The sequence below is a fragment of the Mesorhizobium sp. L103C119B0 genome (genome assembly GCF_000502235.1).
In the GTDB taxonomy this organism is placed as follows: domain Bacteria; phylum Pseudomonadota; class Alphaproteobacteria; order Rhizobiales; family Rhizobiaceae; genus Mesorhizobium.
Map to the genome: position 1 here is coordinate 1 of NZ_AYXE01000025.1, position 46,262 is coordinate 46,262.

The window sequence follows — 46,262 nt, forward strand, 5'->3', positions numbered from 1 at the left end:
ATCGAAGATTGGCGAAGGCAGAGGCGACATCCAATCTCCCCCCTTGCGGGGGAGATGTCCGGCAGGACAGAGGGGGGTGCCTAGACACCGCACCTCTCTCGACTGGCGCAGCGCTATGCCTTTCCCATGACCCGTGCCCTCACCCTCATTCGCCGTCGCCTCGTCGGCAGCATCTTCGTGCTGCTGATCGTCATCATCGGCACATTCCTCCTCCTGGAAGCCGCCCCCGGTGACGCGGTCGACGCCTACATCGTCTCGACCGGTGGCGATGCCGGCATGATCGAATTGCTGCGCCATCGCTGGGGCCTCGACCAGTCCGAGTTGACCCGGCTCGCCAACTACCTCTGGGCGCTGCTGCATTTCGACCTTGGCCAGTCCGTTACCTTCTCGCGGCCAATTCGCGATGTCATCCTGGAACGCCTGCCGACGACACTGCTCCTGATGGTCACCGCCACCGCGCTCTCCTTCGGGCTCGGCTCGGCGCTCGGCATCTACGCCGGCGCCAGACCCGGCAGCTTTCGCGACCGCTTCCTGTCGATCGGCTCGCTGGCGCTTTATGCCGTGCCCGGCTTCTGGCTCGGCCTGGTGCTGATCGTCGTCTTTGCCGTCGACCTGCGCTGGCTGCCGATCGGCGGCATCGAGAGCCTGGCCTCGGACAAGACCGGTTTTGACCGCGCCACCGACATCGCCGTCCACCTCGTCCTGCCGGTTTCCGCGCTCGGCTTCATCTATCTCGCGCTCTATCTGCGCATGATGCGCGCCGGCATGGCCGAGGCGTGGCGGCAGGATTTTGTGCTCGCCGCCCGCGCCAGGGGGTTGTCGCGCCGCCGCATCGTGCTCGCCCATGTCGCCCGCAATGCGCTCTTGCCGCTGGTCACCATGCTCGGCCTGCAATCGGCGCAGATGCTGGGCGGCAGCGTCGTCATCGAAAGCGTCTTTGCCGTGCCCGGCCTCGGCCGGCTGGCGCAGGAAGCGGTCGCCTCGCGCGACACGCCGCTGCTGCTCGGCATCATCCTCACCAGCGCCGTCCTCGTCATTGCCGTCAACCTTGCAGTCGACATCGCCTACGCCTTCCTCGACCCGCGCGTCGGCGCCAGCGAGGCCAGCGCGTGAGCGCGCTGCCGCGGTTCCTGCGCCGGCCGGAAGCGGTCGCCGGCGCGATCATCCTGGCGCTTCTGTTCGCCATGGCGCTGTTTGCGTCGCTGCTCTTCCCCGGCGACCCGCAGGCCATTGCCGGACCAGCACTGCTGCCGCCGTTGCAGGACTGGTCGCTGCCGCTCGGCACCGACCGGCTCGGCCGTGACGTGCTGGCCGAACTGTTCCACGGCGCCCGCACCTCGCTGGCGGTCGGCCTGGCGGCGGCAGCGGCGGCACTCTTCATCGGCGCGGTCGTCGGCACGCTGGCGGGCTTTGCCGGCGGCCTTGTGGACGAGGGGCTGATGCGCATCACCGATGCCTTCCAGACCGTGCCGAGTTTTCTCCTGGCGCTGGCCTTCGTCAGTGTCGTCGGGCCGTCGCTCGGCGTCGTCGTCACGGCAATAGCGCTTGGCGCCTGGACCGGACCGGCGCGTGTAGCCCGCGCCGAAGTGCTGTCGATCCGCGAGCGCGATTGCGTCGCCGGCGCTCGCGTCATCGGCATGCATCCGCTTGAGATCGCTTTTCGCGAAGTGCTTCCCAACGCGTTGCCGCCGGTGCTGGCCTTGTCCTCGGTGATCGTGGCGGCGGCGATCCTCACCGAGGCGGCGCTGTCCTTCCTTGGTCTCGGCGACCCCAATCGCGTCACTTGGGGCGGCATGATTGCCGAGGGCCGCACTGTGCTGCGAACCGCGCCCTTTCTGTCGATCGCTCCGGGCATTGCCCTGGTGCTGACCGTGCTCGGCGTCTATCTCGCCGGCGAAGGCGTGGTCGAAACGACGGCGGTGCGGAGGAGCCTGTCATGACCGCACTGGCTGAGATACGCGATCTGTCGGTGCGCTATCGGCGAGATGGCAGCGAGGTTACGGCGCTGAAGGGGGTCAGCCTGGATGTTATTGCCGGCGAGCGGCTGGCGATCATTGGCGGAAGCGGTTCGGGCAAGAGCACGCTGGCGCTGGCGGTGGCTGGACTGCTGCCGGGGTCAGCCAAGGTTAAGGGAAGGATCGATTGGTTCCTGAGATCTACAGGAGAGGCAGGCGTCAAGGCACCCCCCTCTGTCCTGCCGGACATCTCCCCCTCAAGGGGGGAGATTAAGGTCTCATCTGCGCTTTCGCCGATCACTGGCATTGCAGGAAGAGCGCTGGACGCAAAGCTGCCAATCTCCCCCCTTGAGGGGGAGATGTCCGGCAGGACAGAGGGGGGCGCCGTAGAGCGCAAACTATCCGTCGCAAGCCCCCTTCCCGGCCGCGACATTGGTTTCGTCTTCCAGGACCCCTCCGCCAGCCTCGACCCCGTCATGACCGTCGGCAAACAGATCGCCGAAATCGCCCGCACCCACCTCGGCCTCGACTGGCCACAAGCTTACGCCAAAGCCAAAACCCTGCTCCAACGTGTCCGGCTGCCCGACCCACAAACCGCCATGCGTGCTTTCCCGCACCAGCTCTCCGGCGGCCAGAAGCAGCGCGTTGCTGTTGCCGCGGCCATTGCAGCCGGTCCGAAACTGCTGATCGCCGATGAGGCGACCAGCGCGCTGGACACCATTGTGCAAGCCGAAATCGTCAGCCTCATTCGGCAACTGGTGGCGGAGGACGGCATGACGCTGCTGTTCATCAGCCACGACATCGCGCTGGCCGCCGAACTCGCAGAGCGTATCGCTGTATTCCGGAACGCCGAACTGATCGAACTCGGCCCGACGGAGCAAATCATAAACGCCCCGCGCCATGCCTATACGCGAACGCTGCTCGACGCCCATCTCGGCCTCGACGCCGATCCGCTGCTACGACGGGCGCCGGCATGAGCGTGCTCGCTGTCTCCGGCCTCACCAGGCATTACCACCGCGGCGGCAAGGCCATCGCGGCCGTCGACGGTGTCTCCTTCGCCATCGAACCCGGCGAGACGCTGGCGCTGGCCGGGCCCTCCGGCAGCGGCAAGTCGACGATCGCGCGGCTGGTGCTTAGGTTGATCGAGCCCGACGCCGGCACCGTCCAGTTCGAAGGCGATGACTTTCTGCTCTTGAAGGGTGCGGCCCTGCGCACCAAGCGCGCGCGCCTGCAAATGGTGTTCCAGGATCCGCTCGCCGCGTTCAACCCGCGCGCCACGGTGGCTCGCGTGCTTGACGATCCCTTGCGCATCCATGCCATCGCTTCCCGCGCCGAGAGGCCGGCCCGCATTGCTGCCTTGCTGGATCGCGTCGGGCTGGCAGCCGATCTCGCCCCGCGCGCCATTCACGAAATCTCCGGCGGCCAGCGCCAGCGCGTCGCCATCGCCCGAGCCATCGCGACCAAACCGTCGCTGATCGTGCTCGACGAAGCGGTGTCCGCGCTCGACGTTTCGGTGCGCGGACAAATCCTTGAGCTGCTGCTCGACCTGCAAGCCAGGGAACGGATCGCCTATCTCTTCATTTCGCATGATCTCGGCGTCGTACGGGCCATGGCCCACCGCGTCGTTCTTCTCGACGCCGGGCGGATCGCCGAGAGCGGCGACGCCCGCAACGTAGTCGACGCGCCGCAATCGGCAATCGGCAAGGCGCTGGTTGCGGCGGCGCCAAGATTGGACAGAAGCAGCAGGCAAGTACCATGACCGAACGAGAAGCCAGAGCCGAAAAACTCTCGCGCGAACTCGATTCCGCCTTCCGTAACCGCGCCGATCTCTACCGTCTGTTTCTCGACGAGCTGACCGGCGAACTCGGCGCGGAAAAGGCCGAGGCGATCATGATCCGCACCATCGAGCAGCGCGGCAAGGAGGTGGCGGCGGCCGCCTTCGCCCGCTTCGGACCTAACGACGCGCCGGCCATCGGCGAGGCATTTTTGGCCGTCAGCCCGGATGGCGGCCTGATGTATCCGACCGATGTCGAGCGCGGGCCGGACCACATCGCCTTCAAGGTGAAGCGTTGTCCGCTGAAGGACGCCTGGGTCGAGGCCGGTGTCGGTGATGAAAAACTCGCCACGCTCTGCCGCATCGCCGGCGCTTTCGACCGTGGTCTGTTCGAGGCAACGGGCGTGCGCTTCGACAATGTCACCTGGACGCCGGGCCACGGCCCCGGCTGCTGCCACATCGCGCTGACCAACCGGGATGCCGCCGGATAGCCAATGCTGATCAGTCGGCGGCAAACACATGCAGCTCCGTGCCCGCCTGTTCGGCAGCAGTGCGCAGGTCGGCCTTCGGTTCGCTGTCGGTGACGATATCGGCAATGTCATCGAGCCCGCAGATGCGTTCCAGACTGCTGCGGCCAAACTTGTCGTGGGTCACCACCAGCACCGTCGACAGTGAACGCGATATCATTGCGCGTTTAACGGCCGCGGCGCCCGAGATCATGTCGCTCGGACCATCGGCGCTTATCCCCGATGCGCCGATAATGGCGACGTCGGCATTGTAGCGGCGCAGGAACTCGACGGTGTCTTCGCCCAACACGCTGCCTTCCCGGCTATCATAGGTCCCGGGGCAGAGCAGCACCCGAAAGGTCGGATTGGCGCCCGCCACCGAGGCCACGCCGGTGGAATTGGTGATGATAGTCAGGTCGCGCTTCAGCTGCGAAAGGTTGCGCGCCACCTCATAGGTGGTCGAACCGCCATCGATCATCACGATCTGGCCCTTCTCGACAAAGCTTGCCGCGCCGCGGCCGATGCGGGCGCGCTCCTCGATCAGGGTCAGGCCACGCTCCGAAATCACCGGTTCTGATGTCACCAGCGAGATCGTCGCACCGCCATAGGTGCGGTTGATCAGCCCGGCATCGCCGAGTTCGATGAGATCGCGGCGGATGGTCTCGCCAGCGACGCCGATGCGCCGTGCGAGCTTGGAGATGCGTATTGACGCCGACCGGCGCACTTCCGAAAGGATAAGCGCGTGCCGCTCCTTCTTCGTCAGTCGGCCTTGGTCCATGACTATTCCATTCCCTTTGCAGCAATCAGCGCGTGGCCAAACTCGGCAAATCCCTTCGCGCCGCGCCCGCGTGTGACGAAGGCGGGAGACGCCGGAAGCTCGCCGGCGAAGTCCAGCACATTAGCGACGCCGACGCTGTTGGGGAAGAAGCCGAACATTGGTGCATCGTTTGGACTATCGCCGACGAAGACAATGCTGTCCTTGTCGTGGTCGATATCTATACCAAAACAGTCCCGCAAGAATAGCCGGCTTGTCGACAGTTTGTCGTATTTGCCGAACCAGCCATTGACGTGGATGGACGAGATTTTCGCCGTCGCGCCATAGCGCTGGAAGATGCCGACGATCTTCAGAACCTCGGTTTTGGGCAGCGGCGCCACGTCCTCGCAAAAATCGATCGCCAGATCGGCCTCTCGATAGGCCTGGTCGGCCGCGACCGCCGCACCCGGAACTTCGCGCAGAACGGTTTGCTCGATCTCCTTGAGGCGCGCGGCATCGGCCTGCCGTTCGGCAGCGCTCTTGGCGTAGTGGCGAACAATCCGCTTTTTGGCGTCGTCGTAGCGGAAATAGAAGGCGCCGTTCTCGCCGATCACGCCGTCCACCGGCCATTGCCGGGCTATCAGGTCGCACCAGCCGGCAGGGCGGCCGGTAACCGGCGCGACAATGAAGCCGGCCTGCTTCAGCCGCTCGAGCGCCACATAGGCTTTTGCCGGCAACCGCCCCTTGTCGGTCAAGGTGTCGTCTATGTCGGTCAGCACGACAGCGATGTTGCGCCGGTCCGGCACGGTGAAGTCGGTGAGCGGACGCAGCACCCGCTCAGGCTCCCGCCGCAACCGTTTCGAGCGAGGCAGCAGCGACGTCGAGCATGGTGAACCTGTCGCGGATCAGCCGCGCATTGGCGACCGCCTCGTCGTAGAAGCCAGCCGGTATGGCGACCTCTTGCGGCGTGGTTGGGGCGCCGGCGGCACGCAGTGCTGCCGCGATCTCGCGCGCCGGGCGTGCCACCCGCAGCAGCCTTTCGCGATGCGAGCGCCACTGCCTGGCCAGCATGGTGTTGACAGCGTCCGCCCGTTCGCGGTCCAGCAGCTTGGGCTTGAATGCCGCCCAGCAGGAACGTCCGAGCGTTTCGCCGAAGATTTCGATGAAGCGATCTGGCGTATCGGCGGAGGGCGCGAGCTGCAGCTCCCGCAGCGCCAGCACGCGTTCCTGCAGCCGCGCCATCGTCAACGTCGTCACCGCTATGTGCTCGCCGTGATGCGCTTCGGGCAATCCCTGGCCCCGCATGTCGATATAGTGGGCGATGAGATGTTCGCCCTGACTGGCCGGATAGGAGCCGCCGCACAAAGTCATGCCAAGGCCCGACATGACCAGCGTGCGCACCAGCACTTCCATCGCCTCAATGTCGCCGGTCCCGAGTTCGCCGGCTTTGGCGATAAGCGCCTCCTCGTCCTCGGCCAGAAGCATGAATGGCGCCTCCCGGTAGGGCGTGCCGAGCAAAAGATGCGCCATCAGCCAATCGGTCTGCGCGGTCGGCCGCGCCATCGAATCGCCGAAGCCGGCAGCGATCAGCCGGTGCGGCGCTCGCGCCATGACATCGAGATCGAGGAAGACACCGACCGGCAGGCTCGCCGTCAGCGATTTCTTCAGGCCGTCCTCTGTGATTGCCGCAGACACCGAGGTGTAGCCGTTCATCGACGGCGCGGTGCCGAACACCGCATAGGGCTTTTGGGTCAGATGGGCGGCATATTTGGTGATGTCATTGATCGAGCCGGATCCGACCGCGACCAGACCGCTGGCGTCTTTCGTGCGGGCGATCACCGATCGCACGGCGTCCATGTCGGGATGCGGATGGCGCGGCAGGATGATCTTGTCGACATCGCTGGAGCCGCGCAGCGCAATCGACACTCTCTCGCCGAGAGCCAGCCTTGTGTCGGCATCCATGACAACGGCGAGCCTGCGGCCGAGCGGCAGTGGCTTGACCAGCGCATCGGCTTCGTCGCCGAGACCGCGCCCTATGACGATGGTCTTCAGCGGCACCGACAGCATTCCCTGGCTATCCGGGTCAGGCAGCGTGCCGGCAATAAGGCGATCGAGCATTTGTCTGGACATAGGATGCAGTCCGGTCAGTCAGCATGAAGCGGGGTCAGGGCATCGAACAAGGTGCGATACCGGCGGTAACTTCTGTCGTAGGTGGCCTTGGCGGAAGGATCAGGGTCGATCGTCTCGATGTGGCCGGCCAGCCTTTCAGCCGCCTGCTGCACTGAGGAGGTAAGGCCGATGGCTGCGGCGGCAAGGATTGCCGCACCGATCGGCGAGGCATCGGCCGCACCCGCGATCTCGACCGGCCTGCCGCTGACATCGGCACGGATTTGCGCCCATACCCGGCTGCGCGCGCCACCGCCTGAGAGCCGGATGCGATCCGTCGCGATATCGAGATCGTCCAGCCGGTCGACCACGTCGCGCATGGCAAAGGCACAGCCCTCCAGCACGGCACGGGCACAAGCGGCTTTGCCGTGGAAGGATGTCAGGCCGTAGAAAGCGGCACGCGCTTCGGCGATCCAGCGCGGCGCCATGGCACCGGACAACGCGGGCAAGAACAGCAAATCGTCGCTGCCGGCAACCACCGTCGCCGCCAGTTCCGACATCGCCGCCGGCGAATCGACGCCGAAGGTTGTTAGAAACCACGTCACCGCGCCGCCCGAGAGCCATCCGGGATTGGAGATGAAATAGCCGTCGCCGAGAAAGCCATGGGTCTCGACCAGGCCGCCGGGGTCGAGGCGAAGCGTGCCGGACACCGCGCCGACCACTTCGGCCGTGCCGAGATTGCAGGCGACGACACCGGGCACGACAACCCCGGCGCCTATGGCGGCCGAAAAATCATCGCCGGTGCCGACCGCCAGCGGCGTGCCCACAGGAAGACCGGTGAGCTCGGCGCCGGCGTGGGTCAAGGCGCCGGCGATCTCAGATGCATCGTCGATGCCGGGCAATTTATGTGCATCGATGTCGAAGGCCGCCAGCAGATCGCCGGCATAATTGTGCTCCTTCAGCCCATAGAGCATGGTCGTCGAGGCCAGCGCGTGATCGATGACGGCACGACCGCACAACGCTGCGACCACGAATGATACCGGTTGATGCCAGAGCGCCACTCGGCGCGCTTCGGGCAGGTTGCGCGCGGCCCAGCGGATTTTCGCCGCCATATGGGTGGCGTCCAGAACGAGACCGGTGCGCTCACGGATGAAGTCCGGGTCGATGCCGGCGATCTCTCCTGCCGCCCGCCGGTCCATCCAGATGATGCACGGAGCCAGCGCCTCACCATTGCGATCGACCGCGACGCAGCCGTCGAGCTGGCCGGCAATGGCAATACCCTTGATGTCGGACGGCGCAAGCCCAGCCTTGTCGAGCGCGCCGGCAATGGCCGGCTTGAGCGCCGCCAGCCACAGCGCCGGGTTCTGTTCGGCCCAGCCGGGCGCCGGGAAGGCCGGCTGGTACAACACAGCGGCCTCGCCACGCAGCCGCAATTCGTCATCGACAACGATCGCCTTTAGGCTTTGTGTGCCGAGATCGATGCCGATGACTGGCATTAGACACGCTCGCAATCCGCGAGGACATCCCGCAGTTGCGAGAGGATAGAACCTTTCGTCGGCGAATAGGAGCCATCGAAAACCGCTGTGCCAATGGTAAAAGCGTTGGCGCCGGCCAGCTTGATTGCCTTGATCCGATCGGCTGATGCCACAGCGCCGGCGACGATCAGATGCCGCGACGGACCAAGCCCGCGCCGGGCTGCGCGCACCAGTTCGGCCGGGTCGGCCTCGGTGGCGCGATAGGCGAGGATGTCGCATCCCGCACAACCCTTCTCGGCGAAGGCCCGGCAGTCGGCCTCGACATCCTCGGCCGAACCGCCGAGCTTGGTCGGATGGCCGACCGGCCGCCCGGGAAAAGGGTAGTATTCGGTGCCGCTCCCCTCCAGCAACGCCATGATCTCGTCGACCTGGGTACCACCGAGCAGGCGCTGGATGCCGAGATCCCTGGCGATGCGCGCGGAATTAAGGCAGGCCTCAGCCGTCGTCGAGACAACTTCCATGTAAGTGGTGGCGCCTGTCCGGCCAATGGCGACAGCGAGCTTGCGCAGCACATCCGGCGCGACGCCAATATCCTTGAAGCCGACATGCTTCAGGCCGACCGGCTCAATCAAATCGACCAGGTCGAGAGAGTCCTCGACCGTGCGATCGTTGCGCGTCAGCATGAAGATGAAGTCCATCCGAAAGGTCCCTCGCCTGGTCGGGAAAGCCGGTTTGCTGCCGGTCTGTTAAAACCTCCCAACCATTTGTTGCAAGGTGCCACATTTTGATTTGCAGTACCACACATTTTATGACAAAACGGGCGCCGGCCCGCCAGGCACGACTTCTAGGGAGAGGGAAGAATGCTCAAGCCGCTGAGACGTACCGCGTCCAGACTGCTCGTCGCAGTCGTATTTGTGTGGCCCCTGACGTGGCAAGTGACACAAGCGGACGCGTGGGATCTGAAAGAGGCGTCGAAACCCTATAGCGGCCAGACCATCCGCATGGTCGGCGAGGCGCTGCCGCCGCTCGAAGCGCTGAAGAAGATGGCGCCGGAGTTTGAAAAACAGACCGGCATCCATGTCGAAGTCGAGATGTACGAGCACTCGGAAGCCGTCAACAAGGTGCAGCTCGATCTCAACTCGCACCGCGGCCGCTACGACGTCATCATCCAGCCGCATCGCGAACTCGGCAAGTTCGCCACCAACAACCATCTGGTCGAAATCGCCAAGATGATGGCCGACCCGGCTTTGCGCGATCCGAGCTTCGAGCCGGAGAAGCAGCTCTACCAGACCGCCTGGCACGAAATCTCCTGGTATGACGGCAAGGAGTACGGCTTCCCCTTCACAGTGCTCAACATGTTCATGTGGTATCGCTCGGACCTGCTCGCCGATCCCAAGGAGCAGGCAGGCTTCAAGGCCAAGTATGGCTACGGCCTCGCTCCCGCCAAGGACTGGAAGCAATACCGCGATATCGCCGAATGGTTCTATCGCCCCGACCAGGGTTTTTACGGCACCGCCCTGCAGGGCAAGCGCCATGAGGCACTGTGGTATGAGTGGCTCAATTTCCTTTATTCCTTCGGCGGCGACGTGCTCGACGTGAAGAGCGGCTCGGCCTGCGGCCCGGTCATCGTCAACAGCCCCAAGGCCGTCGCCTCGCTCGAATATTACAAGAGCCTGCTGCAATTCTCGCCGCCGGACAGCCTCAACTATTTCTGGGATGATGTCATGGCGCTGATGCAGCAAGCCAAGGTCGCCGAGCTGATCATGTGGAACGACGCAACCTATGCCGTGTCGGTCGACACCACGGCCTCCACCGTGGTCGGCAAGGTTGGCTTCGATCTCGTGCCGCAAGGCGACGGCGGGAAGATCGGCCAGGTCGAGGGCTGGACCTATCTCATCCCGGTCTATTCGAAGAACCAGCAGGCCGCCTTCCTCTTCGTCCAGTGGATGATGGGCTATGACCGCCAGCTCGAACAGCATCTCAATGGCGGCGCTTCAGGTCGGCCGGATGTCTATGCCTCCGCCGAGGTGCAGAAGCTGCCCTATGCCAAGGCTTCGATGGAGGCCAACGAGCATGCGGTGCCGAAGGCGACGCTGCCGCAATCGGCCGAGATGACCGACATACTAGTGCGCGAACTGTCATCCTACCTCGCCGGCGAAAAGGAGGCGCAGGCCGCCCTCGACACCGCCGCCACCGACATCTCGACACTGCTCGGTTCTTGCGCACCCATGACCTATCCGGCACGATAGGCCTTGAGATGTCGCGCAGAGGCTACCCGCACAAGCGGGTAGCCGTTCTTGTCCGCAGGAAACGCCCGTGACGAACCGCACTCCATCGCCGCGCGGAATGCCGCTTCTCGACCGTGGGGTGGGGCCGCTCTTGATGCTGCCGGCGACGCTGCTCGTCGTCGTCTTCCTGGTCGGCCCGTTCTACTACATGGTCTACACCGCGCTGACCGACCTCAGCTTCGCCGACGCCAGCCATGCCGGCGCCTTCGTCGGTTTCGACAATTTCCGCAAGCTGATGCGCAACGACCCATTCTTCTGGGCATCGTTCCTGCTGACGCTGAAATTCGTCATCATCGCCGTCGGCCTGGAATTCCTGCTCGGCTTTGCGCTGGCCTTCCTGATCTTCCGCTTCGTCGCCAGCCAGCGGCTTCTCACCACACTGCTGCTCATCCCGATGATGATCGCGCCGGTCGCCGTCGGGCTGATCTGGCGGCTGCTGTTGCAGGGCGATTTCGGCATGCTCACCTTCTACATGCGCAAGGTCGGCCTGCTGGCGCAGAATTCGGCGGTGCTTTCGGCACCCGACCTGGTGTTTCCGACCATCGTCGCCATCGATGTCTGGCAGTGGACGCCTTTCGTCACCCTGATCATGCTCGCCGGGATGATGAGCCTGCCGCGCGCGCCGTTCGAGGCGGCGATGATGGATGGCGCCAAACCGTTCCAGATTTTCCGAAACGTCATGCTGCCGCTGCTGCGGCCGGTCATCGCGCTCGTGCTGCTGCTGCGCGGCATCGACGCCTTCAAGGAGTTCGACAAGGTTTTCCTGATGACCGGCGGCGGACCGGGAACGCTGACCGAGCTGGTCTCGATCTACGCCTACCGCGTCAATTTCCGTAACTGGGACCTCGGCTACGGCGCCGCGGTCGCCTTCATGATCTATCTCGTCGTGCTGATCCTGTGCTCGGTCTTCTACAAGGCCGTCTACTGGTCGAGCCGCAAGCAGGTGGGGGCGTTTTGAGGGCGCTGCGATGATCGATCAGTCCACCAACCGCGCCTGGAAAAGCTTTGCCTGGGCGGTGTTGCTCGTCGCCGTCGTGGTGGCGCTGACGCCTTATGTCTGGATGGTGCTGGCGTCGTTCAAGAACCGCGTCGATCTTCTGTCTTCTGTGCCGAAATGGATTTTTTCGCCGACGCTTGCCAACTATCCCGCCGTCTTCATCGACAAGGGATACTGGCCGCTGGCGATCAATTCGGTGCTGATCTCGGTGTNGTCGTCGACCATACTCTGCATCGTCATCGGCGCGCCAGCGGCCTATGGCTTTGCCCGCTCGGATTTTCCCGGCAAGGAAGACCTGTTCTTCTTCTTCCTGACCACGCGCATGGCGCCGCCGATCTCAATCGCCGTGCCGCTGTTCCTGTTCTTCACCTCGCTGGGCCTGATCGACACCATCTACGCCGTTGTGATCGCCCACACCTCCTTCAACCTGTCGCTCGTCGTCTGGATGATGCGCGGCTTCTTCGCCGAAATCCCCAGGGAGATCGACGAGGCCGCGATGATGGACGGCCGCTCGCGGCTCGGCGCATTCTTCTTCGTCGTCGCGCCGCTGGCCGCACCCGGCATCGGCGCCACAGCGGTGCTCTGCTTCATCCTGTCGTGGAACGAGTTCCTCTATGCCTTCATCCTCGTCGCTTTCGACGGGCGGCCGCTGACCGTCGGCATACCGGGGCTGGTGACGCCGCATGGCACGCTCTGGGGACAGGTCGCGGCAGTCGCGATCGTGGCAACGCTGCCGATCGTGCTTTTCACGTTCCTTGTCCAGAAACAGCTCGTCCGCGGCCTCACCTTCGGCGCGGTCAAGGGTTGAAGGGATCTTGTATGGCAATTGTTTTCGACGGCGTCACCAAGGCCTTCCCGGACGGGACGGTGGCGCTGCAGGCGCTCGATCTTGCTTTCGAGCCCGGCGAATTCCTGGTTCTGCTCGGCCCGTCCGGTTCCGGCAAGACGACAGCCTGCCGGCTGCTCGCCGGGCTGGAGCGGCCGACCGCCGGGCGCATCATGGTCGAGGGCCTCGATGTCACCGACCTGCCGCCGCGCCTGCGCGGCATGGGCATGGTGTTCCAGAACTATGCGCTCTACAGCCATAAGAGCGTCTACGAGAACATCGCCTATCCCTTGCGCATCCGAAAGATGCCGGCCGCCGAGCTTGACCGCTGCGTCCGCGCCATGGCCGAGCTGCTCGAAATCACCCGTTACCTCGACCGCCGCCCTTCGCAATTGTCGGGCGGCCAGGCGCAGCGCGTGGCTGTGGCCCGCGCACTCGTCTGGCAGCCGAGCCTCTGTCTGATGGACGAGCCGCTGTCCAATCTCGACGCCTTGTTGCGGCTCCACATGCGCACCGAGCTGAAGCGTCTGCATCGCGAGCTGAAAAAGACCTTCGTCTTCGTCACCCACGACCAGGAAGAGGCGATGACGCTGGCGACCAGGGTCGCGGTGTTGCGCGAAGGCGCACTGATCCAGTACGACGACCCGCGCGAGATCTATCGGCGGCCTGCCAATCGCTTCATCGCCGAATTCATCGGCCGTCCAGCGATGAACACGTTCGATGGCGATGTCCGCGCCGGCGTCTTCCACGCCAGCGGTTTCACTTGCCCGCTTCCGGGAAAGCCTGATGGTCCCATCGTGCTCGGCATTCGCCCGGAGCAGATCCAGCTTGTCGACGCGACTGCCGGCGACGCCATCCTGTTTGCCGTCGACGTCGTCGAACCGGTCGAGCCGGACGTGCTGATCTTCGCCAATAGCGAGGCCAACGCGCTGATCGTCAGGACTGTGAATGACGATCGCGCTTTCGATCCCGGCCAGCCGCTTTATCTACGCTTTCCGCCGGCAGCGCTGCACACATTCGATGCTGTGTCGGGAGCGCGGCTGCCGTGAGCACGCTGCTCGCTTTGGTGCCGCTGGCCGCCGCAGCCTTGGTCTGGTGGCTGTTCTACAGCTTCAACCGGTCGCGGCGCTGGTTCTCGACAGGCGAACTCATCTTCTGGGACGCCATTGCACTGGTAACCCTGCAGCTTGTCTGGCTGATCTGGTTCTGAATGCGCATTCCAGCAACGCAGATCAGTAGCCCAGCGCACAACCGTCCTTGCGAGGATCGGAGGCACCGGTGAGCGTGCCCTTTTCCCAATCGATCAGCACCAGCTGGCCGCCGCCATGCGGCTCCTCGGCGATCGAAACCTGATGGCCGCGCTGACGGAGGCCGGCGATCGCCTCAGCCGGAATCCCGCGCTCGGCCAGCACGGCATTGTCCTTGTAGAACACCCGTGGCGCATCCAGTGCCTGCTGCGGGTCCATCCCGAAATCGATCATGTTGGTCAACAGATGGACATGGCCGAACGGCTGGTAGCCGCCGCCCATCACCCCGAACGGCATCACCACCTTACCCCCTCGCGTCGCCATGCCAGGCATGATGGTGTGCATCGGTCGCTTTCGCGGCGCGATACGATTTGGATGGCCTTCCGTGAGGCGAAAACTGCTGCCGCGATTCTGCAGCACGACGCCTGTCTTGGGACCGACGACGCCGCTGCCGAAGGAACCGAAGGTCGAGTTGATGAAGCTGACTGCATTGCGGTCGCGGTCGACCACGGAGATATAGACGGTGTCGCTGCGCGGCAGCTCAAGCCGCGGCAGATGCGTCATGGCGAGAGCCGGATCGATGGCGGCGCGCAGCCGCTCCGCATAAGCTGCCGACAGCAGTTGTTCGACGGGGACCTGGACGAAATCCTGGTCGCCGATGAAAGTATCGCGGTCCTGGTAGGCAAGCCGGCCGGCTTCGATCTCGAGATGCAGCCGCTGGGCACTGTTCGGCTCCAACGAACCAAGGCTGAAGCCCGAAAGCACATTCAGCATGATCAGCGCCGTCATGCCCTGATTGTTCGGTGGCATCTGATGGATATCGTAGCCGCGATAGGACGTATTCACCGACGTGACGTAGTCGCCTTGGGTCTCGGCGAAATCCTCCAATGCATGCAGCCCGCCCAGCGCGCGAAGACGTTCCACCAGATCGTCCGCGACTTCACCTTCATAAAACCCTGCACGGCCTCGGTTGGCGATGATGCGCAAGGTGTCCGCCAAGTGCGGCTGCCGATGCACATCGCCGGCTTGCGGCGCCCTTCCCTCGGGCAGGAATATGCGCGCGGCATGTTCATCGGCTGAGAGCAGGGCGACCTCGTCGGCCCAGTCGAAGGCGACGCGATCATGAACGACATAGCCTTGTTCGGCATAGCGAATGGCTGGCGCCAGCGCGGCGTCGATGCCCTTTTTTCCGTGGTCCTTGAGTAGCCGGCACCATGCATCGATGGCGCCTGGTATGGTGACGGCATGCGGTCCGGCCGCAGGCAGTTCGCTATGGCCCCGCTCCAGATACCAATCGGCATTTGCAGCAGCAGGCGACCGCCCCGAGCCGTTGAAGGCCAGCACCTCGCCCTCGCCTTTGGGACTGTAGAGCACAAAACAGTCGCCGCCGATGCCGGTCGATTGCGGCTCGACCACCCCTTGCACTGCCGCCGCACAGACGGCAGCATCCATGGCGTTGCCGCCAGAGCGCAGCGTGTCGATAGCCGCCAGCGTCGCCAACGGATGCGATGTCGCCGCCATCGCTTCTGTCGCGCGAACCGGCGAGCGTCCGGTGAGTTGAAAATCACGCATGCAATCCTCTGATGATCCACCCGCCGGTAGTAACCTCAATGCTTGATGCGGTCGCGCATGGCGTACCACAACATCCCCAGCACATAGAGCAAGCCCCGCAGCGCCGTACCGCCCGGGAACGGCATCGGCGTCAGCGTCGAGAACAGGTCCAGCCGCGAGGCGTCGCCCATAATCGCTTCGGCCAAGAGCTTGCCCGACAGCGTTGACAGGATGACGCCCTTGCCGGAATAGCCATGCGCGAAATAGACCTCGCCATAGTGCCCGACATGCGGCAGCCGCGACGTGGTCACCGACACCAGACCGCCCCAGGCATGATCGATGCGGCAGCCCTTCAGTTGCGGGAAGGTGGCCTCCATGTGCGGCCGCACGAAACCGGCGATGTCGGCCGGCGGCGATGGCGTGTAGCGCTCGCCGCCGCCGAATAGCAGCCGACCGTCCGCCGACATGCGGTAGTAGTTGACGACGAAGCGTGTATCGGACACCGCCACATTGGCCGGGATCACATTGCGCTTGCCCTCCAGCGGCTCGGTGGCGACGATATAGTTGCCTACCGGCATGATGCGGCTGTTGACGCGCGGCTCCAGCCCATGCAGCAGCGCGTCGCCGGCCAGCACGACATGTTTGGCCCTTACCGACCCCTGCGCCGTCGAGACCCGGATCGAAGGCTCGCGCTCCAGCTTTACCGCGACGGAATTTTCATGGATGACGACACCGGCCGCCACGGCGGCACGGGCAAGGCCGAGCGTGTAGTTCAGCGGATGCATATGGCCGCCGAGCGACTCATACATCGCGCCATGATAGGGCGTGTCCACCTTGCCGCGTGCCTGCGCCGCCGACAGGATCTCGACGTCGCGGAACTTCATCACGCTCTCGAGGCATTTGGCCTCGTCTTCGAGATCCCTGAGGTCGGAGCCATTAACGGCACCGACGAGATGGCCGGTCAGCCGCAGATCGCAGTCGATGGCGTGGCGCTCGATGATGTCGAGCACCAGGCCCCGCGCCTCGAAGGCGAGGTCGAACAGCGCCTTCGCCCGCTCGGGGCCGTAGAGCTTGACCAGCCCCTTGGCGCCTTTGCGCAGGCCGGGGATCATCTGGCCGCCATTGCGGCCCGACGCGCCCCAGCCGATCTTGCCGCCTTCGAGCAGCACCACCTTCAGGCCGCGCTCGGCGGCATGAAGGGCGGCCGACAGGCCGGTGCAGCCGCCACCGACCACCACCAGATCGGCGCCGACATCTCCCACCAGCGCCGGATGGTTCGGCGCCGGATTGGCGGTGGCGACATAATAGGAATTGCCGATATCGAGGCTCGAATTGAAACCCGTTGAGCCGGAGGCCATGATCACACCTTCAGCAGCAAATGGTCGCGTTCCCAGCTCGTCACCACGCTCTGGAACAGGTCGAGTTCGACGCTCTTGACGCGCAGATAGGTCTGGAAAAAATCGTCGCCGAGCAATGCCCGCACCGGCTCGCAAGCAATGAAACGATCAAGCGCCTCCTCCATCGTTTTCGGCAGCGTGCTTTTGATCTTGTAGGCATTGCCCGAGGCCTCAGCCGAGCGCGCCAGCTTCTGCTCGACGCCGAGATAGCCGGCAAGCAGCGAACCGGCGATCGCCAGATAGGGATTGCAATCCGCTCCCGGCAAGCGGTTCTCTACCCGCCGGGCGGCGCGGCCACCTGCCGGCACGCGCAGGCCGCAAGAGCGGTTGTCATGCGACCATTCGATGTTGGCCGGTGCGCTGTGGTTCGGCCGGATGCGGCGGAACGAGTTCACGTTGGGTGCGAACAGCGGCATGATCTCGGGCACATATCTCTGCAGGCCGCCGATGAAATGGCCGAACATTTCGGTGTCTGCATCATCTCTGTCGGCAAACAGCGCGGCGCCTGTCGTTTCATCGACGACAGACATGTGCAGATGCATCGAACTGCCGGCCTGCGCGGCGATCGGCTTGGCCATGAAGGTGGCGTGCATGCCGCTCTGCTGCGCCGCTTGGCGAGTCAGCCGCTTGAACAGCAGCACCTGATCGGCGAGTGGCACCGCGTCGCCGTGCAGCAGATTGATCTCCAGCTGCGCGGTGCCCGATTCATGGATCAGCGTGTCGAGCGGCAGGCCGGCGGCTGCGGCATAATCATAGACGCGCCTTATCACCGGCTCGAATTCTTCCAGCGCCACCATGTCGTAGGGATGCTGCGAGCCCTCGGCGCGGCCATTGGCGCCAACCGGTGCCGTCAGCGGCTGGTCGGGATTCGGATTGGGCGCGGTCAGATAGAATTCGATTTCCGGCGCCACCACCGCGCGCCAACCGCGCTTCCGGTAGAGATCGAGCACGGCGCGCAGCACATGTCGTGGCGAGGCCATCCAGGGCTTGCCTTGCATGTGGAAGGCGTCGGCGAAGACATAGGCTTTGCCGACGCCACCGCCCGGCGCCAGGCACAGCGTCGACATATCAGGCACCATGCGCATATCCGGGTCTTGATAGGCAAAGCCTTCGTCGATGGAACCGGAGTAGCGGCCATCGATGCTGACCAGGAAAGCGCTGCTCGGCAGGTAGAGTGCGCGGTCTTCCAGCGCCTTGAGGAATTTCACCGTCGGCAGCGCCTTGCCGCGCAGCACGCCATTCATGTCGGGCACCAGGCACTCGACCTCCGTGATGCCGTGCTGGGCGAGCCAGGCCTTGGGATCGTTGCCGGTGAAGAGAGCGGTGTTGGTATTTTTGTCCTGCATTTTGGTTCACGTACCTATGAGAGAGAGAGTATGGCTTGCGCGGCCACATCCGTTCCAGGGGTCAGCGCCATCTTGGCAGCATTGTCCCTGAGGCGGGCGCGCATCGCATCGTCGGCCAGCAGGCCGAGAATGGCTCTCTCCAATCCCCCTTCGGTCCAGGCGTCGCGGCCGATATGGTCGCCCACGCCCGTCTCTCCCGCGCGTTGCGCATTGTCATGTCCGTCCCAGCAATAGGGCATGATCAGCGACGGCACGCCGAAGCGCAGCGCCTCGCAAAAACTGTTGTTTCCTCCGTGATGAATAAACAGGTCCGACTTCGCCACCACCGAAGGCTGCGGAAACCAAGCGTCGAGATAGACATTGTCCGGCACCGCGCGATAGGCGTCGCGCAGGCCGCCGGCATTGACGATGAAGCGCGCCGGCAGCCTGTCGAAGACGGCGAGCATGCGCTCGATCAGCCCGACATCCATCGCGCCGAGGCTGCCGAAGCTGACATAGACCAGCGGCCCGCAATTGCGCGGAAACACCGGCACCTCGAATGGCCCTTCCGAACGCACGCAGCCTTCGAGATAGACAAAGCGTTTGGGGTCGAGCGGCTCGGCCCGCTCACGCCGTACGATCGCTGGCGTCAGCAGCAGATTGAGGTCGGGTGATGTCTCGAGGAACAGGCCCTTGGGCAACGGCGCCAGGCCGGCATCCGCGCGAAAACGGTTGAAGCACTCATGCGCGGGTGCGGAGGCCGCGAGATAGCGCGCTTCGAACGCCGCACGTTGCGGGTCGTCGGCACCCATCCCCGAGAGATAGGGCGGCACCTCGGCATCCGGCAGTTCCGTCTCGGCACAGGAGACGACGCGCACCCACGGGCAGCCGGCGGCGGCGATCGCCGGGAACATGATGACGTTGTCGAGCACCACCGCGTCCGGCTTCAGCCGCGCCAGCAATTGGCGCAGCGGCGCCTCGGCGTTGACGGCGGTGTCGACGATCGCTTGCCAGGTCGGCGCGACATAGGTCTCGAGCTGGTCGATCGGGCTCAGCCGGAAATGCGGCAGGTGCCGGCGCACGAAGGCCTGCCAATAGCTCTGGCGGTCGCTGTCGCTCAGCGGCTCATCCGTCGGCAGATGGTATTCCTGGAAGCCATAGTCGGTAAAGACGCCGGAGAAGCCGGCATGGCAGATGAAGACGGGGCGAGCGCCCCGTGCGCGCAATGCCTGTGCGATACCGACGCAATTCAACGCGGCGCCGAAACTGGCTTCGGGAAACAGCGCGATGGTCGGGCTGGCTTTACGCGTCAATTATTCCTCTTCAATCCGGCCGGCTGATCATGCCGAACAGTGCGGGAGCTCCGCGGCTGGCTGCTTGCGGTCGCTGGCTGCGGGAGAGCCGCAGGTGGATGCGAAGCAGATCGGCAGCCACCTCATACTGCCGGCTTTCAAGATAGTCGAGTATGCCCGAGTGTTCGCGCAACGATTGCCGCAGCCGAAACACGTTGACGCCGGAATAGATGCCCGGCAGCCGGCGCAGGCGGAGATGATCGGCCAATGCATCCGACACAAAACGGTTGGCGCAGCCCTCGGCGATCATGCCATGAAAATCCATGTCCAGCCGCTGGAACTCGCGCGTGTCGAATGTCTCGTCCGGCAGCGCTGCAAGCGCTTCCATGCCTTGCCGCAACATTGCTGCCCGCGCCCCGTCCAGCCGAAAGCCTGGCGTCAGGATGGCCGCCGGCTCCAGCAGCAGGCGGAACTCGTAGCTTTCGCCTTGCGCCTCCGGATCGTCCGGCGCGCGGCGAAACAACCAGGATTGCCCAGGCGCACGATCCAGAAGATTCTCGTCGGTCAGTTTGTTAAGTGCTTTTAGTACCGTCTTGCGATCAGCGTCGTAGCGTCGCATCAGCCCCGCGATGGTCACCGTCTGGTCCAACCGTCGCGCCGAGCGGTCGCGCAGGATGGCTTCGGCGAGCTCGTCTTCCTCCGCACTGGGTAGTTCGGCGGCAATGGCGGGCTGGGCGGCGAGGTCGACCGTCAGATGATAACCGCTGTCGGCCTCCCAGCGCACCACGCCCCGTTCCGCGAGCAGGCCGAGTGCGGCGCGTACGGGCGTGCGCGAGACATTGCACAGCGAGGCGATCTGCTGTTCGGGCAGGCGGGCGCCAGGCTCGAAGCCACGCTGCCGCGCCACATCCAGGATGCGCTGCGCCAGATCGAGATGGTTGGTGCGAGGTCGTCTGGCTACGGCTTGCATGACTTTTCTCGAATGCGAATGTGGCGCATTGGTCTGGCTGATCGCCGGAACAGGGACAATCGGCCAAATTCCTCCGTCGTTGACAGATTATGGATTGACGTACTTTTTTCTGCAATAGTACTGTCGGCACAATCGGCGAGAAAAGACCGAGGGAACAGGATCAAGGCAGGCGCGCGCGTCGCCGGCCTTGGTCCGGCAAATGATTTCGACGATCAAACCGAATGGGAGACTGCCATGACCGCTACCAGCCTGCGGCGCCGTGCGCTCAATACATCCTCAATCGCTCTCGGTCTCGCCCTGACGCTCTCGGTGCCGGCCGCCGCAGCCGACCTCGTTATTTCGAACTGGGATGGGTACATGGCACCCGACGCCATGGCCGCTTTCAAGACCGCCACCGGCGTTGCCGGCGAAGTGGTGGTGCACGCCACCAATGAAGAGATCATGGGCAAGCTGATTGCCGCCGGCGGCAAGGGCTATGACGTGGTCTTCGTCTCCTCGCCCTTCGCCGAAGTATTAAACAAGCTTGGCCTGACCGAGCCGATCGACCATGCCAAGATCCCCAACCTCGCCAACCTCTATCCCGAAGCGACCAAGCTGCCGCACGATGTCGGCAACGCTTTCTCCGTGCCTTACACCTGGGGCACGACGGGCCTCTGCTACCGCTCTGACCTTGTCAAGACGGCGCCCACGAGCTGGAGCGACCTGCTCGCCCCTTCCGACGAGATGAAGGGCAAGACCACCATGCTGGCGACCGATCGCTGGCTGCTGGCCGCCGGGCAGCTCGACAAGGGCTATTCGGTCAACGAGACCGACCCGGCCAAGATGGCCGAGGTCAAGGACCTCTTGATCTCCGCCAAGAAGACCCTGCTCGCCTATGACGACACCACCTTCTATTCCAAGCTGGTTTCCGGCGAGGCGCTGATGGTGCAGGCCTGGGACGGCTGGTGCAATTACGGCATCGCCGACAAGCCGGAGATCAAATACGTCATCCCTAAAGAAGGTTCGGACCTGTGGGTCGACACGATGGTGGTGATGAAGGCGTCCGAGCACAAGGACGACGCCTTCAAGTTCATCAACTTCATGCTCGACGCCAAGAACCACGCCTGGGCGGCGCAGAACATCGACTACAAGGTGCCGAACAAGCCGGCGATGGAAAGCCTGCCGGCCGACTTCCTGGCCAAATTCCCCAACATGGCGATGCCGGTGGCCGATCTCGTCAAGTTCGAGCAGTTGCGTGACGTCGGCGAAGCCCAGCGCGACTATTCCAAGATCGTCAGCGAGATCAAGGCCGCGCAGTAAGCGGCGCAGACTTCACGGCCGGCAGCACTTCTGCCGCCGGCCCTGAGCGGTACCCGAGAAATTGTCCCAGACCCGACTTCGTTCCTCTCTGCTGATGGCCCCGGCGCTGGTCTGGCTGACCGCGCTGATGGTGGTGCCATGCGCCCTGGTGCTGGCGCTCGCCTTCTTCCGGCGCGGCGTCTATGGCGGCATCGACTACACTTTGACGCTGGAAAATTTCGGGTTGGTCTTCGACCCGCTCTATGCCGGCATCTTCCTCAACTCAGCACGTATCGCCGGCACCGCGACCTTGATTGCGGTGGTGATTGGCTATGCCGCAGCCTATGCGATCGCGGCCGCACCGCGCCGGTGGCAGCCAATTTTCCTGTTCTTCGCCGTGCTGCCGTTCTGGTCCAACTATCTGATCCGCACCTATGCCTGGATCGTGCTGCTGAACCGCGAAGGGCTGATCACCCAGTTGCTGCGCTGGTTCGGCTACACCGGCGAACCGCCCTCGATGCTCTATACCGAAGGCTCGGTCATCGCGGGCCTCGTCTACAACTATCTGCCCTTCGTCATCCTCGCCTGCTACGCGCCGCTGTCGCGCCTCAACCCGGAACTGGCCGAGGCATCGCGCGATCTCGGCGCCTCCGCTGCCACCACTTTCCGACGTGTCATCCTGCCGCTGACCGTGCCCGGCATCGCTGCGGGTGCTGTCTTCGTCTTCGTGCTGTCGATCGGCAATTTCGTCACCCCGGCGCTGCTCGGTGGCGGCCGCTTCCAGATGATCGGCAACCTCGTTTACGACCAGTTCCTGACTGCCAATGACTGGCCGTTCGGCGCAGCGCTCGCCATGGCGCTGATCGCCATCATGCTTCTGGTGCTGATGGCGCAGGCGCTCGCCGCCGACCGCGCCGCGGGGCGTGCGGCTGAGGCAAAGGGTGACGCCGATGGCTGAGCGCTGCGCAATTCTTGCCTTCTCCCCGTTCACCGGGAGAAGGTGCCCCGAAGGGGCGGATGAGGGGCGGCGTCAACCTTTGCGACGCTCAGCGCTGCCCCTCATCTGCCTGCCGGTATCTTCTACCCGTGAACAGGGAGAAGGACTCTGGTCGTTCGCTTGCCTTCCAATTGTCGGAGGCCGGCGATGACCCATTCCTTCACCCGTACGCTCGGCATGCGGACGATCCTCACCCTCGTCTTCGCCTTCCTCTACATCCCCATCGCCGTGCTGGTGGCGCTGTCCTTCAACGAAGGCGGATTGCCGACGGCATGGTCGGGCTTTTCGCTGAAATGGTATGCCTCGCTGGCCGGCAATTCCGCCATCCTTTCCGCTGCGCTCAACACGCTGATCGTGGCGTTGGTCTCCACGGCCATCGCCACGCTGCTCGGCACGCTGCTGGCCATCGGCATCGAGATGCGCCGGCAATACGGCAGGGGTCTCGAGGCGCTGATCTTCGCACCGATGATCATCCCCGACATCGTCCTGGCGATCGCTCTGCTGTCGTTCTTCTCCATGCTAAACCTGACCATGGGCCTGCACACCATCATCCTCGCCCATGTCGTCTTCAACCTCGCCTTCGTCTGCTCGGTGGTGCGCGCAAGGCTAAAGAGTTTCGACTGGTCGATCGTCGAGGCCTCCGCCGACCTCGGCGCCTCGGCTCTGACCACCTTCCGGCGTGTGACATTGCCGGTCATCGCGCCGGCAGTGATTGCCGGCGCTCTGCTTGCCTTCACGCTCTCGGTCGACGAGTTCATCATCGCCTTCTTCACCGCCGGTGCCGGCCGCGCCTCGACGACGCTGCCTATGCAGATCTACGCCATGATCCGCTTCGGCATCACGCCGGAGATCAACGCGCTGGCGACCATCGTCATGGCGGTATCCATCACCGCGCTGACCCTGTCGCAGCGGCTCAACCGTGGGATCATCGGCCAATGAGCGAACCGCGCACGCTGCTGGCCATTGATAACGTTTCGAAGAAGTTCGGCCGGGTCACCGCCGTCGACGGCATCTCGCTCGACATCCGCGAAAACGAGTTCTTCGCGCTGCTTGGACCCTCCGGCTGCGGCAAGACCACGCTGCTGCGCATGCTGGCCGGCTTCGAGACGCCAACCGACGGCCGCATACTGCTCGATGGCAAAGACATCGCCCGGACCCCGCCCAACAAGCGGCCGGTCAATCTGATGTTCCAGTCCTACGCGCTGTTCCCGCATATGAGCGTGCGCGCCAATGTCTCCTACGGGCTGGAGATGGAGCGCTTGCCGAAAGCTGAAATCCGTTCCCGCGTCGAGGCCATTCTGGCCACCACCGAGCTTGTCCCCTTCGCCGACCGTAAGCCTGAGCAATTGTCGGGTGGCCAGAAGCAGCGCGTCGCGCTCGCCCGCGCGCTGGTCAAACGGCCTCGGTTGCTGCTGCTCGACGAACCGCTGGGCGCGCTGGACAAGAAACTGCGCGGCGCCATGCAGATGGAGCTGAAGCGCCTGCAGCACGAAGTCGGCATCACCTTCGTCATCGTCACCCACGACCAGGAAGAGTCACTCGTCATGGCCGACCGCATGGCGGTGCTCAAGGACGGCCAGCTGCTGCAATGCGACACGCCGCACGTGATCTACGAGCATCCCACCGACCGTTTCGTCGCCGACTTCATCGGCGTGATGAATTTCGTACCGGGCAAGATGTCTGCGGATGGCGTGATCGCCGCGAACGGCGCGCGCATCACCGGCAAGGTTCCCGCCAAGCTCACACCCGGCGCTTCCGCTGTCGCTTCGGTGCGACCCGAGCGCATCCGGCTGTTCCCGTCAGCCGAGACCGCCAACCGCATCGCCGGCACGGTTGAGGCGCTGGCCTATCACGGGCTCGACCTGCAGCTGCATGTCCGCACGCCTCTGTCGCCAAAACCATTTCTGGTGCGCGTCACCGCCGATGCCGCCGACCGCCGGCCGGTCTCGTCGGGCGATCAGGTCGAACTCGGCTGGGACGCCGCCGATGTCAGAATTTTTCAGGAATAGGAGAGCTTGATGGCGCAGAAGACGATCGCGTTTTTTCCCGAAGCGGCCTACGGCCCGGCGCTCAATTCGGTCGGCATCGCGCAAGCCGTCGAGGCGCGCGGCCATAAGGCAGTGTTCCTGTCCGACCCCGGCTTTGTCGATGTCTACAAGGGTTACGGCTTCGAAGCGCATCCGGTGAACCTGTCGGAGCCGATGCCGCCCGAGCAGATGGCGAAATTCTGGGAAGACTTCATCAACGGCCACATCCCGAACTTCCGCAAATCGCCCTACGATCAGGTCGACAATTACGTGAAGGATTGCTGGACCGCGATTGTCGACAGCGCCAAATGGGCGCAGAAGGATTTGCCGCGAGTCCTGGCCGCCATCAAGCCTGATGTCATTTGCGTCGACAATGTCATCCTGTTTCCGGCCATCAAACAGTTCGGCAAGCCTTGGGTGCGCGTCATCTCCTGCTCGGAAAACGAGATCGAGGATGAGGACATCCCGCCGCATCTCTCCGGTTGCGGCGAGAACGACCATGTCGGCCACCAGCGCTATCGCGATCATTTCAATGCGGTGATCAAGCCCATCCACGACGACTTCAACGCCTTCCTCACCGCAAACAATGAAGCGCCATACCCGGTCGGTCAGTTCTTCGAGGCCTCGCCCTATCTCAATCTGCTGCTCTATCCCGAAGCGGCAAAGTTCAAACGCCGCCATCCGCTTGATACGACGAAATTCCAGTATCTCGAAGGCTGCGTGCGGCAGGAAAAGCCATACGCCGTGCCGACCTTCGCCGAGAACAATGACGGGCCGCTGCTCTATGTCTCCTTCGGCAGCCTCGGCGCTGGCGATGTCGATTTGTTGAAGCGCATCATCACAACACTGGGCAAGACCCGTTACCGCGCGCTGGTCAATGTCGGCGGCTACAAGGACCTGTACACGGATGTGCCGGACAACGTCATCGTCGAGAGCTGGTTTCCGCAGCCTTCAGTCATCCCGCAGGTCGATGCCGTCATCCACCATGGCGGCAACAACTCGTTCACGGAGTGCCTCTATTTCGGCAAGCCGGCCATCATCATGCCCTATGTCTGGGACGGCCACGACAACGCCACCCGCGTCCAGGAAACCGGCCACGGCTTCGGCATGCCGCGCTACGACTGGAGCGACGCCCAGTTGGTCAGCAGGATCGAGGCTTGCCTGACCGACCCCAAGATGAAGGCCAAGCTGGCGAAGACCTCGTCGCAGATGCGGGCACAGAACGGACCGGAAAAGGCCGCAGGGTTGCTGGAGAAGTTGCTGTGACCTCCTCCGCCCCGCACCTTTACCAAGCCTCCACCCGCACCGACCTCGTCGACTGGGGCGCCCAGTCCGACGCGCTCGACGGCGCGTCGCACTCGACCGGCAGGCTTGTCCACAAAGGACCCAACAACCAGCCGGAATCCGGCATCTGGGTCTGCACGCCCGGCCGCTGGCGGCTCTCGATTCCGCGCGACGAATTGTGCCATTTCGTCGCCGGCCGCGCGACGTACCGGTCGGATGCCGGGGAGGTGGTAGAAGTCGCAGCCGGGACCGTGGTCATGTTCCCTGCCGGCTGGACAGGCGAATGCACCGTGCATGAGACCATGCGCAACGTCTACATGCTGGCTTGAACAGCAACGGAGCTTCCCAATATGCCGACACCGCACTGGCCAAAGGCCTCGACCGTGAAACTGGAGGACTGGGGCGGGGGCAGCAACACGCTTGCCGGCTCGCCGCGCGCCTCGGGCAGGATCCTCTCGCAGAACCCGGACGGCTCAAGCGAATGCGGCCTGTGGTCGTGCACGCCAGGCAGCCGCAAGGTTACCTTTGCCGCCGACGAGTTCTGCCATTTCCTGTCGGGCCGCGGGACCTATGTCCGCGAGAATGGCGAAGAGATCCCGGTCGAGGCCGGCATGCTGGTGTTCTTCCCCGCCGGCTGGGCCGGCACCTCCACCATCACGCAAACACTGACCAAGGCCTTCATGTGCCGCTGAGCACTTTTTTAAAGGAAATCGCCATGACCACGCCCATCATGCAATCCCCGCTTGCCATCACCGACCTCGTCGACTGGGGCGTCATCCCGACCATGATCGAGGGCGTGTCCCACACCTCGGGCAAGCTGCTCTACAAGGGGCCGGAGGGCCGTTCGGAATGCGGCCTGTGGGTCTGCACCCCCGGCAAATGGCACTGCCATGTCACCCGCGACGAGTTCTGCCACTTCCTCGAGGGCCGCTGCACCTATGTGCACGAATCGGGCGAGGTCATCCAGATCGAGCCGGACACGGCGGCGTTCTTTCCTCAGAATTGGAAAGGCGTCTGCACCGTCCATGAGACCATCAAGAAGGTCTACATGATCCGCTGAGCGGACCTGAAAGGACGACCATGCAATTCTCCGCTGAACGGCCGGCTTTCTTCGTCAATCCGGACTACCGGCCGATGACCGGCACGGCAAAACCGGTGATCGATCCGGCGACGCTGGAGACCGTCGGCTCGATCTCCGCCGCAACGGACGGTGAGGTCGATGCGGTGCTGTGTGCCGCAACCACGGCACAAGCCGCCTGGAAGAAGCTCGATGCCAAGAGCCGGGCAAAGCATCTGCATGCGGTCGCCAACGCCATCGAGGCGGCGGACTTCACCCGCTGCGCAGAGCTGATGGTGCGCGAGATGGGCAAGCCTTATCCCGAAGCAATCGGCGAGATCGCCAATTGCGCGCCGATCTTCCGCTACTATGCCGAGATGGCGCGCGACGACGCCGGCAAGATCGCCGGTACGACGCAGGCCGGGTCGTTCCAGTATGCGCGCTACGAGCCGTATGGCGTCTCCGTGCACATCATGCCTTACAACTTCCCGATCCTGCTGATGTGCTGGACCGTTGCGGCCTCGCTTGCCGCCGGCAATGGCTGCGTCATCAAGCCGGCCGAAGCGACGACGCTGTCGACGCTGGACTACATGACGGTGTTCCGTTCACTGCCGGAAGGGCTGGTCGCCTGCCTGCCTGGCACGGCCGCCACCGCGCAGGCGCTGATCGCCTCCGAGCGCACCCACGCTGTCGCCTTCACCGGCTCGGTCGCCGCCGGCAAAGCCGTGGCAGTCGCCTGCGCCGAGCGCATGAAGCCTTGCGTCATCGAAGCCGGCGGCAGCGATCCGCTGATCATCAGCGAGCACGCGCCGCTCGACGTGGCGGCAGCCGGCAGCGTCACCGCCGCCTTCCACCTGACCGGCCAGGTCTGCACCTCGGCCGAACGCTTCTTTGTCGTCGACTCGGTTCACGATCGCTTCGTCGAGCTGTTCGCCGAGAAGACGCGGGCGCTGCGCATCGGCAATGGCATGGACAAGACCGAGATCGGCCCGCTGGTCAGCGAAGCCGCCCGGGCGAAAGTGATGCGGCTGGTCGATGATGCTATCAGCAACGGCGCTATAGCCGTTGCCGGCGGGCGCATTCCGCCGGCGCACAACAATGGCTGGTTCTACGAGCCAACGATCCTGACCGGGGTTACACCCGATATGGCGATCGTGCGCGAAGAGTGTTTCGGGCCGGTCGCAGCGATCTGCCGCGTAAAGGATTTCGACGAAGCGATCCGGCTTGCCAATGACAGCCCGTTCGGGCTCGGCGCCTCGGTCTTCACCACCGACCTCGCCGAGGCGCATGAAGCGGCCGAGCGGCTCGAGGCCGGCATGGTCTGGGTCAACAACCCGCTGATCGACAATGACGCCCTGCCCTTCGGCGGCTGGAAGGCATCAGGCCTTGGCCGCGAGCTGGGACGCCAGGGACTCGACGCCTTCCGACGCTCCAAGATGGTCATCATCGACCACAGACCGGCGATCAAGGACTGGTGGTACCCCTACCCCGACAGCTGGTTCCGCGAGACAGGCGGCCGCAAGCACGTGTGAGCCCGGCTAGTCCATAACGTAAGCTGATGCTTACGCATCTGCCGAGATAGGCCGGCTATTTCAACGCTTGAAGCTTGTCGATCGCGGCAGTGAATCCGGCAAGCGAGACCGGAATGGTCACCGGCTTGCGCGTCACCGACTCGATGCCGATGTTCAGGTTGGTTCCCGATTTCATCGCCTTGAGGAGGTCCGCCGACAAAGGGGTCGCCGCATAGGCGCCGTTCTGGTCACTGGTCTGGATGGCGATGGTCGTCTTCTGCCCCTGGTCGATCTGGTACGAGGAGCCGGAAGGCAGGAACAGCCCGTGCGGCAAGGCCAGCAGCATCGCGAGGTTGCCATTGCCGTTGTCGCGGCGAACCGTAACGGTAAGAACGCGCTGCCCCGTCTTGGCCTCGGTAAGGTTTTGGGAGACCTGGCATTGAAGCTCGGTGCCGGCCGATCCGCTAGCGCAGTTTAGCGACCATGGATTGCCTTCTGCAGGCTTTGTCTCGGCAGATTTGGTTGACTTCGGCTCTTCGGCAAGCGCCGACCCTGCCGACACGACCAGCCATAGCGCGCCGACCCAGGCGGCCCGCCCACAAACGGTTCTCAGCAATGAAGCCACCCGATCCTCGTCGTGTCAGGGTTTCGCCCAGCGCGTTGATACAACAGCCGAGCCTGGCGGGGAAGCCAATACGGTACATGAGCGCCGGCTAAATTACTGTTGCTGGATTACCACAATAAACAACTTTGAAATCTTGTACGTGTAAAGCAAACAATCATGCTCGCTATACACTGGGATTCGGATAGTATTAGCGACGGATCGTGTACTCGTCGGGGTTCGCAAGGGATGGAGACGACCGAGAAAACTCGGCAGATCAATGACATGGCGACGCACGGAAGAAGCTTCCGGGCGAATAGCAAGTATCGCCGGTCAGGTTTTTCCAGGCATCTCTGGAAGACGACTGCGCTGTCCACTCTGGCACTTGCCCTTACCGGCATAGCCGCCCATGCCGGCGACACCGGACTGTGGCAGCCGCAGGTCCGCGCCATCATCGGCGCCAACAACAATGGCGGCAACACGGCGATCGAGGGTTTCCTGCCGCTGAAGCAGAACCTCGAATCCGTTCTCTTTCTCGATGTGCGCTCGAAATACGATTTCGACGACGGCTTCGGCCAGGACGTCGGCCTCGGCGTTCGCCGCATCGTGAATCCGGATCTGATGATCGGCGGCTACGCCTATCTCAACATCCAGAACCACGACAGTCACCAGTTCGTCGCCTCGACGCTCGGCCTCGAGGCCATCACCTCAAAATACGATGCGCACGTAAACGTCTATCTGCCGATCAGCGGCGACCGCAGCACGGCCGGGCAAGAGTCGAGCCTGTCGCTGGTCGGTCATCAGCTGATCGAGCAGATATCGGCCATCGCCCACCGCGATTACGCGGCCTGGGGCATCGAGGGCGAGGTCGGCGTTCAGGTGCCGCTCAACCTGCCCGAGAACCATTCACTGCGTTTCGATGTCGGCGCCTACCATTTCGGCGATCCCGACGGCGACGACGGCAGCATCACCGGCGCCAAGGCCGGCCTGGAATATTCGATCGGCGACGTCATCGGCAAAGGCACGTCGCTGACCTTCACCGGCGAGGTGCGCAACGACAACCGCGATGACACCCAGTTCGCCGGCAGCATCCGGCTGACGGTGCCGCTCAACGCTTTCGACAAGGGCTCGTCTTCGGCCGATGACGGCGCCGAGCCGGTCTATCCGGTCAGCCCCGGCCTGCGCAAACGCGTCAACGAGCGCGTGCGTGGCGACATCGGCGTTCGCATCGAGAGCCAGGACAAAGTTACCGGCACGTCGACGCGGGTGGCGATCAATGCCGCCACCAACACGGCATTCGGCCAGTTCTTCTTTGCCGATGGTGACAACGACGCGCTCGGCCTCGGCACGATCGGCGACCCGACCACGCTCGACAATGCGGTCGCCGGCGCCGGCGCGAACGGCGTCGTCGTCGCGCTCGGCGGCAAGGGCAACATTACGACAGCCGGTGTGACGCTCGCCAACGGCCAGACCGTCATCGGCGGTGGCGGAGGCGTCCAGGCGCGGCTCGTCGACGGCAGCATCGGCACCTACAATTTCGGCGGATCCAACGGCACCCTCCAGGGCACCAACCCCGCCAACAACGTCCTGACGCTCGCCAACGGCAACACGCTGAGCGGCATCATCATCACAGGCGGCAAGGACGGCATCCTCGGCAACAACATCACCGGCGCCACGTTGACCAACGTCACGGTCACCGGCGCCGGCGGCCACGGCGCCGACTTCACCGGTACATCGACCGGCGTCAATGGCTCGAACTTCACCGCGACCGGCAACGGCCTCGACGGACTGCACATCGAAGGCGACGGCACCTATAACTTCACCGGCACGACGCTGCTGCAGGGCAATGGCGACGACGGCCTGGATATAACCGGCCACGGCACCTACACTTTCGCCACCCTCAACGCGCTCGACAACAACGATGCCGGCATTACCGTGAAGGGCACCGGGATCGCCGGCTCGATCACCATCACCGGCGGCCAGGTGTCGGGCAACAAGGCGCTCGGCGACGACGGGGTCGGTGTCTTCATCGATCCGATCACCGCCCATATCGTGCTGGATTCGATCACCCAGACCGGCGGCGCATCGGGCGTCGTGCTCGAGAATCTTTCGGGCAGCTTCACCGTCAACGGCGCGACGACGATCTCGAACACGACCGGACCGGCCATCGCGATCACGGATTCGCCGGCCGCGATCCGCTTCGGCGACATCGACATCATCAATCCCGGCTCGGACGGCATGGTGTTTGCGGGCGCCAACACATCGATAATTGCCGGCAACATCGTCATTGCTGGCCTCGGCTCCGGCGTCGGCCTCGATTTCTCCGGCAGCCAGACCAATTTCAGGGCGCAGTCGCTCAACATCACTGGCACAGGCGCCGCCGGCTCGATCGGCATCGATCTGTCTTCGCCGAGCGCGGGCGGGGCGACGATCGTCATCACCGATGGCGGCGCGATCGCCAATGTCGATACCGGCGTGCGCTTCGGCATTTCCGGCTCGCTGGCCAATTCGGCCAATGCCCAATTCAGTTTCGGCGGCGGCTCGATTGCCGGCATCACCGCCTCGCTCGACGCGCGGGGGCTCAACCAGACGCTCGGGCTCTATGCTTTCGGCTCGACGACCTTCAGCGGCCCGCAGCTGTTCGACCAGCAGAATGTGATTTTCGTCGGCGCGACCGCGACCGGTTCGGGCACCGGATCCTCGCTGCTCGACCTGGCGACGGTCGCGACGGCCGATGCCAATACCGACGGCACCGCGATCTTCGTGCTGGTCAATCGCGGCACGGACATAGACGATGCGGACGGCTTCTCGCTGAGCGCCGGCCAGACGCTGGCTTCGTTCGGCAATGGCCGCACGTTCTCGCTCGGCGGCATCCCGATCAATGTGACGGGCGACAATGTCGTGCACAGCAGCACCGTCTCCGACGCCGGCGGCGCAGCCACGCTGACCAATAGCGGTGCCGGCGACACGGTGACGCTCGCCAACAATACCTCGCTGCTCGACTTCAACCTGTCCAATACCGGTGGCGGCAACGCGGTTCACGGCAGCGCCGTCAGCAATGTCACAATGACGGGCCTAGCCGTCAGCGGCGCCGACCTGAACGGCTTGCTGTTCGACGGCACCAATACCGTTGCCGCCACCAACCTCAGCTCGACCAACAATGGCGGCGCCGGCTTGTCGATCCAGGGCGACGGAACCTATTCGTTCAACGGCACGACGACGCTGTCGAACAACGGCACCGACGGCCTGTTGATCAACGGCAACGGTACCTACGGCTTGGAGACGCTTGACGCCAAGGTCAATGGCGGCAGTGGCGTCGACGCCACATCGACGGGCGCCGGCAAGCTGACGACCACTGGCGGAACGATCTCCGGCAATGGCGGCAACGGATTCAGCGCATCCCAGATTGGGCTCGATGTCACGCTGACCAGCCTCAACCAGATTAGTGGCGGGACCGGTGTCGGCCTCACGAACGTCACCGGCAGCTTCGATATCTCCGGCTCGACGGCGATTTCGAACGTCGCAAACGGCATTGTCATCCAGAATAGCTCGGCAACGGTAGGCTTTGGCGGCAATGTCACGGTCACCGCTCCTTCTGGCTCTGGTATCATACTGGCTGCCAATTCCGGTGCCATCACTTTCGGCGATGTCGCGATCGACCAGCCGGGCCAAAACGCGATCGACATTTCCGGTACGAACGGCACGATCAGCTTCGCCAACATCGACATCACCGGCCTGCCGACCGGCAAGACCGGGCTCGACCCGTCGGGCAGCCAGTCGACCTTCACCGCCACCTCGCTCGACATCACCGGCGCCGGCACTTCGACCGGCATCGACCTTTCCGGCACCACCGGCGGCTCGGTGACGATCGGCACCGGCGTCATTTCCGCCGGCACCGGCGTCCAGATGGGCACGCACGGCGCGCCCGGGACCAGCGCCAACACCACCTTCTCGTTCGGTGCCGCCGGCGGCGCATCGATCACGGGGACCACCGCCTCGCTCGACATGCGCGGCCTGCTGGCCGGCAACGGCACCTATGCTTTCAACGCCACCCATCTGGTCGGCCCGCAGCTGTTCGACACCGCCAACGTCATCTTCGTCGGCGCAGCAAACACCGGAACCGGCTCCGGCGCGAGCGTTGGCGACCTTATCAACGCCGACGCCGCCGACGGTCTGACGACCGGCGCCAACACCATCTTCGTCCTTGTCAACAGCGGCGCTGGAACCATCAACACCGATGCCGACGGCTTCACGCTTGCCGACGGCCAGCAGATCGTCTCCTTCGCCAACGGCAACACCGTCGCTCTCGGCGGGCCGCCGGCCAACGTCACCGGCGCCGAGGTGGTTACTTCGGGCACCCAGGTCGATCCGTTCGGCAATGGCGCCGCCACCCTCAACAACTCGGCCGGCAGCACCATCGATCTCGCCAACGGCAACCGCGTCGCCGACCTCAGCGTCAGCAATGCGGGTTCGGGCTCGGCGATCAACGGATCGAATGTAAACGCGGCCACCATCACCGGGGTGACGATCAGCAGCGCCGTAACCGGCATCGACCTGACCGGCGCAACGGGTGCGATCAACATCACCAACACGACGATGGGCGGCGTCAGCGGCACTGGCCTGCTGGCCAGCAACTTCGGCGGCACCGGCACCTTCAACAATTTGGACATCACCGGCGCCGGTATCGGCGTCAGCGTCACGGGCGGTTCCACGGGCACGCTGACCTTCGACAATGCGAGTTCGATCGCCGGCACGACGGGCACGGCGCTCAGCATTCTTGGAGCAACGCCTAACCTCACCTACAACGGCACCATCAATCAGACGAGTGCCGCGAGCGCGGTCATGATCAGCGGCATGACCGGCGGCTCGGCCACCTTCGACGGCCAAATCACCGCCAGCACCGGCGCGGCCAACGCCATCGACCTGACCGGCAATGCCGGCGGCACGATCAATTTCACCGGCGGGCTCGACCTCACCACCGATGGCGGCCTTGCCTTCAGCGCCATCAATGGCGGCACGCTCACCGTCACCGGCACTAACACGACCGCATCTGGGCTCGGCCCTGTCGAAAACGGCATCCATCTCGGTGGCGCCGGCGGTTTGACCATCGGCGCAGGCGGCGTCATTTTCGACAGCGTCACCGTCGACGGCTCAGGCGGCGCCGTGCAGACCGGCATCCTCATCGAAAACACCAGCGGCGGCAGCGTCACCTTCGGCGCTGTCGACATCAATCGCGTCAATGGCGACGCCATCCGCCTCACCAACGTGGCCAACGCCGTTACCTTCAATGGCACGACGACGATCGACACGGTTGTTGGCGGTGGCCCCGGCTTCGTGGTGCAAGGGAGCGCCGCGACGCTCAATGTCAACAATCTGGTGACGACGCTGGTTTCGGGCGACGACGTCAGCCTGACCAACAACACCGGCACGATCAACATCGGCGGCACCATCACCAATTCCGGCACCGGCAACGGCGTCGTGGTTTTTGGCGGCAGCGCCGCGATCACGGTCTCGGCCAACATCTCCAGCTCGGCAACAGCACCAGGCACGGCGGTCAAGATCGACGGCACCATCGGCGGCTCGGCCCAGTTCAGCGGCAGCGTCACGTCGACCGGCACCGGAAATCTGTTCGCCATCGGCTCGACATTGCCCCCGGCAGGCGGTGCGTTCAGCTTCACCGGCCCGACCCTGTCGGCGAACGGTGGCGGCGGCGCGGTGGTCGGTGGCCTGATCGGCACCGCAACGTTGAATGTTACCACCCCGCTATCGATCACCGATGCCTTGGGCACCGGCCTGTCCGTCTCCGGTGTCGCGAGCACCGCATCGGCAACCTTCGGGGCGGTGACCGTGACGGGCGCCGGCGGCATCGGCATCAACATTGTCGGCAATGCCGGCACGGTGACCTTCGGCACGACCCAGGTCAAGCTGGGCACCACGAGCGGCACTGCCGGCATCAACTTCGCCGGCACCAACAACGATGTCAGCTTCGGCACGACCACCATCGACGATGTCGGCGCCAACCAGACCGGCATCGACTTCAGCGGCTCCTCGACGACGGCCGATTTCGGCCTGACGACGATCACCGGCCTGGGCGACCTGACCTCGCGCGGCATCGACCTGTCGTCGACCACCGGCAACAAGGGCATCACCTTCCTGCAGGGCTCGAAGATCGACAATGTCGGCATCGGCGTCGAATTGTCGTCCGGCCAGACCACGGCGACCTCCGCCAATGCCAACTTCACCTTCGGCGACGGCGATTCGACCGACGGGCTGGAATCCTTCATCATCGCCGCCGCCGGCGGCTTCACCGTCAACACGGTCGGTCTCGATCCGACGCTCGGCAACTACGATTTCGACGACGTGTTCTTCACCGGCAGCGCCAACCTCGCCACCGCGCCCGGTTCGGTCACGCTGGTCTCGCAGTCGGGCGGCTTCATCGCCGCCGGCACGACCGGCAATCTCAGCATGGGCGTCAACACCATTTCGCTCGCCGCCGCCGATGCGCTGACCGGCACGCAGAACTTCGCCTTCGTCGGCACGATCAATCTAGGTGCCACCGCCTTCACGCTCGATTCCGGCCAGACGATCACCGGCTTCGGCAACAGCAATGTGGTTTCGACCGGCACGATCCAGCCGGCCAACGTCCAGGGCAATCTCGGCGCCACCGGCGGCAACATCACCGGCGACGAGGCCGTGGTCAGCGGGACGGCCAACCTGATGCAATTGCTCGGCGACAACGCCGTGCGCCACACCGCTTTCGACTTCAGCAGCGCGACCGGTGCCGCATTCCTCGTCGATCAGAGCGCGGTCGGCTTCAGCAATGCCAGCGGCATCACCATCGAAGGCGTGACGATCAGCAACGTCGCCGCTGGTCAGACGGCCATCCAGGTCGCTGGCCTCAACGGCAATCTGTCTATCATCAACAACAACATCAACGTTGCTGGCACGCTGCTCGACGTCAACGGCGGCAGCGGCACCATTTCGGTGTCACGCGGCATCCTGCCCAACAGCGCCACTCCGGGAACGCTGACCGGTGGCGGCATCAATATCGCCAACCGCACCAGCGGCGCGGTGACCTTCACCGACCAGGTGACGATCACCGGCGGCAACGGCGTCTCGATTTCGGGCGGCAGCGCGGCAGCTGCGGTCAACTTCAATGGCGGCCTCGACATCACGACATCGCTCGCCACCGGCCTCAGCCTTTCGGGACTGAATGTCCTGACCGTCGCGAATGCCGGTTCGACGACGATCAACGCGACGGGCCAGACAGCGCTGTCGCTGCAAGGCACACTCGGCGCCGGCGGCGTCAATGTCGACAGCATCACCTCGAGCGGCGGCACCAGCGGCATCATCCTCAACGGCGTCACCGGGGCGGTGAATGTCTCCGGCGCGACCAGCATCACCGGCACCAGCAGCTTCGGCATAGACGTCACCGGCGCCAACACCGGTACGTTCACCTTCGGCGCGGTGACGGTCAACAACACCGCCACGGCCGGCGGCGGCATCCATGTGGTATCAGGCACGGTCAACGTCACCGGCCTCGCCAACATCGATACGACGAGCGGCGTCGGCCTGTCGCAGAGCGGCGGCACGACAAGCTTCACCGGCGGTGTGACCATCGACACCACCTCCGGCACGGCCATCGTGGGCACCGGCGGCACGATGGGCATCACCGCCACCGGCGGTGCCGAGACGGTAAACTCGACCCTCGGCCAGGCGATCAGCCTCTCCGGCGTCGCCGACAGCATTGCGCTCGACTCGACCTCGTCGGGCGGCGGCACCAACAATGTCAGCCTGGCCAATGTCACCGGAACAGTCAGCCTCGGATCCGGCGCATTGAGCGGCGCTTCGGGCGTCGCATTCCTGGTCACCGGCGGTGCTGCGACCGTCAGCTATGGCGGCACGGTCACCAAGACCACCGCCGGCAAGATCGTCGACATCTCCGGCGTCACCGGCGGCACGGTCACGCTGTCCGGCGCGCTCAGCGCCACCGGCGGTTTCGACAATGGTGTTTATGTCCACGGCAACTCCGGCGGGACCATCACTCTCGGCGGTGGCACGAAGACGCTGACCACTGGCGCCAATACGGCGGTCGACTTGACGACCAACACCGGCGCGACGATCAACTTCGATACGGGTGGCCTGGTGATTACCACCACCTCCGGCACGGGCTTCAACGCCAGCAGCGGTGGCACGGTCAGCATCGGTGCGCTCCTCAGCGACAACAGCATCACCACGACGGCCGGCGGCACCGCGTTGAACCTCAATGGCGTTACGATTGGCGCTGCGGGCATGAATTTCGACAGTGTTTCGGCCACTGCCGCCGCAACCGGCATCTCGCTGAACAATATCGCCTCGTCCGGCGGCGGCGCCATCATTCTCGGCACGGTCAACCTGCAAGGCATCACCACGCGTGGTGTCGATGTTTCCGGCACGCTTGGCGCGGCGCTGTCCTTCAACGATCTCGACATCGGCCTGAACAGCACCACGGGCGTGGCCTTCGACCTCAACGGTGCCACCATCAATGCGGCGGTGACGGCCAATGACTTCGATGTCACCAATGCCGCCGCCGCCGGCACCTCGATAGGCGTCGACCTGCGCGGCGCCATCGGCGGCCAGACGGTGCGCCTCGGTGATGCCGTGGTCGGCGGCGCCAGTTCCAGCATTGCCGGCGTCAACACCGGCGTGTTCCTCAACAGCGCCACCAACCTCGCTTTCACCTATGGCGACGGCGAATCGGCGACCGACCAGCTCTCGACCATCGGCGCCAATGTAGGCATCGATGCCTCCAGTGCGCCGGTTGCCGGCACCTACAATTTCCAGGATGTGAACTTCCAGTCGGCTCCCGGCCTGGGCTTCGGAGTCGGCAAGGTCTATTTCGTCGGCGCGTCCGCGACCGGTGACGGTAGCGGTCGCGACCAGAACAATCTCGCGACGCTGGCCACCGCCGAAGCAGCAGCCGTGGCGACGGACATCCTGGTTCTCGTCAACGATGGCGGCACCATCACCGCGGCAGGCAGCAATGGCAACGACACGCTGGCGCTCGCCACCGTCGAGCAGGTGCGCGGCTTCGGCAACGGCAACATCAATCTGGCGCTGACGGTGCCCTCCACCATCCAGCTCGCCAGCAACAGCATCTCGATCATCGACCAGACGCCCAATGGCGCCGCGACGCTGACGACGAGCGCCGGCAACAATGTCATCACGCTCGGCGCCAGCGGCAACATCATCGACGGCTTCATCCTGAATGGCAGCCCGGCGGGTGCCGCGCGTGGCGTCAAGGACAATGGCGCGGGTGCTGCGAATACCGTCATCAGCAACATGACCATCAGCAATTTCGCCACGCAGGGTATCGAGATTACCCCGTCGAACAGCACGACGATCAACAACGTTACTTTCTCCGGCAACGCCAGCGATGTGTGGCTGAACGCGTCCAACACCACCATCACCAACGTCACCAGCACCGGCGCCACCGGCATTGCCTTCAGGCTCGACAACACCGTCGGCACGACGACGCTGACCAACGTCAACATCACCACCGCAGCGACCGGCACCGGCATCGCCTTCGGCGGCGCGTCGGGCGCTGGCGGCACGATTGCCGGTATCAATGTCGATATATCGGGCGGCAGCGGCCTTTCGGTGACCGGCGGCAACGCGGTGATCAGCTTCGACGGCGCCAGCTCCATCATCAGCACGTCGGGCGCGGCGACCACGATCTCGACCCGCGCTGGCGGCAGCTTCACCTTCGCCGGCTCGGTGATCGCCAACGGCGCTGCGAGCGGCATCAGCATTTCCGGCGCGACGGCGGCCAATACGGTGAGCTTCACCGGTACGGTCGATCTCGGCACCACGACGCCGATGACCGGCACCGCAGTCGCAATCAACAACGGCGCCACGGCCTCGACCGTCAGCTTCGCAAACCTCGACATCGTCACCAACGGCACCACCGGATTCAGCGCCATCAATGGCGGCACGGTCAATGTCACGACCGGCACGGTGAGCTCCACTTTCGCGCAGGCGGTCAACCTCAACGGCATCGCCATCACCACCGGCATCAATTTCACCTCGACCAATTCGACCGGCGGCACCAACAACGTGTCGCTGACCAATGTCACCGGCGCCGGCACTGTCAGCCTCGGCTCCGGTGCGCTCGGCGGCGCGACCGGCGCGGCCTTCCTGGTCACCGGCGGCTCGGCCAATGTCAGCTATGCCGGCTCGGTCACCAAGACCACGGCCGGAAACGTCGTCAGCATCTCCACCCGCACCGCCGGCACCACGACATTGTCGGGCACTCTCAGCGCCACCGGCGGCGTGGCCAACGGCATCCTCGTCAACGCCAACACCGGCGGCACGATCAACTTCTCCGGCGCCAGCAAGATACTGACCACCGGAGCCAACAATGCCGTCGACCTGACGGCGAACACCAACACCGCGGTCAACTTCACCGGCGGCGGCCTAGCCATCACCACCACCTCCGGCACCGGCTTCAACGCCACGAGCAACGGTACTGGCACCGTGACCGTTATCGGCTCGGGCAACACGATTTCGACCGGCAGCGGCGTCGCGGTCAACCTTGACAGCGTTGCCATCGCGGCGGGCGGCGTGACCTTCGCTTCCACGAACAAAGGCGCCGGCGGCACCAGCGCCGTCATCCTCGATACCGTCACCGGTTCGGGAGCGATCGACCTCGGCACCGGCGCGCTGGTGGGCGGAACAAGCGCCGTGATCCGTATCGGCGATGGCCTAGGCACCGCCAACAGCGGCGGCACGGCGGCCTTCACCTATGCCGGCGCGATCACCAGCGGCAGCACCGGCCCGGCGGTCAACATCCAGGATCGCGCCCTGACCGCCGGCAACATCACCCTGTCGGGCAACATCACGCATAATGCGGCGGGCCAGATCGGCATCCTGCTGGACGACAATGTCGCCGGCATCATCACCTTCTCCGGCGCGTCGAAGTCGATCACCTCGACCACGGCGGCTGGCGTCAGCCTGAGCAACAATACCGGTGCGACGATCAACTTCACCAATGGCGGGCTGGTCATCGCCACCACCAGCGGCGCCGGTTTCAATGCCACCGGCGGCGGCACGGTGACGGTGCAGGGCACCGGCAACACCATCGCGTCCGGCACGGGCACGGCGCTTAATGTCGCCAACACGACGATCGGCGCCGGCGACGTGACGTTCAGGAGCATTGCGTCAAATGGTGCAGCCAACGGCATCGTGCTCAACAACACCGGCACCAGCGGCAATCTGGTGGTGACCGGCACCGGCGCGACGGGGGGCAGCGGCGGCACGATCCAGAACTCGACCGGCGATGGCGTCAGCCTGACCGACACTCAGGATGTCAGCTTGAGCAACATGATCATCAGCGACAATGCGGGCAACGGCATAAAGGGCCTGCGCGTCAACGGTGTGGTGCTCAACGGTCTGACCCTGAACAGCAATGCCGATGCCAACACCGAGTCCGGAATCCTGGTCAACGAACTTACCGGCAACGCCTCGCACGTCACCACGTTCACCAACCTTACTGTCTCGAACTCTTTCACCCACAATGTGCAAGTCATCAATTCCGGCGGCACGTTGACGAACCTTGTGGTGAGCGGCGGTACGTTCTCGAACAACGGCGCCTCAAACAATGCCGGCAGCGACTTCATCTTCGAGGCGGACGGCGCCGGTGTCGCCGGCGCGCCGACGATGACGCTGACCGTCGACGGCGCAACCTTCACCGGCAACAACGCCTATCCCGGGCCGGGAGTCATCCCTGGAACCGGTCTGTTCGTCATTGCCAATGACGGTACCGTCAACGCTCACATCGGCGAGACCACGGGAAATCTGTTCAACAATCTGAACAACGGCATCAACCTCACCCAGAGCAGCAATTCCGGCGCCGGCACGGGCGGCAATCTGAATTTCACCGTCCGGAACAACACCGTCACCAACAGCGACTCGACGGCCATCAATGTGTTCAGCAGCGGCGACCTCGCACGGACGCTTGACGGCACAATCGCCAACAACGTCATCGGTACGCAAGGCGTAGCAATCTCGGGATCGCGAACCGGCTCAGGCATCCGGGTCGGCCATGAAAGCCTCGGCGTCGCCAAGGTGCTGATCGACAACAACATCATCCAGAGCATCGGCGTTAACGCCATAAGCGCCGGAGAGAGCATCGACGTCACGCAGGTCGTGCAACCGGGCACAGTGCACGCGACAGTTACCAACAATACCATTCGCGACAATGCCGAGAGCCGCGGCATCAGGGTCTACGCCGTGTTTGCCGGGGCCATCATTAATGCCGACGTTCATGGCAACGTCATCACCAACGTCAACAACCCCAATGCCATCGCCTTCCTCGCCGACGGTATCGGCGTTAACGACGGCACGATCAACCTACCGCAGGCCAACGATGCCGGTATCGAAGCCGCCAATGGCGGGGCAACGGCATCGGAGGACGCCCGAACGTTCTTCAGCCAGCCGCTGCCACCGCTGCCTGCCGCGACACCGTAGTCAGCAACCTTGGATTTCGTCCTAGGAAATATATTTTATGAATCTGATATCGACTTGTTGTCTTACTTAGGCATAATACAAGAATTCAGACAGTAAGCGGCCAACGGAGGGGACGGGGATGAGTGAGCCTTATTTAGGTGAAGTCAAGATCATTTCCTGGAACTATGCACCGCGCGGCTGGGCATTTTGTAACGGCCAGTTGTTGCCGCTTAACCAGAACCAGCCATTGTTCTCACTTCTTGGCACCAGGTACGGCGGCAACGGCCAGACAAATTTTGCCCTTCCGGATATGAGGGGACGTGCGCCGGTTCATACGGGCGGCCCTATCGGTACAATTGTCGGCGGCCAGGGCGGCGAAGAGTTTCACACGCTCACGCTCGGCGAAATGCCGACACACAACCATTTCGTCAATGCATCGAACACTGCCGGCAACGTCAACAATCCATCCGGCGCCCTGTTGGGGGCGAACGCCAGCCCGATCTATCAGCCGCCTGGCAGCGCGGTGGCTATGGCGAAGGAAAACATCACTTTCGTCGGTGGCGGCCAGCCGCATGAGAACAGATCGCCCTATCTCGTCTTGAATTTCATCATTGCCCTGCAAGGCATATTCCCGTCGCGAAATTAAGAGGACGCTTCGATGAGCCAACCTTTTGTCGGCGAGATCAGGATGTTCGGTGGCAATTTCCCTCCGAATGGCTGGGCGTTCTGCCAAGGCCAGTTGATGCCGATCTCCGAGAACGAAACCTTGTTCAATCTGATCGGTACGACCTATGGCGGCGACGGGGAGGAAACATTCGCCCTGCCCAACCTCGCATCCCGCACCCCCGTCCATGCTGGTAAGGGCCCGCTGGTCAGCCAGACCTATATCATCGGAGAACTGGGCGGGGTCGAATCCGTCACTGTTTCAACCCAACAAATACCGAACCATTCCCATACCTGGACCGGTTCGTCGAATATCGCCAAGAATCCGGGTCCGTCCGGCGGTGTCCTGGCGACATCGAGCCTGCTGACGCCCTATGTGGGTATCGCACCTGATGGCAACATGGCCGCCGGAGCCATTTCGCCGGCCGGCGGCAGCCAGCCTCACGACAATATGGTGCCGTTCCTCGCCGTCAGTTTCATCATCTCGCTATTTGGCATCTTCCCCCAGCAAAGCTAGAGACTTGCCATGACCAATCCGTTCGTTGCCGAAATTCGAATTTTTGCCGGAGATTTCGCCCCGACGGGGTGGGCGACCTGCGATGGCCAGCTCCTGCCAATCTCGCAGAATACGGCGCTGTTTTCGCTGCTGGGCACAGTTTACGGCGGCGACGGCAAGTCGACCTTCGCGTTGCCGAATATGGCTGGTTCCGCGCCCATGGGGCAAGGACAGGGCAATGGCTTGTCGGAGCGGTTTCTCGGCGAGACGGGTGGCGAAACGTCCGTCACCCTTCTGCAAACGGAAATGCCGCAACATAATCATTTTGTCGCGATATCCACCGAGAGTGGCGCCCAGGGAACTCTTACCGATGCGGTTGTTCTGGGGAAGTCGGGGGGCGGAACGCTGTATCAGAACAACACTTCGCAAAATCTGGTCCAGATGGACCCCCAGGCACTGAGCATAACGGGCAGTACGTTGCCTCACAACAACCTGCCTCCCTATCTGGCGATGACGTTCATCATTGCCATGCAAGGCGTTTATCCGGCGCGTCCGTAAGCGCCACTCCATGATCCAGCTTCCGATTGTGGACAACGGGCCTGTTATATTTTGCTGGGTGCGCGCGGCGCGGATTGATCTGACGTTCCGCCCGATGGCGGACGCCGATCTGCCGTTCCTGTCGGCGCTCTACGCCTCGACCCGCGCCGAAGAACTTGCCGTCACGCCGTGGAGCGACGCGCAGAAAACGGCGTTCCTCGACATGCAGTTTCAAGCGCAGCACGCGCATTACCAGAAATACTATCCCAACGCCGACTGGCTGGTGATCGAGCAGGCAAGGCAAGATATCGGTCGCCTGTATATCGAGCGCTCGGCGAGCGAGCATTGCATCATAGATATCGCCTTCCTGCCGGCGCATCGCGGCAAGGGGTCTGGCGGTGCGTTGCTCGCCGATCTCATCGATGAGGCCGCCGCCGTCGGCAAGTCGGTCTCGATCCATGTCGAGAAGAACAATCCAGCGCGGCGGCTCTACAAACGTCTCGGCTTCACCGTTGCCGAGGACAAGGGCGTCTACGACCTGATGATCCGTTCGCCGTAAGGGCCGTGCCGGTCGTCACGTGCCGCGATACCAGGAGACGATGGTGAAACGTTCGTTGCGCGTGACCGGGGTGACTTCATGCGTCGTTTCCGAACGAAAGGCGACGAGAGAGCCCGGCAACGCGGGCATGGCAACGCGCAGGCCCGGGCCGCTGTAAGGCCCATGCAGGACCAGCGAGCCGCCTGCATAGCTTTTTGGCGAAGGGTTGTCCGATTGACGGTTGAGAAAGATCACCGCCGAGATCTTTCGGAACCGCGACTCGTCGTGAATGAGCGGCGTGTTGCCATCCTGGTGCGGCACAAAGAAATCGCCTTGCCGATAGTGAAGGAACTGAGGTTTCTCGACCTGGCCGAGCAGCAGCCCGAAATGCCGCTCCAGAGCCGCCTTCTGCTGCGCCAACAGGGCACTCACTCGCTCTTCAGTGGCCTGCGAAACATCGGCGCGCACGGTCTTTCGGATCTCCGGCCATGCCATCTTCTGGTCGGCACGCCCCAGCAGGCCGGCCGGACGGCCCACGGCCGCCCGAATTTCCGCGCACAGTGCGCTACACGCCGCTCCGTCAAATACGTCCGCAATCTCGATATAATCGATCATATGTCGAGCCGCCGCGCTGCCAAATCGCCCTGATGGCCGGAGCGTCCCAGTGGCCGATCCGGTCGAAAAAAATCAGTTGAATACCGCCTCGTAAAGCCGCCCTGCCTCATCGGCAGCGATCGGCACGATGAAGATCTCATGGGCGCCGCTTTTGCCGTTGAACCGATAGATAGCCTGCGGCAGCGCCGCGTCGCGCGGCCCCCTGAACAGCAGCGTGAAGCCACCGCCGTCGCGCGGGCTGTTGGCAATGGGCTGCACCGCGCTCAGTTCCAGCGTGAGCGTCTGACCGCCGGCTTCGACGGAAAAGCTCTGCCCCTGCTCGAAATCCGAAAGCGATGCCATGCGCCTGCCCTGGTTCGTCTGTCTTTCAGACGGCTGTCTTGAGATGTCTATCCCGTCAGCCAATGTCGCTGCTTGATGGCATGCTGTCTATAGAGCTTGATCTCCGGAAGTAGAAAAGAGCACGATCGAACAACGAGGTAGATTTATCCCGCTAATGTCGGGGTAGATCAGTCGTCAGCGCGTTGCGCCCTCGCCGCCGCTGGCCTAAACCGGAGTGCATAAGAGGAGAATGCCAGGGATGACCGATGCGAAAACGGACCGGGCGGAAAGCATGGCGGCCAATGCGCTGCCGCTGTTCTACAAAAAGCCCGAGGCGCTCAATCCGCTGCGGCACGGCTCACTCGGCCTTACGGCGCGTGCCGATTTCTCCTTTGCCCGCACCGCGCACGCAATCCCCGTCGTCGCCTCGGAAATGCCCGCGGCGATGCGCTCTTACCCCATTGTTTTCATCGGCGACGCCAAGGCGCCGGTCATCATCACCGGCCTGCGCCAGGACCAGAACCTGTTCGTCGGCGCCGACGGCAAATGGGCGGAGCCGCATTACATTCCCGCCTATGTCCGCCGTTACCCCTTTATCCTTGCCGATGAATCGAAAACGACCGGCCGCCTGACGTTGTGCATCGACCGCGCCAGCGAACGCGTCGTCGAGCAGACGCCTTCGTCCAAGGGCGGCGACGAGATCGCGCCCTTCTTCGACGGCAACGAGCCGGCCGAGCCCTCGAAGCAGGCGCTCGCCTTCTGCAGCCAGTTCCAGACCGACTTCAATGCGACTCGCGCCATGATCGACAAGATCGACGCGCACGGCCTGTTCGCGCCGCGGCAGAGCAAGGTGACGCTGGAGGGCGGCGAGACCCTCAACCTCACCGACTTTCAGGTGATCGACGAGCCGGCCTTCAACAAATTGAGCGACGAGGCGTTTCTCGATCTCAGGAAATCCGGCGCGCTTGCGCTGCTCTATTGCCATCTCGCCTCGGGCAACAGCTGGACCTCGCTGGTCTTCCAGGCGTCATTGCGGCGAGCTGGCTGACGCGGCCCGCGACGAAAAGCTTCGGCAAGGCGCGGGTTGTTTAAATCAACGGTTCGCGCCTTCGTACGACGATCTCTCCGCCGCTCGAATCATGCTGTTGTCGTGCAGATCGCTTGCCATGACGGGCTGGCGAACTCCCAATGCTCGACGTGTAGCTCTCGCCGAAATGCGCCGAGGCGGCATCACCCCCCGGTTCGCGGACCTATCAATAAAGTCGAGCACGCCAGCCTTGCTGCCCTCCTCAATCGTTGAATAGTCGGTCGCGGCCATCGATCACGGTCCGAACGCAAAAAGCCCGCGTGAAGCGGGCTTTTTTTGTTGGTTGCGGGGACAGGATTTG

The 46,262-nt window shown here is 63.9% G+C and carries 38 protein-coding genes; 25 read left to right on the forward strand and 13 right to left on the reverse strand.

All coding sequences use genetic code 11. The annotated features are described in order from the left end of the window. Window positions 1–126 precede the first annotated feature (126 nt). The 5 genes from X728_RS138925 to X728_RS138910 are packed head-to-tail and all read left to right on the forward strand — an operon-like array spanning window position 127 to window position 4,220. Window positions 127–1,113 (forward strand): ABC transporter permease, encoded by a 987-nt coding sequence (locus X728_RS138925; protein ID WP_023726422.1) that lies wholly within the window; start codon window positions 127–129, stop codon window positions 1,111–1,113. Beyond that, on the forward strand, window positions 1,110–1,940 hold the full coding sequence (locus X728_RS138920; protein WP_023832982.1) for an ABC transporter permease: 831 nt from the start codon (window positions 1,110–1,112) through the stop codon (window positions 1,938–1,940). Before X728_RS138925 ends, X728_RS138920 begins: the two co-directional genes overlap by 4 nt. Beyond that, window positions 1,937–2,932 carry an ABC transporter ATP-binding protein gene (locus X728_RS0136265; RefSeq protein WP_031196036.1) on the forward strand — a complete coding sequence of 332 codons (996 nt, stop codon included), beginning with the start codon at window positions 1,937–1,939 and terminating at the stop codon, window positions 2,930–2,932. Before X728_RS138920 ends, X728_RS0136265 begins: the two co-directional genes overlap by 4 nt. Further along, window positions 2,929–3,714: an ATP-binding cassette domain-containing protein gene (locus tag X728_RS138915; RefSeq protein ID WP_023832985.1), complete on the forward strand. Its 786-nt coding sequence runs from the start codon at window positions 2,929–2,931 to the stop codon at window positions 3,712–3,714. Before X728_RS0136265 ends, X728_RS138915 begins: the two co-directional genes overlap by 4 nt. Continuing rightward, window positions 3,711–4,220 (forward strand): L-2-amino-thiazoline-4-carboxylic acid hydrolase, encoded by a 510-nt coding sequence (locus X728_RS138910; RefSeq protein ID WP_023832986.1) that lies wholly within the window; start codon window positions 3,711–3,713, stop codon window positions 4,218–4,220. The genes X728_RS138915 and X728_RS138910 overlap by 4 nt, the downstream gene beginning before the upstream one ends. 10 nt (window positions 4,221–4,230) lie before the next feature. Here the strand turns inward: X728_RS138910 and X728_RS138905 are convergent, their stop codons facing one another. Genes X728_RS138905 through X728_RS138885 form a run of 5 tightly spaced genes read right to left on the reverse strand, consistent with a single transcriptional unit; the run spans window position 4,231 to window position 9,268 of the window. Next, entirely contained in the window at window positions 4,231–5,013 is a 783-nt protein-coding gene (locus tag X728_RS138905) for a DeoR/GlpR family DNA-binding transcription regulator (RefSeq protein WP_023832987.1), read from the reverse strand. A gap of 2 nt (window positions 5,014–5,015) precedes the next feature. After that, window positions 5,016–5,819, reverse strand: a complete 804-nt coding sequence (locus tag X728_RS138900) for an HAD-IIB family hydrolase (RefSeq protein ID WP_031196038.1) — start codon at window positions 5,817–5,819, stop codon at window positions 5,016–5,018. 7 nt (window positions 5,820–5,826) lie between these two features. Next, entirely contained in the window at window positions 5,827–7,119 is a 1,293-nt protein-coding gene (locus X728_RS138895; protein WP_081732506.1) for an iron-containing alcohol dehydrogenase, read from the reverse strand. A 14-nt stretch (window positions 7,120–7,133) separates the two neighbouring features. Further along, window positions 7,134–8,591: an FGGY family carbohydrate kinase gene (locus X728_RS138890; RefSeq protein ID WP_023832990.1), complete on the reverse strand. Its 1,458-nt coding sequence runs from the start codon at window positions 8,589–8,591 to the stop codon at window positions 7,134–7,136. Continuing rightward, entirely contained in the window at window positions 8,591–9,268 is a 678-nt protein-coding gene (locus tag X728_RS138885; RefSeq protein WP_023832991.1) for a hypothetical protein, read from the reverse strand. Before X728_RS138885 ends, X728_RS138890 begins: the two co-directional genes overlap by 1 nt. A 237-nt stretch (window positions 9,269–9,505) precedes the next feature. On the opposite strand from X728_RS138885, the gene X728_RS138880 reads away from it, so the two are divergent. The 5 genes from X728_RS138880 to X728_RS1000000170640 all read left to right on the forward strand — a co-directional run bounded on the left by X728_RS138880 (window position 9,506) and on the right by X728_RS1000000170640 (window position 13,891). Next, window positions 9,506–10,819: a sugar ABC transporter substrate-binding protein gene (locus tag X728_RS138880; RefSeq protein WP_023672935.1), complete on the forward strand. Its 1,314-nt coding sequence runs from the start codon at window positions 9,506–9,508 to the stop codon at window positions 10,817–10,819. Between the two features lie 67 nt (window positions 10,820–10,886). After that, the gene (locus X728_RS138875) at window positions 10,887–11,816 is read left to right on the forward strand and encodes a sugar ABC transporter permease (RefSeq protein WP_155923309.1); all 930 of its coding nucleotides are present in this window, start codon (window positions 10,887–10,889) and stop codon (window positions 11,814–11,816) included. A gap of 10 nt (window positions 11,817–11,826) precedes the next feature. Beyond that, complete coding sequence (locus tag X728_RS138870) at window positions 11,827–12,663, forward strand: carbohydrate ABC transporter permease (RefSeq protein ID WP_023832992.1); 837 nt, start codon at window positions 11,827–11,829, stop codon at window positions 12,661–12,663. An 11-nt stretch (window positions 12,664–12,674) separates the two neighbouring features. Further along, complete coding sequence (locus tag X728_RS138865) at window positions 12,675–13,730, forward strand: ABC transporter ATP-binding protein (RefSeq protein ID WP_023685718.1); 1,056 nt, start codon at window positions 12,675–12,677, stop codon at window positions 13,728–13,730. After that, window positions 13,727–13,891 (forward strand): hypothetical protein, encoded by a 165-nt coding sequence (locus tag X728_RS1000000170640; protein ID WP_023701459.1) that lies wholly within the window; start codon window positions 13,727–13,729, stop codon window positions 13,889–13,891. Before X728_RS138865 ends, X728_RS1000000170640 begins: the two co-directional genes overlap by 4 nt. A gap of 22 nt (window positions 13,892–13,913) precedes the next feature. On the opposite strand, the gene ggt is transcribed toward X728_RS1000000170640, so the two are convergent. The 5 genes from ggt to X728_RS138840 are packed head-to-tail and all read right to left on the reverse strand — an operon-like array spanning window position 13,914 to window position 20,463. After that, window positions 13,914–15,500 (reverse strand): gamma-glutamyltransferase, encoded by a 1,587-nt coding sequence (gene ggt, locus X728_RS138860; protein ID WP_023819654.1) that lies wholly within the window; start codon window positions 15,498–15,500, stop codon window positions 13,914–13,916. Window positions 15,501–15,535: 35 nt separating this feature from the next. Beyond that, window positions 15,536–16,837 (reverse strand): FAD-binding oxidoreductase, encoded by a 1,302-nt coding sequence (locus X728_RS138855; protein WP_031196044.1) that lies wholly within the window; start codon window positions 16,835–16,837, stop codon window positions 15,536–15,538. Between the two features lie 2 nt (window positions 16,838–16,839). Beyond that, complete coding sequence (locus tag X728_RS138850; RefSeq protein WP_023832994.1) at window positions 16,840–18,222, reverse strand: glutamine synthetase family protein; 1,383 nt, start codon at window positions 18,220–18,222, stop codon at window positions 16,840–16,842. Between the two features lie 14 nt (window positions 18,223–18,236). Beyond that, window positions 18,237–19,514 (reverse strand): glycosyltransferase, encoded by a 1,278-nt coding sequence (locus X728_RS138845; protein ID WP_023826301.1) that lies wholly within the window; start codon window positions 19,512–19,514, stop codon window positions 18,237–18,239. A gap of 10 nt (window positions 19,515–19,524) precedes the next feature. Further along, the gene (locus X728_RS138840; protein WP_023832995.1) at window positions 19,525–20,463 is read right to left on the reverse strand and encodes a GntR family transcriptional regulator; all 939 of its coding nucleotides are present in this window, start codon (window positions 20,461–20,463) and stop codon (window positions 19,525–19,527) included. Window positions 20,464–20,697: 234 nt separating this feature from the next. On the opposite strand from X728_RS138840, the gene X728_RS138835 reads away from it, so the two are divergent. The 9 genes from X728_RS138835 (at window position 20,698) to X728_RS138795 (ending at window position 28,638) form a co-directional block, all read left to right on the forward strand. Beyond that, on the forward strand, window positions 20,698–21,762 hold the full coding sequence (locus X728_RS138835; RefSeq protein ID WP_023685711.1) for a spermidine/putrescine ABC transporter substrate-binding protein: 1,065 nt from the start codon (window positions 20,698–20,700) through the stop codon (window positions 21,760–21,762). 94 nt (window positions 21,763–21,856) lie between these two features. After that, on the forward strand, window positions 21,857–22,699 hold the full coding sequence (locus tag X728_RS138830; RefSeq protein WP_023672945.1) for an ABC transporter permease: 843 nt from the start codon (window positions 21,857–21,859) through the stop codon (window positions 22,697–22,699). A gap of 186 nt (window positions 22,700–22,885) precedes the next feature. Further along, on the forward strand, window positions 22,886–23,677 hold the full coding sequence (locus X728_RS138825) for an ABC transporter permease (RefSeq protein WP_023672946.1): 792 nt from the start codon (window positions 22,886–22,888) through the stop codon (window positions 23,675–23,677). After that, window positions 23,674–24,747, forward strand: coding sequence for an ABC transporter ATP-binding protein (locus X728_RS138820; protein WP_023692047.1), 1,074 nt, complete (start codon window positions 23,674–23,676; stop codon window positions 24,745–24,747). The genes X728_RS138825 and X728_RS138820 overlap by 4 nt, the downstream gene beginning before the upstream one ends. A 9-nt stretch (window positions 24,748–24,756) precedes the next feature. Next, window positions 24,757–26,031, forward strand: a complete 1,275-nt coding sequence (locus X728_RS138815) for a glycosyltransferase (RefSeq protein ID WP_023672948.1) — start codon at window positions 24,757–24,759, stop codon at window positions 26,029–26,031. Continuing rightward, window positions 26,028–26,378, forward strand: a complete 351-nt coding sequence (locus tag X728_RS138810; protein ID WP_023672949.1) for a cupin domain-containing protein — start codon at window positions 26,028–26,030, stop codon at window positions 26,376–26,378. The genes X728_RS138815 and X728_RS138810 overlap by 4 nt, the downstream gene beginning before the upstream one ends. A gap of 21 nt (window positions 26,379–26,399) precedes the next feature. Then, window positions 26,400–26,741 carry a cupin domain-containing protein gene (locus X728_RS138805; protein ID WP_023672950.1) on the forward strand — a complete coding sequence of 114 codons (342 nt, stop codon included), beginning with the start codon at window positions 26,400–26,402 and terminating at the stop codon, window positions 26,739–26,741. Between the two features lie 23 nt (window positions 26,742–26,764). After that, window positions 26,765–27,109, forward strand: coding sequence for a cupin domain-containing protein (locus X728_RS138800; protein WP_023672951.1), 345 nt, complete (start codon window positions 26,765–26,767; stop codon window positions 27,107–27,109). 20 nt (window positions 27,110–27,129) lie between these two features. Continuing rightward, entirely contained in the window at window positions 27,130–28,638 is a 1,509-nt protein-coding gene (locus X728_RS138795) for an aldehyde dehydrogenase family protein (protein ID WP_023733647.1), read from the forward strand. Window positions 28,639–28,693: 55 nt separating this feature from the next. Here X728_RS138795 and X728_RS138790 read toward each other — a convergent pair whose 3' ends face one another. Then, window positions 28,694–29,242: an invasion associated locus B family protein gene (locus X728_RS138790; RefSeq protein ID WP_031196046.1), complete on the reverse strand. Its 549-nt coding sequence runs from the start codon at window positions 29,240–29,242 to the stop codon at window positions 28,694–28,696. Between the two features lie 261 nt (window positions 29,243–29,503). Between X728_RS138790 and X728_RS138785 the strand changes: the two genes are divergently transcribed. The 5 genes from X728_RS138785 to X728_RS138765 all read left to right on the forward strand — a co-directional run bounded on the left by X728_RS138785 (window position 29,504) and on the right by X728_RS138765 (window position 43,959). Beyond that, complete coding sequence (locus X728_RS138785) at window positions 29,504–41,725, forward strand: S-layer family protein (protein WP_155924040.1); 12,222 nt, start codon at window positions 29,504–29,506, stop codon at window positions 41,723–41,725. A 118-nt stretch (window positions 41,726–41,843) separates the two neighbouring features. Next, on the forward strand, window positions 41,844–42,350 hold the full coding sequence (locus X728_RS138780; protein WP_031196049.1) for a tail fiber protein: 507 nt from the start codon (window positions 41,844–41,846) through the stop codon (window positions 42,348–42,350). A gap of 12 nt (window positions 42,351–42,362) precedes the next feature. Next, on the forward strand, window positions 42,363–42,884 hold the full coding sequence (locus tag X728_RS138775) for a tail fiber protein (protein WP_023832999.1): 522 nt from the start codon (window positions 42,363–42,365) through the stop codon (window positions 42,882–42,884). Window positions 42,885–42,893: 9 nt separating this feature from the next. Further along, the gene (locus X728_RS138770) at window positions 42,894–43,421 is read left to right on the forward strand and encodes a tail fiber protein (RefSeq protein ID WP_023686661.1); all 528 of its coding nucleotides are present in this window, start codon (window positions 42,894–42,896) and stop codon (window positions 43,419–43,421) included. A gap of 10 nt (window positions 43,422–43,431) precedes the next feature. Continuing rightward, window positions 43,432–43,959 carry a GNAT family N-acetyltransferase gene (locus tag X728_RS138765; RefSeq protein WP_023833000.1) on the forward strand — a complete coding sequence of 176 codons (528 nt, stop codon included), beginning with the start codon at window positions 43,432–43,434 and terminating at the stop codon, window positions 43,957–43,959. A 15-nt stretch (window positions 43,960–43,974) separates the two neighbouring features. On the opposite strand, the gene X728_RS138760 is transcribed toward X728_RS138765, so the two are convergent. Further along, the gene (locus tag X728_RS138760; RefSeq protein WP_023733650.1) at window positions 43,975–44,553 is read right to left on the reverse strand and encodes a 2OG-Fe(II) oxygenase; all 579 of its coding nucleotides are present in this window, start codon (window positions 44,551–44,553) and stop codon (window positions 43,975–43,977) included. Between the two features lie 72 nt (window positions 44,554–44,625). Next, complete coding sequence (locus X728_RS138755) at window positions 44,626–44,895, reverse strand: hypothetical protein (RefSeq protein ID WP_023833001.1); 270 nt, start codon at window positions 44,893–44,895, stop codon at window positions 44,626–44,628. Window positions 44,896–45,133: 238 nt separating this feature from the next. On the opposite strand from X728_RS138755, the gene X728_RS138750 reads away from it, so the two are divergent. Continuing rightward, entirely contained in the window at window positions 45,134–45,922 is a 789-nt protein-coding gene (locus X728_RS138750; protein WP_023833002.1) for a SapC family protein, read from the forward strand. Window positions 45,923–46,262: the final 340 nt, after the last annotated feature.

What these genes read in the sequence shown, in the direction of transcription:
- X728_RS138925 (WP_023726422.1), top strand. Translation starts at nt 127, where the DNA reads ATGACCCGTGCCCTCACCCTCATTCGCCGTCGCCTCGTCGGCAGCATC.
- X728_RS0136265 (WP_031196036.1), top strand. Translation starts at nt 1,937, where the DNA reads ATGACCGCACTGGCTGAGATACGCGATCTGTCGGTGCGCTATCGGCGA.
- X728_RS138915 (WP_023832985.1), top strand. Translation starts at nt 2,929, where the DNA reads ATGAGCGTGCTCGCTGTCTCCGGCCTCACCAGGCATTACCACCGCGGC.
- X728_RS138910 (WP_023832986.1), top strand. Translation starts at nt 3,711, where the DNA reads ATGACCGAACGAGAAGCCAGAGCCGAAAAACTCTCGCGCGAACTCGAT.
- X728_RS138905 (WP_023832987.1), bottom strand. Translation starts at nt 5,013, where the DNA reads ATGGACCAAGGCCGACTGACGAAGAAGGAGCGGCACGCGCTTATCCTT.
- X728_RS138895 (WP_081732506.1), bottom strand. Translation starts at nt 7,119, where the DNA reads ATGTCCAGACAAATGCTCGATCGCCTTATTGCCGGCACGCTGCCTGAC.
- X728_RS138890 (WP_023832990.1), bottom strand. Translation starts at nt 8,591, where the DNA reads ATGCCAGTCATCGGCATCGATCTCGGCACACAAAGCCTAAAGGCGATC.
- X728_RS138885 (WP_023832991.1), bottom strand. Translation starts at nt 9,268, where the DNA reads ATGGACTTCATCTTCATGCTGACGCGCAACGATCGCACGGTCGAGGAC.
- X728_RS138865 (WP_023685718.1), top strand. Translation starts at nt 12,675, where the DNA reads ATGGCAATTGTTTTCGACGGCGTCACCAAGGCCTTCCCGGACGGGACG.
- ggt (WP_023819654.1), bottom strand. Translation starts at nt 15,500, where the DNA reads ATGCGTGATTTTCAACTCACCGGACGCTCGCCGGTTCGCGCGACAGAA.
- X728_RS138855 (WP_031196044.1), bottom strand. Translation starts at nt 16,837, where the DNA reads ATGGCCTCCGGCTCAACGGGTTTCAATTCGAGCCTCGATATCGGCAAT.
- X728_RS138850 (WP_023832994.1), bottom strand. Translation starts at nt 18,222, where the DNA reads ATGCAGGACAAAAATACCAACACCGCTCTCTTCACCGGCAACGATCCC.
- X728_RS138840 (WP_023832995.1), bottom strand. Translation starts at nt 20,463, where the DNA reads ATGCAAGCCGTAGCCAGACGACCTCGCACCAACCATCTCGATCTGGCG.
- X728_RS138835 (WP_023685711.1), top strand. Translation starts at nt 20,698, where the DNA reads ATGACCGCTACCAGCCTGCGGCGCCGTGCGCTCAATACATCCTCAATC.
- X728_RS138830 (WP_023672945.1), top strand. Translation starts at nt 21,857, where the DNA reads ATGGCCCCGGCGCTGGTCTGGCTGACCGCGCTGATGGTGGTGCCATGC.
- X728_RS138825 (WP_023672946.1), top strand. Translation starts at nt 22,886, where the DNA reads ATGACCCATTCCTTCACCCGTACGCTCGGCATGCGGACGATCCTCACC.
- X728_RS138820 (WP_023692047.1), top strand. Translation starts at nt 23,674, where the DNA reads ATGAGCGAACCGCGCACGCTGCTGGCCATTGATAACGTTTCGAAGAAG.
- X728_RS138815 (WP_023672948.1), top strand. Translation starts at nt 24,757, where the DNA reads ATGGCGCAGAAGACGATCGCGTTTTTTCCCGAAGCGGCCTACGGCCCG.
- X728_RS138805 (WP_023672950.1), top strand. Translation starts at nt 26,400, where the DNA reads ATGCCGACACCGCACTGGCCAAAGGCCTCGACCGTGAAACTGGAGGAC.
- X728_RS138800 (WP_023672951.1), top strand. Translation starts at nt 26,765, where the DNA reads ATGACCACGCCCATCATGCAATCCCCGCTTGCCATCACCGACCTCGTC.
- X728_RS138795 (WP_023733647.1), top strand. Translation starts at nt 27,130, where the DNA reads ATGCAATTCTCCGCTGAACGGCCGGCTTTCTTCGTCAATCCGGACTAC.
- X728_RS138785 (WP_155924040.1), top strand. Translation starts at nt 29,504, where the DNA reads ATGGCGACGCACGGAAGAAGCTTCCGGGCGAATAGCAAGTATCGCCGG.
- X728_RS138780 (WP_031196049.1), top strand. Translation starts at nt 41,844, where the DNA reads ATGAGTGAGCCTTATTTAGGTGAAGTCAAGATCATTTCCTGGAACTAT.
- X728_RS138775 (WP_023832999.1), top strand. Translation starts at nt 42,363, where the DNA reads ATGAGCCAACCTTTTGTCGGCGAGATCAGGATGTTCGGTGGCAATTTC.
- X728_RS138770 (WP_023686661.1), top strand. Translation starts at nt 42,894, where the DNA reads ATGACCAATCCGTTCGTTGCCGAAATTCGAATTTTTGCCGGAGATTTC.
- X728_RS138765 (WP_023833000.1), top strand. Translation starts at nt 43,432, where the DNA reads ATGATCCAGCTTCCGATTGTGGACAACGGGCCTGTTATATTTTGCTGG.
- X728_RS138760 (WP_023733650.1), bottom strand. Translation starts at nt 44,553, where the DNA reads ATGATCGATTATATCGAGATTGCGGACGTATTTGACGGAGCGGCGTGT.
- X728_RS138755 (WP_023833001.1), bottom strand. Translation starts at nt 44,895, where the DNA reads ATGGCATCGCTTTCGGATTTCGAGCAGGGGCAGAGCTTTTCCGTCGAA.
- X728_RS138750 (WP_023833002.1), top strand. Translation starts at nt 45,134, where the DNA reads ATGACCGATGCGAAAACGGACCGGGCGGAAAGCATGGCGGCCAATGCG.